Below are 56303 nucleotides of genomic sequence, written 5' to 3' on the forward strand. Positions count from 1 at the left end.
GGACGCGTACGTCGCCGCGCGCGAGCTTGCCGGTGCGGCGCTGGGCCTGTCGCTCGATGCCACCGCTACGGTGTTCGAGATGAGCGGCATTCTCGCCCGGCTAGCCCGGCGCTGAGGGTACAGGTTGCCCGTTGCTGCGCCGCATCCTAAAGCGGCGGCCATGGCTGACCCCTTCTACATCACCACCGCGATCCACTATCCCAACGGCAAGCCGCATATCGGCCACGCCTATGAGATGATCGCCGCCGACGCGATAGCGCGCTTCAAGCGCCAGCAGGGTCGCGACGTGTTCTTCCAGACCGGTACCGACGAGCATGGCCTCAAGATGGTGCAGACCGCCCGCGCCCGCGACATGACCGCGCGCGAGCTTGCCGATGAAATGTCGAGCTATTTCCGCGTTATGGCGGAGAAACTCGATATTTCGTGCGACCGTTTCATCCGCACTTCCGAGGCCGATCACTACCGCGCCAGTCAGGCGATCTGGGAGAAGATGGCGGCCAAGGGCGACCTGTATCTCGATCGCTACGAGGGCTGGTATTCGGTCCGCGACGAGGCTTTCTACGAGGAGAAGGAACTGGTCGACGGGGAAGGGGGCCAGAAGCTCTCGCCTCAGGGCACGCCGGTGGAATGGACCAAGGAGGAGACCTGGTTCTTCCGCCTTTCGAAGTACCAGCAGCCGCTGCTCGATTTCTACGCCGCCAACCCCGATTTCATCCGCCCGGAATCGCGCCGCAACGAGGTGTTGCGCTTCGTTGAGGGCGGGCTGGTCGATCTCTCGGTGAGCCGCACCAGCTTCGACTGGGGTGTGCCGGTGCCGGGTTCACCGGGGCATGTGATGTACGTCTGGGTCGATGCGCTGACCAACTACCTCACCGGCGCGGGCTTCCCCGACGATGCCGAGCGGCTGGCACGCTACTGGCCGGCCGATCTCCACCTGATCGGCAAGGACATCGTCCGCTTTCACACGGTGTACTGGCCGGCGTTCCTGATGTCGGCGGACATCGCGCTGCCGAAACAGGTCTTCGGCCACGGCTTCCTGCTTAACCGCGGCGAGAAGATGTCGAAATCGGTCGGCAACGTCGTCGATCCGATGGAATTGGCGGAGACCTACGGCGTGGATGCGCTGCGCTACTTCCTGATGCGTGACGTCAGCTTCGGGCAGGACGGGACGTTCAGCGACGAGGCAATCGTCACCCGCGCCAATGCCGATCTCTCGAACAGCTTCGGCAATCTGGCCCAGCGCACGCTGAGCTTCATCGCGAAGAACTGCGAAGGCGTGGTGCAGATCGGCCGGGCGCACGATGCCGATGCCGTGCTGCTGACCGAAGTCGACACCGCCTGCGCCGCCTTCACCCGCGCGTTCCAGGATCTGGCGCTGAGCCAGGGCGTCGAGGCCTGGATGACCGGCGTGTTCGCCTGCAACCAATATATCGACGCGCAGGCGCCCTGGACGCTCCGCAAGACGGACCCTGAGCGGATGCACGCCGTGCTCGGCACGCTGCTCAAGGCGATCCGTCGCTTGGGTGTGACGATCGCGCCGGTAGTGCCGACCTCGGCGGCCAAGCTGCTCGCCCAGCTCGGCCCGGACGGCGATGCGGACTTCAAGATCGCACCGCCGAGCCCTATCTTCCCGCGACTTGAACTGAAAACCTCAGAGGACGCATGAAGCTCGCTGACAGTCATTGCCACCTGATCTACAAGGGTCTCGGCGAACAGCAGCCCGAGGTGCTGGCGCGTGCCCGCGACGCCGGCGTGGTGGCGATGCTCAACATCTCGACGCGCGAGAATGAGTGGGACCAGGTCATCGCGGTCGCCGAGCGCGAGGCGGACGTGTGGGCCAGCGTCGGCATCCACCCGCACGAGGCGGATACGCACTCGCATGTCGACACCGCCAAGCTGGTCGAGCGCGCGCAGCATCCGCGCGTGGTCGGCATTGGCGAAAGCGGGCTCGACTATTATTACGATCATAGCGACCGCGATCGCCAGCGGGCGAGCTTCCGCGCACATCTGGCGGCTGCCCGCGAAACCCAGCTGCCGATCATCGTCCACACCCGCGACGCCGAAGAGGACACCGCCGAGATCCTGCGCGAGGAAATGGGGAAGGGGGCCTTCCCCGGCGTGATCCATTGTTTCACCGCCAGCCGCGCCTTTGGCGAGATCGCGTTGGAACTCGGCTTCTACGTATCGATTTCTGGTATCGTGACGTTCAAGAATGCCAAGGATTTGCAGGAAACCGCCGCCGCGCTGCCGCTGGAGCGGCTGCTGATCGAAACCGACGCGCCGTTCCTCGCGCCGGTGCCGCATCGCGGCAAGACCGGCGAACCCGCGTTCGTGGCGGACACCTGCCGATTCCTGGCGCAGCTCCGCGGCGAGGATCCCGAGATGCTGGCCGAGGCGACCCGCGCCAATTTCCACACGCTCTTCACCAAGACGCTGGCGTGACCGGGCAGGGGACTTGCCCTTGGCGCTGAGCATCCGCATCCTCGGATCGGGTACCTCCTCGGGCGTGCCTCGCATCGGCCCCGATTGGGGTGCCTGCGATCCGAACGAGCCGCGCAACCGGCGCACGCGCTCCTCGGTACTGGTGCGCAGCGCCACCACGACGTTGCTGGTCGACACCAGCCCGGACATGCGCGAGCAGCTGATCGCGGCGCAGGTCTCGGACGTCGATGCGGTGCTGTGGACCCATGACCATGCCGATCACTGCCACGGCATGGATGATCTACGCCAGGTGATGCACGCCCGCAGCGGCGCGCCAGTACGCGGGCTGGCCCGGCCGTTCACCTTCGAACAATTTTTCATCCGCTTCCCCTATATCTTTGAAGGAAGGGGAAAATTCTATCCGCCGGTGGTCGCATTGGAGACGATGCCGGACAGTTTCACGATCGGCGACATCGCGGTCCGCGTCGTCGATCAGCCGCATGGCGGGATCACCTCGGCCGGCCTGCGCTTCGAAAGCGGTGGCAAGGTCATCGCCCATGCCACGGATTTCCATGCAATGACCGCGGAGATGCGGCAGCTCTACACCGGCCTGGACGTCTGGGTCGTCGACGCGCTGCGCCGCGCGCCGCATCCGACGCACCCGCACTTGAGCGAAGTGCTGGGCTGGATCGAGGAACTGCGTCCAACGCGTTCAGCGCTGGTCCACATGGACCACAGCATGGACTATGCGACGATCGCCGCCGAACTGCCCGCCGGTGTCGAGCCGGGCTATGACGGGCTGGAGCTGCACGCGTGAACGGAAGCGACGGCGTCAACATGGTCTGGCTGGTCGGCGCGCTGGTGCTGGTGGTCAGCGCGCTGTCGGTGCGGCGGATCGGCTTCGGGCTGTTCCTGCGGACGCTGCTCGGCTGGGCGGCGATCGTGCTGCTGGTGCTGTTCGCCGTCGGGCATCGCTACGAACTTGCGGCGGCCTGGTCGTCGCTGAGTGCCAAGCTCGGCCTCGAGGACCAGCGGGTCGAAGGCGACACGGTGCGGATCCGGATGAGCCCGGACGGCCATTTCTGGGCGCGCGTGACGCTCAACGGCGCCGAGCGCCGCATGCTGATCGACAGCGGCGCGACGATCACCGCAATTTCCGAGCAAACCGCCAAGGAAGCCGACATCCAGACGTCCGAAGGCCTGCCGGCGATCATCGAGACCGCCAATGGCAGCGTGGCGGCGCGCCGGGCACGGATCGCGGAAGTGACGCTCGGGCCGCTGAAGATGCACGATCTGGGCGTCGTGGTTTCGCAGAATTTCGGCAATCTCGATGTGCTCGGCATGAACTTCCTGTCGCGGCTGCACAGCTGGCGGGTCGAGGGCAATGTGCTGGTGCTGGAGCCCGAGGCGCCCAGGGCAACGGAGTAGCGACCGGCTGCATCCCCGTCCGGCATCACCGCCACTATTTTACATAATATAGATTATCGGTGCGATGCTCGATCGCCGGGCGGATCCCAAATCGAAGTGCGAAAACCTAGGCAATCTGCGGTGTTCAGCCGCTTGAGGGTTTCGCAGCATGCGTCATTATCGGCATCTGGATCTGGACAAACGGCGACGTCTCTATGAGCTTCAGCAATCCGGCAGATGTGTCCGTGAGGCTGCCAACGGAAACGGTGGATATTGGTCCGGGTTGAAGCCTACGACTGCACCCCTATTCCACCCTGCGATCTTTCGAATAGCCGGCACGCAGACTATTGCGCCAATGACCGGGTTTGGGCGTGAGCCGCCGGTCCGCTTTCTGCGCCGAAGCTGCCGTCGACGCCCTACCGGATAGCACGAGCATATCGCGTTCAGAAGTGGCGACCTACGCTTTACTAGGACCAGTCTGGGTTCGCGGCACCGGCTCAGCCATGTTTCACGCTCGTGCGTGAAGATTTGACTCAGCACTGAGGCTATAGGGCCGAGCGAAAAGAAAAATCTTCTAGCCTGCAATATTCGCGTCAAGGACTATAGAAGGGCTTGGCGTTGCCGGAGCGGGTGTAGGTGTAGGTGTAGGTGTCGGCGTAGGAGTTGGTGTTGCGACCGGCCCTTGGGCGGCCGGAGGCGTTGAATTTATGCCCCCGCCGGAGCCACCGCAAGCCGCAAGCGAAGCGGCCATCATCAAAGCGGCGTTGGTTCTGTAAGCACGCATATAAGCCCCATTTTTGTACTCTTTGCCACCCATCCCCTACATACAATCGGCAACAGATCAACACGTTATGTCACATTTACTATATATCAACATTTACTCAGGTGCTTAGCGTGCCATCACTACATCTCGCGTACATTTACTGTATGTTAACTTCATAGCAATTCCGCACGAACTGAGTTGGTGAGGATTCCGAATGACGGGGCTGATGGCATTCACGTTTCCTGCTGGTGGCAAGAGGCCAGCATGTATAGCGCGCACGCTTTCACAGGATCTTCGGGACCGGGTTGTCATCGATTGATGGCGATCCGAGCTGCCACGCGGCGGCGGCGCGTTTGGGGTGAGTTTGTCGAGTGCGATCCGCTGGCGGCAGCTTGCGCTGGAACACGGTCGGGCTGCGGCCAAGCCCCGCGGTCGTGACCGGCATTCTGGCGGTGCACCCTGGTTGGGACCGGCACGGTGCATCGCTTTTTCGTTCGCCACGGGATTGCGCGTAAGAATGCCTGGACCCGTGATCTAGCAAGACCGTCGCGACGTTCTGAGGCAACGCCAGCGCTGGTTCGCAGGACGGTTCCACCTCGAACCCGAACGCGTCGTTTTCATCGATGAGACTTGAACCGCCACGAACATGACCCGCAGCCCTGGCCGTTGCGCCAAGGGTGAACGGCTGCGGATCGACTACCCGCGCGTCACCATCGCAAGACCACCACGCTTGTCGCAGGGGCGCGCACGACCGGCATGGTCGCGCCCATGGTGCTCGACGGCCCGGTACGGTGACTGGTTCGAAGCCTATGTCACGCAGGCCCAGGTCCCGGGGTTACGGCCGGGCGACGTCGTCATGATGGACAACCTCTCGAGCCACAAGCAGGCCGCCGTGAAAGAACAGGTCGAAGCGGCGCGAGTAACCTTGCGCTTCCTCCAGCCTACAGCTCCGACTTCAATCCCATCGCGAAAGCATCTTCTCGCCTGAAGGCTATGCTTCGCCAGGTGGGCGAACGAACCGTCAGCGCGCTGTGGAGTCTGATCGGCGGCCTCGGCGGATTGCAAAGTTCGGCGATTGAGGCGGTGTGACCGGACCCGCTGCCTGCGCAGCGGGTCCGGGGCCAGGAGACGCAAGTTCAGGGCACCAGCAGGGGCAGCGCTGCGCTACGAGGATGGCTCCGCGCAGCCCTTCAGCTCTCCACAACCTGGGCCGCTGGCGGCACACGGACGATGAAATGACCTTTCACGCCCTGTGGCCATTGCGCAAACGGCACCTTGCCCTGCTCGCTGGCTTCGTATGCCACCGCGTAGTCGAGGATCGCCCGAGCAGCGTCGGTATCCGGGGTGAAGCGTCCCAGCACATAGCCGACCTTGTCCGGCGCCCGCAGGTGGACCGTGCAGTGCTCATTGCAGGCGAACAGGCACGGCATCTGCTGGATCGCGATCCCGGCATAGCGCGGGTCGGCGTCGCGAGTCTCCGTCAGCGCGTCGGCAAGCACGGCGCCGCCGCGACGTCCCTGCGCGTCCTCCCGCGCCTCGGCGCTGAAGCGGCAGGTGTTGCACACGACGATCGCGGGGCCGTCTTCAACCGGGGTAAGCATGCAAGTCTCCTGATGGGTCAGCGTTCGAACAGCCGGTCGGCGAGCGGCTCGCGGGCCTGCCATCCACGGCGTTCGAGTTCGGGGGTTTCGGAAGGTGCCTCGGGGTAGCCGAGGCACAGCAAGGCGATCAGCGTCCAGTCCTGCGGCACGTCGAGCAGCGCCGCCACGGCAACGGGATCGAGGATCGACACCCAGCCCAGGCCGATGCCGCGCGCGCGGGCCGCCAGCCACAGCGTGTGGACCGCGGTCACGCAGGAATAGCGCAGCATCTCGGGCATGGTGGCGATGCCGAGGCCGTGTCCGGCCACCGGACGTTCGTCGCAGAACACCGCCAGCAGCTCGGGTGCCTCGCGCAGGCCGTGCAGCTTGAGCGCGCGATAGGCATCGTGCCTGCCCTTCTCGGCATAGCCGGCGGCGGCGCGGGCGTTCTCGGCGTCGACATGGGCCGCCAGCGCCTCGCGCAGCGCCGGGGTGCGCAGCCGCACGAACCGCCAAGGCTGCGCGTTGCCGACCGAGGGCGCGAGGCTCGCCGCTTCCAGCAGCGCGGTCATTTCCTCCGGCGGGATCGCGCGCGTGTCGAAATGGCGCACGTCGCGGCGCCAGCGCAGCAGCGTGTCGAACTGGCGGAGGAAGCGCGCGTCGAAGGCGGGGGTGCTGCTCAGAACTCGATCCCCTTCTGCGCCTTCACGCCCGATCGGAAGGGGTGCTTCACCTGCGTCATCTCGGTGACCAGATCGGCGGCGTCGATCAGCGCATCGGGGGCGTTGCGGCCGGTGACGATCACGTGCTTCATCGCCGGCCGCGCCGCGAGCACCGCCAGCACCTCGTCGAGCGGCAGATAGTCGTAGCGCAGCGCGATGTTGAGCTCGTCCGCCAGCACCATGTCGTAGGAGGGATCGGCGATCATCCGCTTCACCTCTTCCCACGCCGTCCGCGTGACGGCGATGTCGCGGGCACGGTCCTGCGTGTCCCAGGTGAAGCCCTCCCCCATCGGCTTGAACTCGACTTGGCCCGAGAAGGCATCGAACACCGCCTTCTCGCCGGTCATCATCGCGCCTTTGATGAACTGGACGACGCCCACTTTCATGCCATGACCGATCGCGCGGACGACCATCCCCATCGCCGCGCTGCTCTTGCCCTTGCCCTTCCCGGTATGGACGATGAGGAGGCCTTTCTCCTCGGTCTTGGTTTCCATCATCGAGGCGCGGGCGGCCTGGATCTTGCGCATCTTCTCGGCATGCGCGGCGTCGTCGCGGTTCATTCGGGGGCCTTTCGCAGGAGGTACACGTCCATGATCCAGCCATGGCGGGCGCGGAGTTCGGCACGGGTCGCGACGATGCGCGATCCGGCCTCGGCGAGGGGACCGTGATCCAGCGCCTGTTGCGGCATGCCGAGATAGGCGCCCCACCAGATGGTGATGCCAGCAGGGTCTAGCGTCTCGAACGCGCAGCCGCCGTCGAGCATCACGACCAGCGTATCGGCCCCGGGGGGCCAGCCATGGCTGCGCAACAACCGGCCGGTGGTGATCGTCACGGCGCCCGCGAGCGGGTTGAGTGGGATCGTATGCGCGGCGGTGAGCGCCTGGATGCTGGTGATGCCGGGCACCACGCGAACGGTAACGTCGGGCAGCCGCGCCGCGATCCGTAGCGTGCTGTCGTAGAGCGATGGGTCGCCCCAGACGAGCAGCGCGACCTTGCCCGCACCCGGCAGATGCGTGGCGATGGCGGTGCGCCACGCGTCTGCGATGGCGTCGTGCCAGGCATGGACCGCCTGGACATAGTCCTCCCCTGCCCGCACCGGCATGTCGAACGTGGCGATCGGCACCGGCCGGGTGAGGACTGCGGCGCAGATCGCCGCGCGCAGGTCGGCGAGATCGGGGGCATTTTCCTTGCGCGGCACGAGGATCAGGTCGGCTCCGTTGAGCGCGGCGATCGCCTCGCCGGTCAGGTGCGCCGGGTTGCCGGTGCCGATGCCGATCAGCTGGAGCGCGATCATGCCGCCGCCGCGATCAGGTGGAAGAAGCTGCCGGTGACATGGCCCTGGGCCGACCCGGTCTCGGGCACGGCATTGCCCTCGGCATCGGCAACATCGGCGAGCGGCGCATCGGTCTGCGAGACGATCGTCGAATAGTGGAACTCATGGCCGGTCAGCCGTGCACCCGCGGGTAGGCCCGCAACGGGCGCAAGAAGCGTCGCCTGCCGATAGCCGAGATGCATCCGCCGCTGGGCATGGCTGGTGACGAGCCCGAGCAGCCCTGCCATGCGGTGCGTGTCCCCGCCCTTGTCGACCAACGCCTCGCCTAGCACCATATAGCCGCCGCACTCGCCGTGCACCGGACGATGCGAGGCGTGGGCGCGGAGGCCGGCGAGGAAGGTCTCGGCCGCGGCGATCGTGCCGGCATGGAGTTCCGGATAGCCGCCGGGGAGCCAGACGAGATCGGCATCGGCATCGGGGGCCTGATCGGCCAGCGGCGAGAAGGGCAGGATCTCCGCCCCTGCTCGCCGCCAGCCTTCGAGCAGATGCGGGTAGAGGAACGAGAAGGCCGCATCCTGCGCGATGGCGATGCGCTGGGCGGGCGGCGCCGGCAGCGTGGTCCGCCTGTCTGCGCGATGATGCGACGTAGAAGCGGCGGCCGCGCGCAGGGCGCCGAGGTCGACATGGTCGCGCAGGAACGCCGCATAGTCGGCGATGGTGCGATCGAGGTCCGGATGCTCGACGGCCTGTACCAGCCCCAGATGCCGCTCCGGCAGGACCAGATCGGCGCGGCGCGGCAGTGCGCCCAGCACCGGAATGCCTGCGGCTTCCATTCCCGCCCGCACCAGTCGCTCGTGCCTCGGGCTGGCGACGCGGTTGAGGATCACCCCGGCAAAGGGCACGCGCGGATCGAGCCGGGCAAAGCCCAGCGCCGTCGCCGCGGCAGACTGTGCCTGTCCCGAGACATCGACCACCAGCACCACCGGCCAGCCATAGCGCCGCGCGAGGTCCGCCGTGGCGCCGGTGCCGCTCGCCCCTGCCCGCGCGACGCCGTCGAACAATCCCATCGAGCCCTCGGCCAGCACGAGATCGGCTTCACGCGTCTCGCCCGCGAGGGCATCGAGCAACCCCGCGTCCATCGACCAGCTGTCGAGATTGTACGAAGGCCTGCCGCTCGCCACCCGGTGGAAAGCGGGATCGATATAGTCGGGCCCGTTCTTGAACGGCGTGACCGCAACGCCCGCCTCGCGCAGCGCGCGGAGCAGCCCCAGCATCACGGTCGTCTTGCCGGTGCCCGAGGCAGGCGCGGCAATGATCAGGCCGGGCACGCTCATTCGCCGCTGCGTGCGAAGCGCGACGACGCATCCTGGGGCCGGAAACGGCGATCGTAGCCGGCGGCATAGAGGCTGCTCTCGGCGAAATCCTCCGCCGCCAGCACCGGGCCGACGAGGATCAGGGCGGTGCGTTCCATGCTGCCGGCCACCGCCGCCTCGATCGTCGCCAGCGTCGCGCGGACGATCCGCTCGTCGGGCCAGCTCGCCCGCCACACCACCGCGACCGGGCAATCGGCGCCATAGGCCGGCAGCAGATCGGCAACGAGCGTCGCGAGATTGTGGATCGAGAGATGGATCGCCAGCGTCGCGCCCGTCGCGGCGAAGTTGGTCAGGCTTTCGCGCGGCGGCATGCGGCTGGCGCGGCCGGGGGTACGGGTGAGGACCAGCGACTGGCCGAGTTCGGGCAGGGTCAGCTCCGCCTCCAGCGCGGCAGCCGCGGCGGCGAAGGCGGGCACGCCGGGGGTGACCGTGAACGGGATGCCGAGCGCGCGCAGCCGGCGGAGCTGCTCGCCCATCGCGGACCAGACCGAAAGGTCGCCCGAATGCAGCCGCGCGATGTCGTGGCCGGCGGCATGGGCGGCGACGATTTCCGCGAGGATCGCGTCGAGATCCATCGGCGCGGTGTTCACGATCCGCGCACCGGGCGGGCAATGCGCTAGGATCGCCTCGGGGATCAGCGACCCGGCATAGAGGCACACCGGGCTCGCCGCGATCAGGTCGCGGCCGCGCAGGGTGAGCAAGTCGGGCGCGCCGGGGCCGGCGCTGATGAAATGGACGGTCATGCGGGGGCTCCTTCGGCGATGGCGCACGTCGCCATGCGGTCGGGGGAAATCTGGCGGGAAACGAGCAGGCGGCCGTCGGGTCCGGCGGCGGCGAGCGCAGCGGCCTCGGCGACGCTGCCGGAACCGCGCGCGGCGAGACTGGCGGTGGAGTGGGTCGGTGTCGCAATGCCTGCCACCGCCTCGATAGCGATGACGGGCAAGCCAAGCGCTTCCAGCAGCGGCAGTTTGTCGGCGAGCGTCGCGACATGGGTGACCGGCGGCGCACCCGCCTGCGCCAAGGCAAGCGCCGAGCGCAGCGATGCGGCGGTCGCACCGCTGCGATAGCCGAAGCCGGCGACGATCATCGCGCGACGCTCCACTGCACCACGGGATAGCGCGACCGCCAGCCATGGCGGGTGCCGAGCGGCACCGCGTCGGCCAGCTCGATCCGCAACAGGTTTCCGCCTTCGGCGTCGTGCCACCGGGCAAGCAGCGCCTCGGACTCGAGGGTGACCGCATTGGCGACGATGCGCGTGCCGGCGGGCAAGCTTGCCCAAAGCGCCTCCAGCAAGGCCTGCGAAAGGCCTCCGCCGATGAACACTGCATCGGGCTCGCCATCCGGCAGCACGGCTGGCGCGCGGCCCTGCAGCACGGACAGGCGATCGACCCCCAATCGTGCCGCGTTGTCGCTTGCGCGCGCCGCACGGATCGGATCGGCCTCGACGGCGATTGCGCGGTTGGCGGGATGCGCGAGCAGCCACTCGATACCGATCGAGCCCGAGCCGGCGCCGATGTCCCAAAGCAGCTCCCCGGCGCGCGGCGCTAGCGCGGACAGGGTGAGCGCCCGCACCGGCTGCTTCGTGAGCTGGCCGTCGGATTCGAACCAGCCATCGGGCCGTCCGCTGGCGAGCGGCAGCACCGCCCCCTCGCCCGCCGGCTCGATGCCGACCATCACAGGGTGCGCGATATCCTTCCAGGCGAGCATATCCGCGCGTACCGAGCGCCCCCTCTCCCGCGCGCCGCCGAGCGCCTCCAGCACATGCAGCTCCGAGGCGCCGAACCCCTCGCCCGCCAGATAGGATGCCAGCGCCGCCGCTGCCGCGCCGTCGCGAACCGTCACCAGCAGCCGCTGGCCAGGCGCGAGATGCGGCCGCAACTGGCCGAAGGGCGCTGCGTGCAGCCCGAGGCACAGGGTATCCTGCAGCGCCCACCCCAGCCGCGATGCCGCCAGCGCGAAGCTGGACGGTGCCGGGCGCGCGATCCACTCCTCCCGAGCGAGATGCCGGGTGACGCTGGTGCCCGCACCGAACCAGAAGGGATCGCCCGAGGCAAGCAGCACCACCCGTCGGCCCCGCTCGGCGAGGAGCAGGGGCACACCGTCGGCGAACGGCACTGGCCATGCGCGCGCTTCGCACCTAAGCCCCGGCAGCAACGACAGATGGCGGGCGGCGCCGAAGACCAGCTCGGCTCTTTCCAGCGCCGCGCTCGCGGCGGCGGACAGTCCGTCGGCGCCGTCCTCGCCCAGTCCGATGATGGTGAGCCAGGGAAGATCAGCCATGCCGAACATCCTGCTGCTGGGCGGCACCACCGAAGCGAGCGCGCTGGCCCGCCTGCTGGCGAAACATGGGGTGCCGGCCACCCTCAGCTATGCCGGGCGCACCGAGGCGCCGCGCGCACAGCCGATCCCGGTCCGTGTCGGCGGGTTCGGTGGCGTGGAAGGCCTGGCCGCATATCTGCGCGCGGCGCGGGTGACGCATCTGGTTGACGCCACCCATCCCTTCGCGGCGACGATGAGCGCCAACGCGCTCGCGGCGGCGCAGTTGGCAGGCGTACCGCTGGTCGCCCTCACCCGCCCCGCCTGGGTGCCGGTCTCGGGCGACCGGTGGACGCGCGTTGCCGATATTCGGGGCGCCGTGGCTGCGCTCGGTGGTGCGCCGAGGCGCATCCTGCTGGCGCTGGGCCGGATGCACGTCGCCGACTTCGCTGCGATGCCGCAGCATCACTATGTCCTGCGCTTCGTCGATGCGCCCGCAGTATCGCCGATCCTTCCGCACCACACCCTGATCGTCGATCGCGGCCCCTTCACGCCCGAAGGCGACCGCGCACTGATGGAAGCGCACGGCATCGACCGGGTCGTCTGCAAGAATGCCGGCGGCCGTGGCGCCGAGGCAAAGCTGATCGCGGCCCGGGCGCTCGGCATCCCGTTGCTGATGATCGACCGCCCCACGCTGCCGCCCCGCGCCGAGGTGACCGATCCGGCCGCGGTGCTGGAATGGCTGGATCATACGGCCGTGCCCACCGAGCGCGGAGTGTAGAGGATCGGCCGCGCGCTGCCCTCGATCCAGCGCGTCTGGCTCGATCCCACGATCACCATGGTCCGCATGTCGGCCATTTCGGGCGTCGCCTCGCCAAGGGGCACGATCCGCAGCGCTTCCTCCGGCGTCGAAATAGCCCGCGCAAACAGGATCGGGCGATCCGGCCCGCAGACGTCCCGCAGCAATTCCAGCACCCGTGCAAAGCCCTGCGGCCGCGCCTTGGAGCGGGGATTGTAGAAGGCCATCGCGAAGTCCGCCTCGGCGGCGAGGCACAGCCGCTTCTCGATCAGCGCCCAGGGCTTGAGATTGTCCGAGAGGTTGATCGCGCAGAAGTCATGCCCGAGCGGTGCCCCCGCCCGCGCGCTCGCCGCGAGCATCGCGGTGATCCCCGGCAGCACGCGGATGTCGAGCGCACGCCAAGCTTTCGGTCCGACTTCCAGCGCTTCGAACACTGCCGCTGCCATCGCGAACACGCCGGGATCGCCCGAGGAAACGACCACCACCCGCCGCCCCTGCGCGGCAAGATCGAGCGCGAGTGCCGCGCGGTTGAGCTCCACGCGGTTGTCCGAGGCGTGCAGCGTCAGCCCCGCGCGCGGCGCCACCCGCGCGACATAGGGAATATAGCCGACGACGTCGGTCGCCTCCGCCAGCGCGGCCGTGACCTCGGGCGTCACCAGCGCTTCGTTCCCCGGCCCCAGCCCGGCAATGGCCAGCCAGCCGCTCATGGGCGGCGCCCCCGGCCGTGGATCAGCAGGATCGAGAAATAGGGGGTGACGCTGGTCGCCTCGGCGAGCGGGGTGACCCGCTGCTCGGGCATCGCGGCGTGCTCCACAAGCCATGCTTCCGCCTCGCGACCTGCGGCTGCGACGGCGCTGCGCAGCTTGGCGAGATTGCGGCCGATCTTCATCACCACCAGCGCATCGGTATCGCTGATCCGGCGGACGAGCTCGTCCTCGGGCAGCGTCGCCATCGCGATCGTCAGCACGTCGTCGCCCCAGGTGATCGGCTGGCCGGTCGCGTTCCATGCCCCCGCCATGCCGGTGATCCCCGGCACCACCGCCACCGGCACCTGGCCCGAAAGCCGCGAATGGAGGTGCATGAACGAGCCGTAGAAGAAGGGGTCGCCCTCGCACAGTACCACCACGTCCTCGCCGGCGCGGGATAGCGCCAGCAGCCGCTCGGTGCACTCCGCGTAGAAGGCCGACAGGCAGGCATTGTAGCGCGGGTCGCTGAGCGGGATCTCGGTCGTCACCGGATACTCCATGGGCAGCTCGATCGCGTCGGGGCGGAGCATGCCCTCGGCGATCCGCCGCGCCTGGCCCGACCGCCCCGCCTTGCGGAAATAGGCGACGTGGCGCGCCCCGCGCACCAGCCGGTCGGCGCGGACGCTCAGCAGGTCGGGCGCACCCGGCCCCAAGCCGACGCCGTGGATCGTGCCCAGGCTCATTCGGCGCGGCTCGCCAGTGCGTTGACCGCCGCGACGGTGATCGCGCTGCCCCCCAGCCGCCCCTCGACGATGCAGCAAGGCACCGGCGGTGCGGCCCAGAGCGCCGCCTTCGACTCCACCGCGCCGACAAAGCCCACCGGACAACCGATGATCGCGGCGGGACGCGGGCACGCCGGATCCTCGAGCATGTTGAGCAGATGGAACAGCGCGGTCGGCGCATTGCCGATCGCCACCACCGCACCGGCCAGATGCGGCCGCCAAAGCTCTAGGGCCGCGGCGGAGCGCGTATTCGCCATTTCCTTCGCGAGCGCCGGCACCTCCGTGTCGTGCAGTGTGCAGAGCACGCGGTTCTCGGCGGGCAACCGCGCGCGCGTGATGCCCTCGGATACCATCCGTGCATCGCACAGGATCGGCGCGCCCTCCGCCAGTGCCGCCCGAGCCGCCTGCGCGAATCCGGACGAGAAGCGGATATGCGGCGCCAACTCCACCATCCCCGCGGCGTGGATCATCCGCACCGCGACCGGCTCCTCCTCGGGCGAGAAGCGGGCGAGATCGGCCTCGGCGCGGATCGTCGCGAAGGACTGTCGGTAGATGGCGGCGCCATCGGTTTCATAGTGGTAGGGCATCAATCGGTTCCGAAGAGGGCAAGCAGCGCGTCGGGGGTGAGCCCGGCATGGGCGGGCGGCGCCCCGGCGCGGGCATCGAAGGCGAGATCGAAGCGGCCGTCGCGACCGGTCACGACCACGTCGGCAAGCTGCGCCCGCGCGCAGCCCTTCGCGCACCCCGAGACGTGCAGTCGCCCGGACACCAACGGTGCGAGCCGCCGGGCCAGCACCCGCGTCTCGACGCTCGCCTGCGGGCAGGCCGGCGCGCCGACACAGGCATCGGCGCGCAGCAGCGGATCGGTGGCGTCGGTGATCAAGCCCACGGCGTGAAGGTCCGCGCCTTCGACCAGAAGGCTCCTCCACGGCGTGATCCGAACGCCCCTGGCCTCCACGGGGAGCGCATCGGCGAGCAACGCCGCGTCCAGCTGGCCGAACGCCGCGCCAAGCAATGCGCCCAGGGGGTGTTGTCCCGGCGGAAGGGGCTTGGCCAGCGCGGCGGGGACCGCACCGCCGTCGGCCCAGTCCGGCAGCGGCGCGGCGTGGCGGGCCATGCGGCCGGCAGCCGCGCCGCCGCTCTCGACGAACCAATGCGCCAGCCTGACGAGTGCGGCAGCTTCCTCCCCGACCGCGACCGGCGCTCCGGTCGCGCGGCCATCGGCGCGGAGGATCAACCGACCCTCCGGATCGCGCTCGATCCGGAAATCGCCGGGCGCGTCGGCCAGCAGCGGCATGGGCCCTGCGTCGATCACGAACCCCATCTTGCCCGGCAGGGGCAGGAGCGCGGCGAGCTGCGTGAGGAGGTCACCTGCGATGCGATGCGTGTCGTCACCCGCCTGCCAATCGGGTGCGACCAGCAGGTTGCGGCGCTTCTCGATCTCCGGGTCGGCGTCGACAAGGCCGAGCGCGATCAGGCGCTCGACCAGCGCTCGCCACCCCGTTTCGGAGACGCCGCGGATCTGCAGATTGCCGCGGCTGGTCAGGTCGATCAGTCCGTTGCCGTGTATCAGCGCCGCCTCGCACAGGCCGAGCAGTTGCGCGCGCGTCAGCCGTGCGAGCCGCGGCTTCACCCGCACCAGCAGCCCGTCCCCAGCCGCCATGGGGCGCCACGCGTCGGGGCACCAGCCACGCACCTGGAAGCCGATCATGCCGCCCCTCCCAGGTCCGCCAGGATCGAGTTGCGGCGGGTCTGCCACAGCCCGGCCGCAAGCAGCGCCGCGAACCGCGCCTGCATCGCCGCCAAAGCCGCCGGGTTCTCCTGGGACAGGAAGGCGCGCACCTCCGCGTCGCCAAGCGTCGCGTCGTGGTAGAGATCGAAGAGCTGCGGCGGCACCGCCGCGGCAAGATGGGCGAAGGCGCCGAGATGGTCGAGCGTCGCCGCGATCTCGGCCGCCCCTCGGAAGCCGTGTCGGCGCATGCCGGCGATCCAGCCAGGATTCGCCGCGCGCGAGCGGACGACGCGGGCGATCTCCTCGGTCAAAGGCCGTGCGACCGGGCGCGTCGGATCGCGCGCGTCGAGATGGTAGAGCGCGGCCGACCCGCCGCTAAGGGCCTTGGCGGCGGCGAACCCGGCTTCGTGCGCGGCATAATCGGCCGCGAGCAGCAGGTCGGTCTCGGCCAGGTCCTGCAGATGGACGAACGCATCCGCGGCACCGACACGGGCGCGGATGCCCTCGGGATCGGGCAGCGCATCGCGTCCGTCGAAGGCGTGATCGGATGCAGCAAGCCAGGCCTCGCCTGCATCGCGGCGCGCATCGTCCGTGTAGGTCTCCGCCGCATCGCCCATGCCGAGGCCGTAGCTACCCGGACGCGGACCATAGACGCGAGCGCCCGGATCTCCTCCGGCAAAGGGGTTCCATTCGGGCGCCTCGTCGCGCGCCGCCAGTGCGCGGACCGCCTGGCCGAACAGCTGCGGCAACGTGGGAAAGGCGTCGCGGAACAGGCCCGAGACGCGCAGGGTCACGTCGATCCGCGGGCGGTCGAGCATCGCCAGCGGCAGGATCTCGACACCCGTCACCCGTTCCGAGGCCGTGTCCCAGACCGGCGCGGCGCCGAGCAGGTGCAGCGCCATCGCGAATTCCTCCCCAGCGGTGCGCATCGTCGCCGATCCCCACAAATCGACGACGAGCCCCTTGGGATAGTCGCCATGATCCTGCAGGTGGCGGCGGATCAGTTCGTCGGCGAGGACGATGCCCTGCGCATGCGCCGCCCGGCTGGGCACCGCGCGCGGATCGATCGTGTAGAGGTTGCGGCCGGTGGGGAGCACGTCGGTGCGGCCGCGGAAGGGCGACCCCGATGGGCCCGCTGCCACTCGCTTGCCCGCCAGACCGGCGAGGAGGCCGTCGCGCTCCGCGTCCCCGCAAGGGCCGCGCCCGAACACATGGAGCCCGTCGCCGAACTGGCCTTCCTTCACGTCGCAGACGAAGCGGTCGATGCGGGTGATCGCCTCTGCGCTGGTGGCGGCGCAGTCCAACCCCAGCTCCGCCTCGAGCCCGACCGCCCGCGCTTCGTCGCGGATCGCGGTCTGCAGACGATCGCGGCGTGCGGGGTCCAGGCCTACGGCGTTGGAGAATTCATCGAGCAGTGCCTCGATCCGGGCCAGGCCCGCGCCGGTCCCCGCCGTTTTCAGCGCGGGCGGCAGATGGCCGATGGTGACGGCTCCGGTGCGGCGCTTGGCCTGTGCGGCTTCGCCGGGATCGTTGACGATGAAGGGGTAGAGGATCGGCAGACCGCCGGTCAGCGCCTCGGGCCAGCAGGCATCGGAGAGTGCCACCGCCTTGCCCGGCAGCCATTCCAGCGTACCGTGCGCGCCGATATGGACGAGGGCATCGACGCCCTGCGCCCGCAGCCACAGGTAGAAGGCGACATAGCCATGCCGCGGCACCCGGCCGACATCGTGGTAGCTGTCCTCGCGCGTCGCCGGGTCGCCGCGTTCAGGCTGAAGCGCGATGAGCAGCGCGCCGCTTCGGATAGCGGGGAAATGATAATGCCCGTCGCGGCATGCGGGATCAGCTTCGGGCGCCCCCCACGCTGCGTCGAGGGTCGTGCGCAACGGTTCGGGAAGCGTCGCGAGCACCTCCCGATAGGCTGGAAGCGCCCAGGTCAGCGTTTCGTGCTGCAGCCGATCGGCCAGGGCATCCACCGTCTCGCCAAGATCGCAGGCGATCGCTTCGGCCGAGGCAAGCGCGTCGAGGCCGACGGCGTGCGCCAGCTGCCATGCCTTGCCGGGATAGGTGGAGAGGACGAGCGCGACATACTTTGCCGCTAAAGGCTTCTCGGCAAGGGCAATCCAGCCTGCAACCCGCGCAACGATCGCCTCGATCCGCCGCGACTCCGCACGGTGCACCGTGCGGGCAAAGCCCAAGGCCTCGTCGCGCGCCTCGGCCTGCTTGAAGCTGGCGACACCGGCGAACACACGGCCGTCGAGTTCGGGCAGGACCACATGCATCGCGAGGTCGGCCGGTGACAGGCCACGTTCGGCGCTGGCCCAGGCATCCCGCGGCGCGGTGGCGAGCGCGATCTGGAACACCGGCACGCCGGCCGCATCCAGCGGCGATCGCCCCTGCTCGTCGCGTGCGGAAAAGGCGGTGGCGTTGACGATCGCCGCGGGGGCGAGGTCGCGCACCCAGTGCTCCACCTGCGCGCGGGCATCCGGCGTCTTGAGAGAGGGTACGAAAATCGACAGCGTATCGAACCCGGCGCGCTCGAATGCGGCGTGGAGCGCCTCGAACGGATCGACGTCGCAGGCGGCGAGATAGGAGCGGTAGAAGACGATCAGGACCAGCGGCTTCCCCGTGCGCCGCCAGGGGCACGTTCCGGGGACCCTAAGCTCGCCGCCCCCCGGCTGGCCATCGGGCGGACGAAAAGCACCCAGCGCGGGATGCCAGACACCGAATGCCGGAAGCGGGACATAGGCCGACGGTTCGTCCATATGGAAATCCGCCGTATCCGCCAACAAGCCCAGCGCGGCGCGTGCCGCATCGGCCCCGCCCGTGTCGCACAGCCCCGCCAGCTCCCGCAGCACTCGCAACGGCACCGTTGACGCGGCATCCAGCCGTTGGTCCGGCCGCCCGTCCGCCGGTAGCACCGCGAGCGCGATCCCCTTCTCCCGCGCCAGCGCCTCCACCTGCTGGAGGCCGTAGCTCCAATAGGGCATGCCGCCGATCAGCCGGATCAGGATCGCCTTCGCGCCCGACAGCGTCCGCTCGACATAGGTGTCAACCGACAGCGGGTGCGTCAGCGACGCCAGGTTGGCCAACCGCAGTGAAGGCAGCTCCCCCTGCCCCGCACGCCATGCCGCCGCGAACGCGCCGAGGTCGCTGTCGGAAAAGGACAGCACCACCAGGTCCGCGGGCGTTTGCCCGAGGTCCTGGGGCGCGGCATTTTCCTCCAGCCCGTGCGTTTCGCGGAACAGGACGTGCATCGCCTGCTTGCCTCAGCCGGCCAGCACCGCGCGGAACGCCGCCGGGTCGACATGGTCATGCTCGGCGATCGCGACCAGCGCGGTGCCGCGCGGCTCGCCCGGACGCCAGGGGCGGTCATACTGGTGGCGCACGCGGCCGCCGACCGCCTGGACCAGCAGCCGCATCGGCTTGCCGGTCACCGCGGCATAGCCCTTCACCCGCAGCACCTTGTGCTCGCGCGCCAGCCGCTCGATCCGCGCGACCAGCTCGGACGGATCGGCGATCTCGCCGAAGGTGACGACAATGCTGTCGAAATCGTCATGCTCGTGATCGTCAGCGCCGTCGTGGTGCGAGGGGCGTGCGGCGAGGTCGTCCTCGGCCGCGGCGCCCAGTCCCAGGATCACCCGCGGGTCGATCGCACCCTCGCGGATCTCGACCACCGGCACCGGGCGCGGCGCCTCGGCGGCGATCACCGCGCGGGCGGCGACGACGCCCTCCGGCCCGGCGAGATCGACCTTGGTGAGCAGCACCATGTCGGCACAGGCCAGCTGGTCCTCGAACACTTCGGCGAGCGGCGTCTCGTGATCGATGCCGGGGTCGGCGGCGCGCTGCGCCTCCAGCGCCACCAGGTCGGGCGCGAAGCGGCCCTCGGCGACCGCCTCGGCATCGGCCAGCGCCAGCACACCGTCCACCGTGATGCGGCTGCGGATCGCCGGCCAGTCGAACGCCTTGAGCAGCGGCTTGGGCAGCGCGAGGCCCGAGGTCTCGATCAGGATGTGGTCGGGGCGCGGGTCCAGCGCCAGCAGCCGTTCGACCGTCGGGATGAAATCGTCGGCGACGGTGCAGCAGATGCAGCCATTGGCCAGCTCGACGATGTTCTCGGCCGGGCAATCGGGGATCGCGCAGGACTTGAGGATCTCGCCATCGACACCGAGCGTGCCGAATTCGTTGACGACCACCGCGAGGCGCCGCCCCTCGGCGTTCTGGATCAGGTGGCGGATCAGCGTCGTCTTGCCGGCGCCGAGAAAGCCGGTGACGATCGTAACGGGGACCTTGGCCAGGTCGGTCATGCATGTCTTCCCCCGCGCCGGAGCGAACAGGCGGGGCTTGCCGGAACGAGTGTCCGGCCGGCGCGCGACGACGGGCGGGCGCGACAATCGCCCGACACCACGCGACCGTGCAGCCCCAGCCGCACAGCTTCGTCGCTCGAACGGAAGCAAGACCGTGCCGCGGCCATCCCCTGGACCAAGGCAAGAGCGACCGTTGCGCCGGCAGGTCTCCTGGCTTGCGGGTCACGGCACGCTGCACGCCTTCCCAGGCCGGATCGGCCCAGTGGCTGCCTCTCGGTGGAGGCCAGTGCATCGCGCTATCCGCTCACAGTTGCAGGGACAGCCGCGGATTTGGGGAGCAGGCTCCCCGCACCGCATTCCCGATTAAGCCCCATGTCCGGGGCACCGGCGCGATCTTTGCGAAGGCCGCAAGGCCTTCGAGGGCAGCTCTAGACGCGCACCTCGATCTCGTCCAGCCTCTGCCAGCGATAGATGGCGAAGCTGATCAGCCAGCAGGCGACGAACAGGCCGATGATCGCGAAGCCGAGGCCGTTGAAATGCGCGCCGAGATCGGCGGCGAGGCCGAACGCGCCGCCGGTCCAGCCCATCTTGTCGCCGATCAGCGCCAGCGTCTCGATCCCCCCGATCACGATCGCGACCAGCGCGGAGATCAGCGTGATGGTGACGTTGTAGTAGAGCTTGCGGATCGGCTTGACGAACGCCCATTGATAGGCGCCGAGCATCACCACCCCGTCCAGCGTGTCGACCAGCGCCATGCCGGCCGCGAACAGCGCCGGCAGCACCAGCAGCGTGCCGAGCGAGACGCCATGCGCTGCCTGCCCCGCGGACATGCCGAGGATCGCCACTTCGGTCGCGGTGTCGAAGCCGAGGCCGAACAGGAAGCCGAGCGGCGCCATGTGCCAGCTCTTGCTGACCAGCCGGAACATCGGCCCGAACAGCTTCGACAGCGGCCCGCGCGAGGCGAGCAGCAGGTTGAGGTCGTCCTCGACATAGGTGCCGCCCGCGCGGACATGCTGGAAGGTCTTCCACACCGCGCGCAGGATGATCAGGTTCATGCCCGCGATCGCGAACAGGAAGAGCGCCGAGACGGCGGTGGCGATCACCCCGCCCAGTTCCTTGAACGCCCCCATCCCCGCCAGCGCACCGGTGGCGAGCGCGATGCCCGCCGAGGCGATGGCGATGATCCCCGAATGGCCGATCGCGAACCACAGGCCGGTGGCGATCGGGCGCTGGCCGTCGTTCATCAGCTTGCGGGTGACGTTGTCGATCGCCGCAATATGGTCGGCATCGACGGCGTGGCGCAGCCCCAGCCCCCAGGCGAGCAAGGCGGTACCGAGCATCAGCGGCTGGGCATGGAACAGCGCGAACGCCCAGCCCCAGGCGGCGAGATTGGCGGCGATCAGGCCCGCGAACAGCAGGGCCACGCGCGCTCGCAACGGCAGAACGGACAAGACAGGGCACTCCGGCGGCGTCGTACGACCTTGCCGGGGCCACCGCGAGCGGCCGATCGCGCACCCCGGCCTGACGCCTGAAGCGACCGAGCCACGCAATCGCGAACGGCCCCGGCCGCTCGTGCGTCGCTCAGACGGAGTACACCGTGCCGCGGCCATCCCCTGGGCCAGGGCAAGAGCGACCGGACGCCGGCAGGTCTCCTGGCTCGCGGGTCACGGCGCGCTGCACGCCTTCCCAGGCCGGATCGGCCCAGTGGCTGCCCCTCGATCGGGGGCCAGTGCATCGCGCTATCCGCTCACAGTTGCAGGGACAGCCGCGGATTTGGGAGCAAGCCCCCGCACCGCATTCCCGATTAAGCCCCTTTCGGGGCACCGGCGCGATCAGGCATTGGTGGTAGGGGAAGCCGCGCGGTGGATCAACCGCCGGTCCGCGCCCGCCCGCAGGAAATGCAAGGCCGACAGTAAGGTCAGCCCGCCCACCGCGAGTGCGGACGCGTAACAGCAGGTAATGAAGAAGGGCAGCCAGCGCACTTCCGGCGTGCCGAGCGCATGGACGAGCAGCAGCGCGACGCTGCCGACATAGCCCGAGGCATCGGCGATGTAGATCAGGAACCCGGCATTGGCGGCGGTGCCGATCGTGGCGATCATCCGATCGAACAGCATCGCGTTGAACGGGGTATAGGCGAGGTAGAGCCCCGCGCCCGCCACCGTCATCCAGGGCAGCGGCGCGAGCAGCCCGGCCTGGAAGGCGAGCGTCGACCCGCCGAGGCACAGCGCCCCGAGCAGGATCAGCCCGTGCATCGCCAGCAGCGCGCGCAGATTGTCGCGGATCAGCATCAGCAACGCGAGGGCGGCAAGCGTCAGCAGCGCGATCGGCAGTTCGCTCGCCGAGAATATCGCCGCCTCGCCGCCATAGCCGAGCGCAGTCCACAGCTCGCGCGCGAAGTTGTCGCGCACGTCGCGCAAGGCGGTGAGCAGCACATAGCCGATCGCCAGCATCACCAGCGTCGCGCCGTGCGCCCGCAAGAACGCGGCGCGATCGGCAGCCTGCATGGGCACCCGGGCGGTGCGCTCGGCCTCGTCGCGGGCGTCGGGCGGCGGGAGTCGCTCCAGTTGCCACAGCGCGATCAGCAGCACCGGCATGAAGACCAGTCCGGTCGCCGTCGGCATCCACTGCTCGGCGACACCCGCGTCCATCAGCAGCAACGCGACCGACTTCACCACGCCCGAAGACAGGATGAAGCTCGCGCACAGCATCGCGCCGAGCAGCTCGGACACGCGGCGCCCCTCGACATAGCTGAACACCAGCCCCCAGATCAGCCCCAGCGGCAGGCCGTTGAAGAACAGGCAGGCGACGTTCCACGGCGCCGGGATCAGTGCGAACAGCACCAGCGCAATCCACGAGGTAGCGATCAGCCCCAGGATCATCCGCGCCCGCCCCTGCCTCCCGGCTTCGGAAATGACCCGAACGCCGATCAGCTTCGACATCGCATAGCCGATCACCTGCGCGATCAGCAGTGCGGTCTTGTAGTCGATGGCAAAATGCCAGTCGGCGACGTCGGCATAGGTCGCCACCGCGAAGGGCTTGCGGAAGGCGTACATCGCGAAATAGGCGCTGAACGCCGCGAGCCCGCCCAAGAAGAGCGTAAAGCCCGAAGCGCTCCGCGCGGCCCCGCCCGCGCTATCACCGTGCATTGCGATTCCTCATGAAGCGCCGCGCTTGTGGCGTTCAAGCGCGACGGCTTCATGACAGCGAAGTTACGCTGGTCTCACCAAGGCCGAACGCGCAGGGCCTCGGCTTCCGCGGCACAGCTTTGCGCATCGGGATGCGGCGCCGTGGAGCGCAGCCGCGCCACCTCCTGCCGCGCCGCCACCATATCGCGCTGATAGGCGGGCGAAGTCTGGAGCACCGCGAACACCGACGCGCCGGCCATGTAGCCAGCTTCCACCGCGCTCTTGCTGTGCGAGCCGCAGATCGCGCGGCTTTCGCCATACGCCCGGCCGCGCGCGAGGATCGCGCTGGCCTTGTCGGGCATCGCCTGGGCGAGGATCTGCGCCTCCAGCCAACCATTGGCGGTATGGCCCGAGGGATAGTCGCCATTGCTTGCCAGATGTGCGGTCTTCGCCTCGCAGATCGGCCCGTCCTCGCGCAGATAGGGGCGCGGCACCTGGTAGGCGGTCTTGACCTTGCCGACCACGGGGCCGGTGCCCGCCCGCGCAAGCAGCCGCGCGAGCGCGGGCGCCTGCTTGGCATCGAGTACCATGCCCATCGCGCAGGCATTGCGGCTCAGCGGATCGTTGGTGACGTCGTCGGTGGCGATCCGCCAGCGCGGGGTACCCTCCAGCTTCCGGGTAGCGCGGAACACCGCCATGTCCAGCGCCGCGCCGGGGCTGTCGAGGGCGGGCGGCGGCGGCAGGATGGCCATGCCGTCGGGATATTGGTCCGCGGCGAGATAGGGTGCGGTGTCGCTCGTCTGGGGCGCCGCGATCAGCAGCGAAAGCGCCGCGAAGAAACCGCCGCGGATCATGCCCGAAGGCCCGATCGGGCATCGAGGCCCGAGGTAGAAGCGAAGAGCTGGGTGCGCATGCCGCGCCCCCTACTCCGCCACGCGCCATTCTTCTACGTAGTTTTACAGGCGCCTGCATTATGCCGCAGGCAAGGCCGGTCCGGGCAAGGTGCACGCACCTGCACATGGGGGCGACGTGGACATCTCGCTTCAGAATAACATCTTGGAGCTTGTGGCCAAAGGCGCGGATCTGGCCTCGGTCACCGATCGGCTGTGCCGCGAGGTGGAAGTGCGCCTGCCCGATGTCCGCTCCATGATCCTTCGCGTCGATCTTGCCGGGCGGCTTCATCCCGTGGCCGGCCCGAGCCTCCCCGAGAGCTATCTGGAGGCGATCGACGGCATGATGATCGGTCCCAAGGTTGGCTCCTGCGGGTCTGCCGCCTATCTCGGCGAGCCGGTGGCCAGTACCGATATCGAGAACGATCCAAACTGGGCCAAATATCTCGGCCTGACCCGGCCGCTGGAGATGCGCGCCTGCTGGTCGAACCCGATCAAGAACGCCCGCGGCGAGGTGACCGGCGTCGTCGCCTTCTATTACCGCGTGCCGCGCGGCCCCACGCCGATGGAGCGCCGCATCATCCGGGTGTGCCTGCACCTGTGTGCGATCGCGATCGAGCAGGACATCTGGCGCGCCAAGCAGGTCCGCCGCGCGCAGCTCGACGGGCTGACCGGCCTGCCCAATCGCTCGGCCTTCACCGCCTCGCTAAGCGACCTCGATTGTACCGAGCCGGGCGCCTGGGGGCTGATTCTGGTCGATCTCGACAACCTCAAGATCGTCAACGACACTTTCGGCCATGTCGCGGGGGACGCGCTGATCATCCACGCGGCGCGGCGCCTCTCCGAAGCTTCCGCGCCCGATCGCGCCTATCGCCTTGGCGGGGACGAGTTCGCGGTGCTGGTGCAGAGCCCGGCGACGCTCGCCGACCCGGCCGAAGCCGCGCGCATGCTGCTAGATGCGCTCGCCCAGCCGATCGAAGACGGCGAGCGCAACGTCGTCCCCCGCGCGACCGCCGGCGGCGCGCTGATCGGCGAAGGCGAGACGGCGGAGCAGGTGCGGCTCAATGCCGATCTCGCGCTCTATCATGCCAAGGAAACCGCGCGCGGCAGCTTCGTCCGCTACGTGCCGGGCATCGCCACCCGCATGGCCCGCCGGCTGGATGCGATCCATGCGGTGGAGCGCGCACTCGCCGAGGACAGGCTGCTCCCTTATTACCAGCCGCTGTTCGACCTGAAGACCGGCGAGATCCTCGGCTTCGAGGCGCTGTGCCGGATGCGCACCGAGGATCGCATCGTCTCCGCCGCCGAGTTCTTCGAGGCGACCACCGACGGCAAGGTCGCCGGCGCGATCACCGCGCGGATGCTCGAGCGGGTCGCTGCCGACCTGCGCCACTGGTGCGACCTCGGCATCGCGCCGCCCCATGTCGGCATGAACTTCTCGTCGAGCGACTTCCACGGCGCTCGGCTGCGCGAGATGATCCCGGAGACGCTGGCCCGGCACGGCGTGCCGCTCCACCATCTGGTGCTGGAGATCACCGAGACCGTGTATCTCGGCCAGGGCGACACCGTCGTCGCGGACACGCTGCGCTGGTTCCGAGCCCAGGGGCTGCTGGTCGCGCTCGACGATTTCGGTACCGGCTATGCGTCGCTCACCCACCTGCTGACCATGCCGGTGGACTTCATCAAGATCGACAAGAGCTTCACCGACCAGTTGCTGCAGAACAGCGCCAGCCGCGCGATCGTCGAGGGCGTGCTGCACATCGCGCAGGAACTCGACATGCGGGTGATCGCCGAGGGGGTCGAGACGGAGTTGCAGGCGGAACGACTGCGCAGCATCGGCTGTGCCTACGGCCAGGGCCACCTCTTCTCGCCCGCGGTCGGCGTCGAACGCGCGACCGAGATCCTGCGATCGGCCAAGATCCCGGCGCTGTCGCCGAGCCGAGGCGCTGCCGGGCCGGCGACCGACGCTGCGATGCTGCACTAGGGTCGGCGAACCAGCCAGCCGGCCATAAAAATGGGCCGGAGGATCGCGCCTCCGGCCCAGTGCTTTCCTCCCCAGGAAAGTCAGAAGCGGGTGCGCAGCGTGATGCCGTAGGTGCGCGGCTCGGCGAGATAGGCCGAGAAGAGCTGGCGACCGCCCGGATATTTGGGATCGGTGAACGGCGCGGTGGCGGCGCCCTCCTGGAAGGGCGAGTTGAACACCACCTGCGTGTAGTTCTGGTTGAAGATGTTCTGGCCCCAGAACTCGATCGCCCAGCGCTCGTCCTTGCCGCGAATGCCGATGCGGCCGTTGAACAGCGCATAGCCGTCCTGGATCTTCTGCGGGAAAAGGTCCGAGCCCGTGTTGTAGTCGCCGGTCATGCGTGCATCGAAATAGATCAGGCCGCTGAGGCCGGAATTGCCGAGCGGCGGCGTCCAGGCGACCGAGGCGGTGCTGACGATCTCCGGCGCGTTGGACAGCTGCTGGCCCGGCAGCCGCCGCAGCGCCTGGTCGAGCGGTCCGCCGGCATCGTTGCCGACCAGCTGGTTGCGATAATGGGTATCGGCATAGGTAAGGCCCAGGCCCACCCGGAAATCGCGCGCCGGCACGAGCGAGGCTTCGAGTTCGACGCCCTGCGACACCACACCGTAACTGACGTTGGAGGACGAGCAGGCTCCCGTGGTCGACGCGGCGGCGCTGAAGTTGGTCGCGGTGCTGAACTTGCTCTGGTCGCGGTCGCCGCCGCCCAGGCTCGCGGTGCAGCCGTTGATGTTCTGCACCAGGAAGACGGTGCCGTTGAAGGTGTTGAGCTGGAAGTTCTTGAACTGCTGGCGGAAGGCCGAGACGTTCAGGCTGAACTTGCGCGTCGAGTATTTCAGGCCGATCTCGAAGGCGTTGTTGGTTTCCGGCGCGAACTGCAGGTTGCCGGTCAGCGCCTGCGCGCCGCCGACCGCGGCGAAGGGCAGGATCGGCACCTTGAGCGCCGACTTGTCGAGGTTGAACCCGCCCGCCTTGTAGCCGCGCGAATAGCTGCCGTAGAGGAGCAGGTCGTCGGTCGGCTTGTACGAGAGGATCGCGGTGCCGGTGAACTGGTCCTCCTTGCGGGTGTCGCGGATCGCGGCGCCGTTCAGCTCGGCGGTGGAATTGCCCTGGCACGACAGGCCTAGAATGCCGTCGATCGTCGCGGTGAGCGAGGCGACCGAGCGGAGCGGCAACAGCGCGGTCTGGTTGGCGACGCAGGCGGTGTTGTCGTTGCCGAAAGTGGCGTTCAGCCGCTTGCGCTCGTTGGTGTAGCGCAGGCCCAGCGTAAGGTCCAAGCCCTTGGTGACGTGGAAGATATTGTGGGTGAACAGCGCCCAGTTGCGGCTGTTCTGCTTGAAATAGTCCCGCGTCGTGCCGCGATCGTTGATCCCGTCCAGCCGGTCGAACGCCGCATAGATCAGCGGGCTCGCCGCGCCGAACAGCGCCGGCCGCGCGGCAAGGCACCCCGCCGCCGCCGGATTGTAGAGTGCCGCGAGCGCGCTGCCCGAGACGATCCGGCAGGTGGCGAAGCGGCCGTACTGGGTGCCGAAGCGAAGGTTGTCGACGAGCGTCAGGTCTTCATTTGCGAAATAGCCGCCGACCAACCAGTCGAGCTTCTCGTTGAACGCGGTACCGTTGAGCCGCAGTTCCTGGCTGAACGTTTCGAAGGCGCGCGACGAGTCCGAATTCGGCGCGCGATAGAGCAGGTCGACCGCGCTGTAGTCGGTGTCGGCGCCCTGGCTCGAGAAATAGTTGCGATAGCCGGTGATCGAGGTGAGCTTCACATTGCCCAGGTTCCAGTCGAGCTGAACCGATCCGCCCCAATCCTCGGTGATGCCGCCATAGCTGCGGCCCTTCGAAACATAGAGGTTCCGGCTGTAGGGATTGCTGAACGCGGCCATCGGCTGGCCAAGATCGCGCAGCACCCGGACGATGTTGTTCGCGGTAGGACTGTTGAGATCGCCGATATAAGGGTTGATCGAAGAGTCGACATAAACCGCGCCGCAGCATTCCTCGTTGCGATGGGTATAGTCGCCGATCACGCGGATCTGGATGTCGCTGGTCGGTTCGAACAGCAATTGGCCGCGGAGGAAATAGCGGTCTCGATTGTTGATGTCGCGATTGTTGGTGACGTCCTGGTAGAAGCCGTCGCGCTTCATGTAGACGCCGTCGAGCCGACCCGCGACCGTACTGCTCAGCGGCACGTTCACGAACCCCTGAAGGCGGATCGTGTCGTAATTGCCATAGGTCGCCTCGGCACCGGCCGAGAAGGTCGACTCCGGCTTCTTCGAGACGATGTTAATGATGCCGGCCGAGGCGTTGCGGCCGAACAGCGTGCCCTGCGGCCCGCGCAGCACCTCGATCCGCTCGAGATCGCCCAGTTCGCTGAGGCCGATGCCCGAGCGCGATCGATAAACGCCGTCGATGAACACGGCCACCGAGCTTTCCAGGCCGGGATTGTCACCGACCGTACCGATCCCTCGAATACGGGCCGAACCATTGGCCTCGCTGCCGGTCGAGGAGACCAGCAGCGACGGCGCTACCTGGTTGAGCGCGCGGATGTCGTTGGCACCGGTCTGCTGCAGCGTCTCTGCACTGACCGCGGAGACCGCCAACGGCACGTCCGCCAACGCCTGGGCGCGGCCCTGCGCGGTGACGATGATTTCGTTATCCGCCTGGACGGATCGTCCGCCGGCATCCTGCTGGTCCTGGGGGGTCTCCTGCGCGAGCGCGGGCGCTGCGAGCGCCATCACGAGTGCCGGCACTGCACAGGCCGACATAAGGCGTAGCCGCATATCTTTCCTCTCCACCGAGGTTGGAGCTGTGTTTCCGCTCCATACCCGAACCTCGAATACACGCCTTGTCGCCAGCGCCGTCAAGCAAAACTAAAGTTGCAAAATGCCACTTGAATGCAATCGTTGCAGAGATGGCACAGTGTTGCCCAACCGGATTGGCGCTGCAGTGGGCCGCGCGGCGCCCCGACTTCGGTAAGACGTTGACTGGTCTCACACTTCCCGCACCGGCCGCTGCAACGTAGCGCCGGGAGCCCGATCGCGGTACGCTTGGCGCCCTCTGGGGAGGGGACGACATGCAGTTTCACCACCGTGCCGTGCCGATCGTGCTTGCCGCCGTCTTGATCGATTCGATCGGCTTCGGCGTCATCCTTCCGGTGCTCCCGAAGCTGATCGTGACCCTGTCCCATAGCAGCATCGACGATGCCGCGCGGATCGGCGGCTGGATGCTGGTGGCGTTCGCCGTCGCGCAGTTCTTCGCCGGGCCGATCCTCGGATCGCTGGGCGACAGCATCGGGCGGCGACCGGTGCTGCTCGCCTCGATGGCCGCCTTCGCGATCGACTATCTGCTGATGGCGGCGGCGCCGACGATCGGCTGGCTGTTCCTCGGCCGCATCGTCGCCGGGATCGCCGGCGCCGTCTACGGCCCCGCCAATGCCGTGCTGGCAGACGTCACGCCGCCGGAGAAGCGCGGCGCGACCTTCGGGATGATGGGCGCGGCGTTCGGGATCGGCTTCATCCTCGGCCCCGCGATGGGCGGCCTGCTCGCCAGCCTGGGGCCGCGCGCACCATTCATCGCGGCAGCGGCACTGGCGGGGCTCAATGCGCTGTGGATCCTCTTCCTGCTGCCGGAGACGATGGCGCCGGAGCGCCGCCGCCCCTTCCGCCTCCGCGAGGCCCATGTCTTCGCCGCCTTCCGCCCGCTGTTCGAGGCGGGGAGTGCCAAGCCGCTGCTGCTTGCCGCCTTCCTCTGGCAGCTCGCACATATGGTCTACCCGGCGACCTGGGCATTCTTCGGCGAGATCGCGCTCGCCTGGGACGAGCGCATGATCGGTGCCTCGCTCGCCGCCTCGGGCATCTGCATGGCGCTGGTCCAGAGCTTCGTCACCGGCCGAGCGATCGCCGCCTGGGGCGAGGAACGGACGGTGGTGCTCGGCATGCTCGCGGGAGGTCTCGCCTTTCTCGGCTATTGTTTCGCGCGGGAGACCTGGATGGTGTTCGCGATCATCCCCTTTGCCGCCTTCCAGGGCCTTGCCTTCCCCTCCATCAATGCCCTGCTCTCGCGGCTGACCGATCCTTCGCACCAGGGCGCGCTGCAGGGCGGCATGGCGGCGCTGGGCAGCGTCGCGCTGATTCTCGGGCCGCTCCTCCTCAGCCAGGCTTTGGCCTATGGGGCAGAGCGCGGCTTCCAGGGCGGCAATTTCGCGGTGGCCGCAGCCCTGGCGCTGAGCGCATTGCTGCTGATCGAATGGAAGGTCGTGCCACGGGTCCGGCAGGCGCCCGCCGAATAGCACACGACAAATTGCGACACTTTGCCCCGGGCGATGACAAACCCGTGCGACAGCGGCGGGGGAAACAAGGCGTGTGCCGGGGGTCTGCCCCCGCCCCCGGCACCCCTTCTTCTCCAGGAGTTCCGGATGCTGAAACGTATCACCCTCGCCGCGCTCGGGGCCTCGCTGCTCGCAGGCTCGGCACTTGCCGCCCAGGCCGAGCCGCAGGACGGTCCGCGCGGCCCCCGCCGCGATCCGCTCGCCATGGCGGATCAGAACAAGGACTGCATCGTCACCCGCGACGAGATGCTCGTCAGCGTCGCGACGCGCTTCAACGCGATGGACGCGAACCACGACGGCAAGGTCACGCCGGAAGAGCGCGAGGCTTATATGGCGCAGCAGCGCGGCCGGATGGGCGGCCGGATGGCGCCCAAGAACGACCTCACGCTCGCCGACGAACAGGCCCGCGCCACCCGCATGTTCGACCGGATCGACACCAACCATGACGGCAAGATCGACGCTGCGGAGCGCCAAGCTGCCGCGCAGAAGATGATGCAGATGCGCCGCGGCGGCGGCTGGCGTGGCCGCCAGGGTCCGCCCGCCGGCGACATGCCGCCCCCTCCTCCGGCCGACGGCAACTGACGCCAGCCGGAGCAGCCGGGCGGGAGGCCGCGGGTATCGCCGATCCTGTCCCCGTCGGGATCAGAGGCACCTCCCCTGACGCTTCACCGCGAAGCTCCGCGGATCTCCTCCCTCCCGCCCGGCTCTTTTCCCCGACGACAAAGGCGCTACCTTGGTGACCATGTCCGAAGTACCGCACCTGCTGCTCGTCGACGACGAGCGCTCGATCCGCGAGCCGCTCGCGCAATATCTGACCAAGCAGGGCTTCCGCGTGACCCAGGCGGGCGATGCCGAAAGCGCGCGGGCGCGGCTCAATGCCTATGCGATCGACCTGGTGGTGCTCGACATCATGATGCCGGGCGAGGACGGGCTGAGCCTGTGCCGCCACATCCGCGAGACCAGCGAGACGCCGGTGATCCTGCTCACCGCGCGTAGCGAGGAGACCGACCGCATCGTCGGGCTGGAGATGGGCGCCGACGATTATGTCGTGAAGCCGTTCAGCCCGCGCGAACTCTCCGCCCGCATCAAGGTGGTACTGCGCCGCTGGTCGGCGGGCGGTGCCAAGCAGCATGCGCCGGAGACCGGCTCGTTCGCCTTTGCCGGCTGGGTGCTGCGTACCGGCGAGCGCACGCTGGTCGATCGCGAGGGCGTGTCGGTGCCGCTGTCGACCGGCGAGTACAATTTGCTCCACGCTTTGGTCACCCGGCCGCGCCAGGTGCTCACCCGCGACCAGTTGCTCGACCTGACCCAGGGGCGCGAGGCGGCGGCGTTCGATCGCGCGATCGACAACCAGGTCAGCCGGCTGCGCAAGAAGATCGAGCCCGACGCGAAAAACCCCTCGATCATCAAGACCGTGTGGGGCGGCGGCTATACGCTGGCGGCCGAGGTCACCCGGCTTTGAGGCGGTTCCTCCCCACCAGCCTGATCGCCCGCATCGCCCTGCTCGTCGCGGCGGCGCTGTTCGTCGCCCAGGCGATCAATTTCGGGTTGTTGCTGCACGAGCGGCAAAAGGCGCGGTTCGCTTTGGTAATCGCGCCCGCAACTACGCGACTGGCCGATGCGGCCGAGCGCCTGCTCGTCCTCCAGCGCGAGACACCGCGCCAGCCGGGCGCCGCGAAGAACCGCTTCCTCTCCGATCCGCGCACCCATGTACGGCTGCACGCCGAGAACCCCTTTGCGGGCGAAACCGATCGGCGCAGGGCGGATGTCGAGCGCGACCTTCGCCGCGGGCTGGAGGATGCCGGGCTCCATGCCGGAACGATCATGGCGGCGCTGCGCCCGGTGAACCCGCAGCGCCTGCTCGACCCCAAGCTCGATCCCTTGCGGGCCGAGCGGCTGCGGCGGATGGGCGCGGAGATGCTGGTCGCGGTCGAGTTGCCCGGCAAGGGCTGGCTCACGCTCGCGACGCCGTGGCCGCGCACCGAGTTCGACCTGATCTGGCAGCTCGCTGCGCAGACGCTGATCCTCTACGTCGTGGTGCTGGTGCCGGTGCTGCTGGTCGGCGGGAGGATCGCGCGGCCGCTGCGTACCCTGACCGACGCCGCACGGACCTTCCGCCCCGGCGACGACACCGCCCCGATCCGCGAGCGCGGCCCCAGCGACGTCCGCGCCCTGATCGCCGCGTACAATGCGCTCGGTCGGCGCGTCACCTCGATGCTCGACGAGAAGGACCGGATGCTCGGCGCGATCGGGCACGATCTGCGCACCCCGCTCCAGGCGCTGCGCGTGCGGGTCGAGTCGGTGGAGGACGAGGACGATCGCGCGCGGATGGCCGACACGATCGACGAGATGAGCCGAACGCTGGACGACATCCTGTCGCTGGCGCGGCTCGGGCGGCCGAGCGAACCCAATACCGATGTCGATCTCGGCGCACTCGTCGATGCGGTGGTCGAGGATTTCCGCGATCTCGATCACGATGTGACGTTCGAGGAGCCCGAACGGCTGAAGATGCGGCTACGGCCGACGCTGATGCGCCGCGCGGTGCGCAACTTGATCGAGAATGCCGTGAAATATGGCGGCGGGGCCGAGGTACGGCTGATCCCGGAGGCCGAACGCGTGACGATCGAGGTTTGCGATCGCGGCCCAGGCATTCCGGCGGACAAGCTGGAAGCGGTGTTCAACCCGTTCACCCGGCTGGAGCAATCGCGCAATCGCGATACCGGCGGGATCGGGCTCGGGCTGGCGCTGGCACGGGCGATCGTCAACGATGCCGGCGGCACGATCGCGCTGGCGAACCGCGACGGCGGCGGGCTGACGGCCACGATCACGCTGCCGCGGTGAGTCCCACTATTTTAGCCCCTCCTCCTTGGAGGAGGGGTTGGGGTGGAGGGATTCCAAAACCGGTGTTGATCTCTGTGAGACACAGCCCCACCCCAACCCCTCCCCTGAAGGGGAGGGGTTTAGAGCAAAAAAAGAGCCGCACTCCCTGGGGAAGTGCGGCTCTTTTCGAACCAGTAAATCTCAGCCTATCAGCCGACGATTTCTTCCGGCTTGAAGAAGAAGGCGATCTCGATCGCGGCATTCTCTTCCGAGTCCGAACCATGGACCGAGTTCGCTTCGATCGACTCGGCCAGTTCCTTGCGGATCGTGCCCGGCTCGGCGTTCGCCGGGTTGGTCGCGCCCATGATGTCGCGGTTGCGCTGCACGGCGTTCTCGCCCTCGAGCACCTGCACGACGACCGGGCCCGAGATCATGAACGAGACGAGGTCGTTGAAGAAGGGGCGCTCCTTGTGGACGCCGTAGAAGCCTTCGGCCTGCTCGCGGGTCATCTGGATGCGCTTGGAGGCGACGACGCGCAGGCCTGCCTCTTCCAGCATCTTGGTGACGGCGCCGGTGATGTTGCGGCGGGTGGCATCGGGCTTGATGATCGAAAAGGTCCGGGTCGCGGCCATGGCCGTGCGGCTCCTGTAATTGGTGATGGAAGGAAGTGGCGGCTCCCTAGTCCTCCCGCGTCTTCAATGCAAGCTCAGGCGACTTGCGCCCAGCGGCCATTTTCATCCTGCCGCCAATAGCGCCGCTCGACGCCCTCACGCTCGCCCAGCGCGCGCCAGGCCACGCGCGCCGCGCCGATGCTGTCCTCGTCGAACAGATGGAAAGCGCGCTCGAAATCCAGCGCTTCGTCGCGCCATAGACCGTCCACCAAGGCGACATTACCTGCCCCATTGGCGGGTGCAACCGTCTCCGCGATCAGCGCCGGCTGCTCGGCGTCCCACTCGCCGCCCGCCTGCCCGTGCGGCAGGAAGCTCGCCGGCTGGTAGCTCCACAGCAGCTGGTCGATACGGGTACGCAGCGCCGGATCCCCGGCGACGATCAGCAGCCGCCCGCCGCTGCCCAGCACCTTTTCGGCGATCGACGGCAGCACGCGATCGAGCGGCGCCACGGTAAGGTGATAGAAATCGACCTGCATGCGGGGCCCCTTAGCCCGGATGTGCGTTGGGGCCAACGCGCCTCCCGTTGCGGAGCCGCAATCGCTGCGATAGGGCACGTGGATGCCCGTTGCCGGGGAGTGACGATAAAGGTGGGAGTTTTCGTGAAGCGCAAGGCCATGTTCTTTCCGGCCGCGCTCGGTCTGTGCCTGTCGGCGCAGGCACGCGCCCAGCAGGCGCCCGATTCGCGTCCCATGCCCGCAGATCAGGCTGCCGGCGCCACGCTGCCCGCCGCCGACCTGCAGGACCGGCCGGCCGAGCCCGCCCCGCCGCCGCCGGGCGGGCTGCCCGACGATCCCAAGCAGGTGCAGTTCACCGCCGATCAGCTCGATTACGACATGAACAGCGACGTCGTCACCGCAAGCGGCGATGTGCGGATGTACCGCGAGAGCAACCGCCTCCGCGCCGACAAGGTGACCTGGGACCGCCGCACCGGCAAGGTGATGGCGACCGGCAACATCGTGGTCGCCAATCCGGAGGGCGATGCTGCGTACGGAGACAGCATCGAACTGACCGACACGCTGAAGGACGGCGTGGTCGACAACATGCTGGTGGTGCTGGAAGCCGGCGGCCGCATCGCCGCGGCGCGCGGTTCGCGAAACGACGGCGGCGTCATCACGGTCGAGAACGCCGCCTATACGCCCTGCTCGGTCTCCGACAGTTCGGGATGCCCCAAGGAGCCGTCGTGGAAGATCACTGCCGACCGCGTCGTCTATGATCCGGCCAGGCATCGGCTGCGCTACAAGGGTGCGCGCATCTCGGTATTCGGTTTCGCGACGATCCCGCTGCCGGCTTTCTCGCATCCGGCCGGCGGCCAGAGCGACTCGGGCTTCCTGACCCCCGACGCCCGTTACAGCCGCACCAACGGCCTGCAGCTCGCCCTGCCCTATTTCTTCAGCATCGCGCCCAATCGCGACCTGACCGTCACCCCGCGCGTCTTCTCCGACACGCTGCCGATGCTACAGGCGGATTACCGCGAGCTCAACAGCCTCGGCGCCTTCCGCCTCCAGGCCTATGGCACCTATAGCCGGCGCGCCGACGACCTCACCGTCGCGCCCAGCCCCGCGACGCTGCGCAACGATTTCCGCGGCTATCTCGACCTGGTCGGCCGCTATCAGCTGGATCCCAGCTGGGACGTGCGCGCCTCGCTCCGCGTGGCGAGCGACCGCACCTTCCTGCGTCGCTACGACATCTCGCGCGACGACCGGCTGCGCAACAACATCGCGATCGAACGGATCGACAGCGACAGCTATTTCGCGATCAATGCCTGGGCAGTGCAGACGCTGCGGGTGGGTGACCGCCAGGGGCTGCAGCCGGTGGCGTTGCCCGAGATCGAGTATCGCCGCCGCCTTGACGACGGGCTGCTGGGCGGCAAGTTCGACTTCCAGGTCAACACACTGGCGCTCACTCGCACCGGTGGCCAAGATACCCAGCGCGCCTTCACCAGTGCGCAATGGAGCATTCGCCGTCTCACCAACTGGGGCCAGGAAGTCAGCCTGACCGCCTATACCCGCGGCGATATCTACAACACGTCCGACACGATCGCGACCACGGTGGCGAGCTATCGCGGCGAGAACGGCTTCCGCTTCCGTGGCATCGCCGCCGGCGCGCTGGACGTGAAATGGCCGTTCGTCGGGGATTTTCTCGGCGGCAGCCAGCGGATCACCCCGCGCGTGCAGATGGTCGTGGCGCCGCATCTCGCCAACATGGAAGTCCCCAACGAGGACGCCCGCGCCGTCGACCTGGAGGATTCCAACCTCTTCGCGCTCAACCGCTTCGCCGGCTATGATCGCTTCGAGGATTCGACGCGCTTCACCTATGGGCTCGATTACGCGCTCTACCTGCCGGGCATCAGCATCGAGGCGAATGTCGGCCAGAGCTATCGCCTGACCGACCGTTCCTCCTTGTTCCCCAACGGCACCGGCCTCACCGATCGCATGTCGGACATCGTCGGGCGAACCGTGATCCGCTTCCACGATTTCGTCAGCCTCACCCACCGGTACCGGCTCGACAAGGACGGGCTGGCGGTGCGCCGCAACGAGATCGACATGTCGGTGGGCTCGCGTGCCACCTATGTCACGGTCGGCTATCTGCGGCTCAACCGCAATGTCGATCCGACGCTGGAGGATCTGCAGGATCGCGAGGAGCTCCGCCTCGGCGCGCGCGTGCAGTTCGCGCGCTTCTGGTCGCTGTCGGGCTCCACGCTGATCGACCTCACCGACAAGCGCGAAGATCCGCTGGCGCTGGCCAACGGATTCCAGCCGATCCGCCACCGCATTGGGCTGTTCTACGAGGACGACTGCCTCCGCATCGGCACCACTTGGCGGCGCGACTATGCCACCACCGGCGACGCGCAGCGCGGCAACTCCTATCTGCTCACCCTCGCCTTCAAGAACCTCGGCCGCTAAAAGACCCGGTCTGGGGGGATTCGGCGCTAAGCCTTGGTTCAGGCACAATTGCGCTATAAGCGCTGCTTCCCGTTTGAGGATAAGGGTCGTTCTGAAGTGATGATGGGTGTGGGCAGGATTGCGGGAACGGGTGCGAAGTGGCTGGCCGGCGCGGGGCTTGCCGCCCTGGCGACGATGGCGATCGCCCAGACCTCTGCGGGGCAGGACGGCGTGAACAACGGGCTCGATCTGCCCAGCACGCTGGAAATCTTCGGCAAGGCCGATCCCAACGTTCGCAAGCCCACCGCGATCGTCAACGATTATGTGATCACCGGCACCGAGGTCGACCAGCGCGTCGCGCTCGTCACCGGCATGCAGAAGCTGACCCTGAAGCCCGAGGAGCGCGAGCAGCTCAAGCTCGCGATGCTCCGCCAGTTGATCGACGAGACGCTGGAGATCCAGGAAGCCAAGGCCAACGAGATCAAGGTCGATCCCCGCGAGATCGAAAGCAGCTTCAGCCGCGTCAGCACGCGCTTCCAGAAGACGCCCGAGCAGATGCGCGCCTGGCTGCGCGAGATCGGTTCGTCCGAGCGCTCGATCAAGCGCCAGATCGAGGCCGAGCTCGCCTGGAGCCGGCTGCTGCGCAAGCGCGTCAACGTGAACGTCGGCGAGACCGAAGTGAAGGCGATGATCGATCGCCTCACTGCCCAGAAGGGCACCGACGAATATCACGTCTATGAAATCTATCAGAACGCCACGCCCGATCGCGCCGAGGAAGTGTCCGGCGGCATGAAGAAGATGATCGAGCAGATGCGCTCGGGCACGCCGTTCGACTATCTCGCCCGTACCTATTCGCAGAGCTCCACCCGCGCGCGCGGCGGCGATCTCGGCTGGATCCAGCCGGCGATGCTGCCCGAGCAGCTGGCGCAGGCCGTGCAGGAAATGCAGCCGGGCCAGGTCGCCGGGCCGATCCCGCTCTCGGCGGGCTTTTCGATCGTCTACCTGGCGGACAAGCACAAGGTCGGCATCTCCGATCCGCGCGACGCCCGCCTGAGCCTCCGCCAGCTGTCGCTCGCCTTCGCCAAGGGCACCACCGAGGCCCAGGCGAGCACCCGCGCCGCCTCCTTCGCCAAGGCGACCCAGGCGATCCGCGGCTGCGGTGACGTGAACAAGGTTGCTTCGGCCGAAGGCGCCGAGGTGGTCGACCGCGACAACATCGTCATCAAGGACCTGCCGCCCGCGCTGCAGAACCTGATCCTGCCGCTGCAGGTCGGCCAGGCGACCCAGCCCTTCGGCTCGATCGAAGACGGCGTTCGCGTGCTGGTGATCTGCGGCCGCGACGATCCGCCCGCCGCCAACACGCCCTCGGTGGAGCAGGTGCAGGAGCAGCTCGAAGACCAGCGCGTCAACCTGCGCGCCGAGCGCATGCTGCGCGACCTGCGCCGCGACGCGCTGATCGAATATCGCTGACGTGACGGCGGGAGGCGCCCTTCTGCCTCCGCTCGCCGTCGCCATGGGCGACTCGGCGGGGATCGGGCCGGAAATCACTGCCAAGGCGTGGGAAGCGCGCGGGGCCGAGCGTCTCGCGCCCTTCTTCGCCGTGGGCGATCCCGCGGCGGTGCGCGCCGTCTGGAACGGCCCGATCGCGCCGATCGGCGATCCACGCGAGGCGCGGGCGGTGTTCGGAGAGGCGCTGCCGGTGCTGCCGATCGGCGATACCGGTCCGGTGGTCGCCGGCGCGCCTTCGCTGGGTACGGCGCATATCGCGCTCCAGTCGCTGGAGGTCGCGACCGGCCTCGCCAGCGCCGGTGCCGCGGGCGCGCTGGTGACCGGGCCGGTTTCCAAGTCGCAGCTCTACGCGATCGGCTTCACCCATCCGGGGCAGACCGAGTTCGTGGCCGAACGCTGCGGCATCACCGCCGACAATGCCGTGATGATGCTCGCCGGGCCGACGCTGCGGGTCGTGCCGATCACGGTGCATGTGCCGCTGGCGGCGGTGCCGTCGCTGATCAGCGTCGATCTGATCGTCGCCAAGGGCCGCGTCACGGCACGGGGGCTGCAGCGTAATTTCGGCATTGCCCATCCGCGCCTGGCCTTTGCCGGGCTCAACCCGCACGCCGGCGAGAACGGCGCGATCGGGCGCGAGGAGATCGAGGTGCTGGCACCGGCGATCGAACAGCTCCGCGCCGAGGGCATCGACGCCACCGGCCCCTATGCCGCCGATACGCTGTTTCACGCCCGCGCCCGCGCCGGCTATGATGCGGCGCTGTGCCTCTACCACGACCAGGCGCTGATCCCGATCAAGACGCTCCATTTCGACGACGGCGTGAACATGACGCTGGGCCTGCCGATCGTGCGCACCTCGCCCGATCACGGCACCGCCTTCGGCATCGCGGGGCAGGATGTCGCGCATCCCGGCGCGATGATCGCCGCGATCCGCATGGCCGCGGAAGCGGCGCAGCGCCGGGCAGAAGCCGCCGCGTGACTGCCCTCCCCCCGCTCCGCGACGTCATCACCAGGTACGGACTGAGCGCCAGCAAGGCGCTAGGCCAGAATTTCCTGTTCGACGGCCAGCTGCTCGGCCGCATCGCCAAGGTGCCCGGCGAGCTCGCAGGTGCCGAGGTGTTCGAGGTGGGCCCCGGCCCCGGCGGCCTCACCCGTGCGCTGCTCCAGGCGGGGGCCAGCGTCACCGCCGTCGAGCGCGATCGCCGCTGCATTCCCGCACTGGAGGAGCTGGGCGGCTATTTCCCCGGCAAGCTCCGCGTGATCGAGGGCGATGCGCTCGAAGTCGATGCCCCAGCGCTGTTCACGGGCAAGCCGCACGTCGTCGCCAACCTGCCCTATAATGTCGGCACCGCGCTGCTGGTCGGCTGGCTCTCGGCCGAATGGCAGCCCTGGTGGGCGAGCCTGACGCTGATGTTCCAGAAGGAAGTCGCCGAGCGGATCGTCGCGCAGGCTGGGACCGAACATTATGGCCGCCTCGCGGTACTCGCCCAGTGGCGGAGCACGCCGCGGATCGCGATGAACGTCCATCGCTCGGCTTTCACGCCGCCGCCCAAGGTGATGTCGGCGGTGGTGCACATCGTCCCCGGCGAGGCGCCCGAGGGCGCACAGCTCCGCATCCTGGAGGCGGTGACGGCCGCCGCCTTCGGCCAGCGCCGCAAGATGCTGCGCCAGAGCCTCAAGTCGGTTCCCGGCGCGCTGGCTGCGCTGGAGACGCTTGGCATCGACGCGAGCCGTCGCGCCGAGACGGTGAGTGTCGCCGAGTTCGTCGCGATCGCGCACGAACTCGGGCGCACCTAGTCTCCCGCTGCGCGGAACAGCCGCAGCACCGGCACCAGCGAGGCGTGATCGTCGGTCCAGCCGGTGAACCCGGGCTGGGCGACGAGCGGCCGCCACTCGCCATCGCGCGCCTTCAACGCTGCCAATACGCGCGGCGAGCGGCTGAGCGCGATCCAGTCCGACACGGCACCCTCGTCCTGCCGCTCGAGTGCGCTCGGCACATGGACCAGCCGCAGCCCCTGCCAGCCGCCGGCCTTGGCGGCACCCGCCACCACGGGTCCCAATGCGAGGAAGCGGTTGGAGATATGGACGAGCAGCAGCCCCTCGTGCGCCAGCACGCGGCCATAGGTGGCGAAGGCCTCGGCGGTCATCAGGTGCATCGGCACCGCATCCGAGGAGAAGGCGTCGAGCGCGAGCAGGTCGAGGCTGGTCGGCGGCAGTTCGCTCAGCCGCAGCCGCGCGTCGCCCACGAGGATCTGCGCTTGCGGGGCGCAAAGCCGCAGGAAGCTGAACTTGCCGGAATCGCGGGCGAGATGAACCACCGCAGGGTCGATCTCGAAGAAGTGCCACGATTGGGCAGGCCGCGCATAGCAGGCGAGCGTACCGGTACCGAGCCCGACGACGCCGATGCGGGCGTTTGGCCCGTAGAGCGCGGGTGCCGCGAGCATCGCCTGCCCCACGCCCGAGCCCGCCTGATAATAGGTCGTCGGGCGTGTCGCCCGGCCCCCCTTGAGCTGCACGCCGTGCACCGTGGTGCCGTGCGCTAAGCGGCGCTGGTCGGGTTGGTCGCTGACCGTGTAGACGCCGAAATAGCTGCGGGTCCGCGCGCCGCTCAGCGACGTCTCGATCGCGGTATAGCCGCCGAACAGGAACAGCCCGCCCGCCAGGGCCACGGCGAAGGGCCAGCGCGCGCCGATCGTCGCCAGCCCGATCACCGCCACCGCGACGAAGCCGAGCTGGATCTGGATCGGGCCCAACAGCTGCACGTGCAGCGCCAGGACCACGATCGCCACCACCCCGGCGCTCAGCGCCAGCCCGACGGGAAGTCGGTAGCGGCTCGCCCAGAGCCGCGCGAGCTCGCCGGTCAGCGCGCGCTGCGGGATCAGCAGCCCGGCGGCGAGGATCAGCAGCGGATATTCATAGGTCCAGTCGAACAGCACCGGGGCCAGCAGTCCCGAGAACACTCCCCCCAGCGCGCCGCCGACCGCCATTGCGAGGTAGAAGCCGGTTAGCCGCTCGGGCGGCGGCCGCAGCGCATAGAGCCGGGCATGGCAGGCCACCGCCACCGCGAAGAGCAGGACCAGGCCGATCAGGGCGTTGAAATAGGCCAGCCGCGAGTCCCCGGCGACCAGCGTCGCGCCGAACAGCAGCAGCACCAGCGGCACGCAGCGCTCGAGCAGGTCGTCGAGCAAGGCCGAACTGCGGAAGGCGACGGGAAAGCTCAGCAGGTACAGCCCGAGCGGTAGCACCCACAGCAGCGGCACCGCGACGATGTCGGTGGTGAGGAAGGTGGTGGTCGCCAGCATCAGCCCCGAAGGCACCAACGCGAGCACGATCCACCGTGCCCAGTCGCGTGCCACGGTCGCGGGTCGATCGGTACGCGGCGCGGGCAGCGTCTCGCTTTTGGGCAGGCGGCTGGCGCAGGCGAGCACGAGCAGCACAACCAGCGCATAGCCGATCGTCCACAGCCAGCTCTGGCTGCGCAGGCGCAGCAGCGGCTCGACGAGCAGCGGATAGGCGAGCAGACCGCCGAAGCTGCCGATGTTCGACGCGGCGTAGAGCGCATAGGGGTCGCGCCCATGGCTCGACACCGCATACCAGCGCTGGAGCAGCGGCGCCTGGGCGGAAATGGCGAGGAACAGCGGCCCGATCGCCGCGACGAGCAGCCAGGGCACCCAGAGCGCGGGTTCGGCACCCGCCGGCACCTGCATCGTCCCCAGCCCGATCGGCAGCCAAAGCGCCGCGAAGGCGAGGACCCCGAGATGCACGCCCGCCTGGGTTCGCACGCGGAACCGTCCCAGCCAATGCGCATAGCCATAGCCGACCAGCAGCAGCGCCTGGTAGACGAGCATCGCCGAGTTCCACACCGCCGACGCGCCGCCCAGCCGCGGCAGCGCCATCCGCGCGACCATCGGCTGAATGAGGAACAGCAGGAACGATCCGCCGAGGATCGCTGCCACGAACCAAGCGCGGCGGCCGCCACCTGCCTGCACTTGCAGCTCGGTCACGGGCGGGCGATGCGATAGGTGCGGTGGCGCCGCAGCTCGCGAATGGCGGCCGGATGATCGAAATCGTCCGCAGAGCGCTGCATGCCGAGCCGCTCCATCAGCCCCCAGCTGCGGGCATTTTCTTCAACCGTGATCGCGGAGATGCTCGGCACGTCGAGATGCTGCCAGCCCCAGGCGAGGCTCGCCCGCGCGGACTCAGCGGCATAGCCCTGCCCCCAATGCTCCACCGCGAGCCGCCAGCCGATCTCCACCTCGCCTTCGATCGGGGTGCCGGCGGCACCCGGCTTGAGGCCGCAAAAGCCGAGGAAGCGGCCGTCTTCCCGCCGTTCGATCGCCCAGAAGCAATGGCCATGGCTGCCGAGAAAACCGATCTGCCGGTCGATGCCCGCATCGCTCTCCGCGCGCGACTGCACCGGCCCGATAAAGGCCATCACGCGCGGATCGGTGCACATGGCGTGGAACGGCGCGCGGTCGGCGTCGGTCCACCCGCGCAGCAGGAGTCGCTCGGTCTCGATCATGGCCGGGGGATGGCGAAGGCGACGCTGGGACGCAAGCGATGGCCTTCAGGATGCACCGGATGCTCGAAATCGGCGAACCAGCGCATGCCGAGCCGCGCCATCAGCGCCTGGCTCGGCAGGTTGGACGCCGAGGTGATCGCGACCACGCGGGGCTCGGCGCGGTGCGCCCAGGCCCAGTCGAGGCTCGCTGCCGCCGCCTCGCGGGCATAGCCCTTGCCCCAATGGGCGCGCGCGAACATCCAGCCGATCTCGAGCTCGCCGGCGATCGGCGTGTCGGGCGCACCGGGCTTCAAGCCGCAAAAGCCCAGCACCGTGCCGTCCTCCCGCCGCTCGACGACCTGGAAGCCGAGCCCGTGGCTGGGCCCATAGCCGAGATGCCGGGCGATCGTCGCCCGGCTATGCGCCGGGGTCTTCACCGGCCCGAGATCGCGCATCACCTCCGGATCGCTCCACATCGCGTGGAGCGCGTCGAAGTCGCGCGGCTCGGGCGGCCGCAACAGCAGCCGCGCCGTCTCGATCACGCGCCGAGCAACCGAGCCGCCAGCGGCGCGTGATAGGTAAGCACGCCCGAACATCCCGCCCGCTTGAATGCCATCAACGTCTCCAGCACCAATGCCTCGCGATCGCCCGCGCCGACGGCTGCGGCGGCCTCGATCATGGCATATTCGCCGGAGACCTGATAGGCGAATACAGGCACTTCGAACGCGCTCTTCACGCGGGTGACGATGTCGAGATAGGGCAGGCCCGGCTTGACCATCACGCTGTCCGCACCCTCGGCCAGATCGAGCGCCACTTCGCGCAGCGCTTCCTCGGCATTGGCGGGATCCATCTGGTAGGTCTTCTTGTCGCCCTTGAGCAGCCCGCGGCTGCCGACCGCGTCGCGGAACGGCCCGTAAAAGGCACTCGCATATTTGGCGGCATAGGCCATGATCTGGACATTGACCTGGCCGTCGCCTTCCAGCGCGGCGCGGATCTGGCCGACACGGCCGTCCATCATGTCGCTGGGCGCGACGATGTCGGCGCCCGCCTGCGCCTGGACCAGCGCCTGCTCGACCAGCACCGCCGAGGTCTCGTCGTTGAGGACATAGCCGGCGGCATCGACGATGCCGTCATGGCCGTGGCTGGTATAGGGATCGAGCGCGACATCGGTCAGCAAGCCGACTTCGGGGACCGCATCCTTGATCGCACGGATCGCGCAGCACATCAGATTGTCCGGATTGACCGCTTCACGGCCGTCCTCGGTGCGCAGGGCGTGCGGCGTGTTGGGGAACAGCGCCAGGCACGGGATGCCGAGGTCTCGGGCTTCGCGCGCACGGTCGACGATGCCGGCCAGGCTCCACCGCGAGACGCCCGGAAGCGCTGCGATCGGCTCCTCTTCCGTCCCTTCGGTCACGAATACCGGCCAGATCAGGTCGGCCGGGGTGAGCACCGTTTCGGCATGGAGGCGACGGCTCCAGGCCGAAGCCCGGGAGCGGCGGAGGCGAAGCGCGGGATAGTGGCTCATGCGGCGTCAGATGCGCCTTGATTGCGTGCGTTGCAAGCGTCGCCGAGCGCCGCCTCGCCCAGCGTGAGGATCGACGTCGCATGCCGCCGCGCGACCTCCAGCGCATCGCTGCCATAGCCGCCGCCCAGCGTGCTGGCGAAGGGAATGCCGCGCCGCCGCAGCGTCTCCGCCACCCAGCGATCGCGCGCGACCAGCCCTGCTCCGCTCAGCCCCAGCCGCCCCAGTCGATCGTCGGCGAACGGATCGACGCCGGCCTGGTACAGCACCAGGTCGGGATCGAACTGGGCGAGCAGCGGCAGCAGCGTTGCCTCCAACGTTTCGAGATAGGCAGCGTCCTCCGTCCCGTCAGGCAGACCGACATCGAGGGTGGAGCGCGCCTTGCGGACAGGGAAGTTCTTCTCGGCATGGATCGAATAGGTGGCGATGTCCGACCGCCCGGCAGTGAGTGCCGCGGTGCCGTCACCCTGGTGCACGTCGCAGTCGACGATCAGCACGCGCGCGGCACGGCCTTCTTCGGTCAGGCGCACGGCCGCGATGGCGAGGTCGTTGAACACGCAATAGCCGGCGCCGGTATCGGCCAGCGCATGGTGGCTGCCGCCCGCGCTGTTCGCCGCATAACCCTCGGCCTGCGCAAGCCGTGCGGCGAGGAAGGTGCCGCCAGGCACCCGCTCCGAACGGCGCGCGACGGCGGGCGTGACGGGGAAGCCGATCCGCCGGGTCTTGTGCGGCGGCACCCGCGCCTCCAGCACTTCGGCGACATAGTCGGGATCGTGCACCGCCTCGAGCCAGCGCGGCGGCATCGCCTCGGGCGCATGCCAGGCGATGCGGGTGCCCTCTGCCTGGAGCAGGTCGCGGACCAGGCCGTTCTTGTTCCAGAGATAGGCGCTGCCCGCCGGCGCCGGCGCGACATAATCGGGATGGTGGACGACGGGGATCACGCCGCCAATCTAGGGAGCGGCAGCAGGGTGCGAAAGACGCCCCTTCCGTCAGGTCCCGGGCCGCTCTAGGGAAGCGCCATGACCGATCCCGCTTCGCTCCCCTATCGCCCCTGCGCCGGCGTGATGCTGCTAAACCGCGAGGGCCGCGTGTTCGTCGGCCAGCGGCTCGATTCGACGCTGGAGGCCTGGCAGATGCCGCAAGGCGGGATCGATCCCGGCGAGGACGCGCTCGAAGCCGCCTTTCGCGAGCTCTGGGAAGAAACCGGCGTCGCCCGTCATCATGCCGAGCTGATCGCCGAGGCGCCCGAGGAACTGCAATATGACCTGCCCGAGGACCTGATCGGCAAGGTGTGGAAGGGCAAGTGGCGCGGCCAGCACCAGCGCTGGTTCCTGCTGCGCTTCCTGGGGGAGGACGGCGACATCGACATCGCGACCGCGCACCCGGAGTTCCGTGCCTGGCGCTGGGCCGAGCCTGCCGACCTTCCCGAACTGATCGTGCCGTTCAAGCGGGCGCTCTATACGCGGCTGCTGGAGCTGTTCGCGCCGCACCTCGGCTGAGCGAGGTCAGGCGCTGCGGCGGGCCGGCATTACCGCGAAAGACAGACCGGTGATCGTGCCCAGCACGACGCCGGAGACGATGCCGCCTATCAGCCCGCGGATCGCGATCTCGAGGCTGCCCGGCTCGGCACTGCCGACCGACGCGGCTACGTAGATGCACGGCAATGCCGCGCCCCAGCCGATCGCGCTCACCGCAACCCACCAGTGCACCTGCCCCGCGGCCCGGTACAGCACCAGTGCCTGCGCCGCCCCGAACAGCAGTCCAAGCCCCAGCCCAAAGCCGGCTGCCGCCACCGCGGTCTGGAACAGCGTTTCCACCGGCGGCAGCAACGGGTCGCCGTCAAGCGGTGGGAACACCGCGTGCCACGCACCGATCGACCAGACGACGATACCGACCAGCGTCGTTGCCATGACCCAGGCACGCAGGTTGAGCGCGGGGAACTGGCGGCGCAGCGCCCAGCCTTGCAGCAAGCCTAGCGTAAGGCCCTGGATCAGCCCGCTCATTGCCTTGGCGAAGAAGACGAGCCATTCGGCGGTGACGCCTACCGGCACCGGATCGTAGCGATCGACGGTAACCCACCACAGGGCCGCCGCGCCGATGCCAAGCAATTCGCCCGCCGCGCACGCCTCTATCCAGCGGGTGAAGCCATCCTCTTCCTGCACCTTGCCATCCTTCGGGGGCTTGCGGTCTTCGGGGGGTAACCGACGAGCGCCTCTCTTGTATCACGATTGAGACACGAGTTTTCCAATCGCCACAAGCCCGGAAACGGCAGGAGAGCAATCGCAAATTCGATACGTCATCGTATCGATGTGAGACGTATTGCCTTTAAGTCACTCGAATTCCAGGATGGCCGCATCGACAGCCAAGCTGTCCCCGGGCCCGAAATGCGCGTGCTTGACGGTGCCGGGACGCTCGGCGCGGAGGATGTTCTCCATCTTCATCGCTTCGATCACCGCCAGCGCCTGCCCCGCCTCGACCTGGTCGCCGGGCTGGACGTGCAGACGGGTGAGCAGCCCCGGCATCGGCGCGAGCAGGAAGCGGCTCATGTCGGGCGGCACCTTCTCGATCATGTGCGCGCGGTACTGCGCGACATGCGGCGGCAGCACTTCGACAAGATGCGCGGCGCCGTGCGCGGTGAGCTTCCAGCCGGTGCGAGTACGATCGATGGCGGTTGCGAATGCTTCGCCGTCGATACGGGCGAAGAACTGCGGATCGCCAGCGCGCCAGTGACCCGAGACTTCCAGCGGCGCTTCGTCACTCGACAGGTTGACGAGCAGCCCGGTGTCGCAGCCGTCGACGGTCACCTCGAAACGGCGCTCCCCGATCCGGACCGACCGCTCGGTGGAAAGGGCGACCGCGCCGAGTTGGCCGGAGATTTCCGCAGCCCGCGCGGTGCGGGCGAGGTCGAGCACCACCGCGACGGCGGCGAGCCTGCGCACCAGCGCTTCGTCGGCCGGCGCGCCGTGGAAGCCCTCGGGATATTCCTCGGCGATAAAGCCGGTGGTGAGCTCGCCCGAGCGGAAGCGCGGGTGCTGCATGATCGCCGAGAGGAAATCGATATTGTGGCCGATACCGTCGATCCGGAAGCGGTCGAGCGCCTGCACCTGCAGGTCCGCCGCTTCGTCGCGGGTCGGCGCCCAGGTGATCAGCTTGGCGATCATCGGATCGTAGAACATGCTGATCTCGGAGCCTTCGGTCACGCCGTCGTCAACGCGGATGTACCCCTGCCCCGCTTTCTCAGCCGTCGGCGGTCGATAGCGCACCAGCCGCCCGGTGCTCGGCAGGAAGCCGCGATACGGATCCTCCGCATAGACGCGGGTCTCGATCGCCCAGCCGTCGAGCTTCACGCCGGCCTGGTCGAAGGCGAGCGTCTCACCGGCGGCGACGCGGATCATCTGCTCGACCAGATCGAGTCCGGTGATCGCCTCGGTCACCGGATGCTCCACCTGGAGGCGGGTGTTCATCTCGAGGAAGTAGAAGCCCTGCCCCGTCTTGTCGGCGCCCGAGACGATCAGCTCGACCGTGCCCGCGCTGTAATAGCCGACCGCCCGTGCCAGCGCGACCGCCTGCTCGCCCATCGCCTTGCGCATTGCGGGCGTGACGAAGGGCGATGGCGCTTCCTCGACCACCTTCTGGTGGCGGCGCTGGATCGAGCATTCGCGCTCGTTCAGGTAGACGATGTTGCCATGCTGGTCGCCCAGCACCTGGATCTCGATATGGCGCGGGCTCTCGATGAACTTCTCGATGAACACGCGGTCGTCGCCGAAGCTGGCCAGGCCTTCGCGCTTGGTCGCCTCAAAGCCTTCGCGGACGTCCTGCTCGCTCCAGGCCAGCCGCATGCCCTTGCCGCCGCCGCCGGCCGAGGCCTTCATCATCACCGGATAGCCGATCTCCGTCGCGATCCGCACCGCGTGCTCGGTATCGGCGATCTCTCCCAGGAAGCCGGGCACGACGTTGACGCCGGCTTCCTTGGCGAGCTTCTTCGACTCGATCTTGTCCCCCATCGCCGCGATCGCCCCCGGCGGCGGGCCGACAAAGGCGATGCCCGCCTCGGCACAGGCCTTGGCGAAGCTCTCCCGCTCGGAGAGGAAGCCATAGCCGGGGTGGATCGCGTCAGCGCCGGTTTCCTTGGCAGCGAGCAGGATCAGATCCGCCTTGAGATAGCTCTCCGCCGCCGGCGCGGGCCCGAGCCGCACCGCCTCGTCCGCCATCCGCACATGCGGCGCGCGGGCATCCGCATCCGAATAGACCGCGACCGTGGCGATGCCCATCTTCTTGGCGGTCCGCATCACCCGGCACGCGATTTCGCCACGGTTGGCGACGAGGATTTTCTTGAACAACGGCTTCCTCTCCCGGCCCTAAAAGGCCTGTTCCAAAAATTGCACGCGCTGCTGGATACGGTCGACCTCGCATTTCAAGCTCGCCGTCACCCCTTCCGTCCCCGCGTTGCCGGTCGCGGAGGCAAGGCCGAGCAGATGGCAATCGGCGCGGAATGATCGCTCCCAAACGCGCTGTGATGTCTCAAGCACGAGCATCGGATTTCCGAGCAGCGTCACGTCGCCTGTTGATCGGCGAAATGCATCGATCCGGCGCTTCTGCTCGACAGCAGCGCGTCGCGCTCGAGCAAAAGCGACGACAAGTTGCCGCTCTGCCCGCGCGTGCTCACGATCAGCCATACAGAAGCGATAAGGCTGCCCGCTCTTGTCGCTACTGCAGAACGCCTCATCCTCCTTGGTACGTTCTACGCCGTCGGCTTGCGCCAGGAACAGCGCGAGCCAGATCACTCCGCCGCCTCCAGCTCCACCTTGCACTCTGCGGCCATCGGCGTGAGCCCCAAGCGGGCGAACAGCGCCGCGTCCTTGTCGTCGCCGGCATTGCCTGCGGTCAGCAGTTTGTCGCCGGTGAAGATCGAGTTGGCGCCCGCGAGGAAGCACAAGGCCTGGGTCGCATCGCTCATGCTCTCGCGGCCGGCCGAGAGGCGGACCATCGAGCGCGGCATGGTGATGCGCGCCACCGCCACGGTGCGGACGAATTCGATATCGTCGATCTTGGCGAGCGGCGTGTCTGCCAGCATGTCGCCCAGCACGGTGCCCTTCACCGGCACCAGCGCGTTGACCGGCACGCTGCCCGGATGCACCGGCAGGGTTGCCAGCGCGTGGATGAAGCCCACCCGGTCGCCACGCGTCTCGCCCATGCCGACGATGCCGCCGCAGCACACGTTGATGCCCGCCTCGCGGACATGCTCCAGCGTCTCCAGCCGTTCCTCGAAGCTGCGGGTGGTGATCACCTCGCCATAGCGTTCGGGCGAGGTATCGATATTGTGGTTGTAGTAATCGAGCCCGGCATCGGCGAGCGTCTTGGCCTGGTCGTCGGTGAGCATGCCCAGCGTCATGCAGGTTTCCATGCCCATCGCGCGGACGCCCTTCACCATCTCGACGATGGCGCCCATGTCGCGGTGCTTGGGGTTGCGCCAGGCAGCGCCCATGCAGAAGCGGGTCGAGCCATGGTCCTTGGCTTGCGCCGCCGCCTGCAGCACCGCGCGCGGGTCCATCAGCTTGGTCGCCTTGAGGCCGGTATCGGCATGCGCCGACTGGCTGCAATAGCCGCAATCCTCGGGGCAGCCGCCGGTCTTGATCGAGAGCAGGGTCGAGCGCTGGACCTGGTTCGCCGGATGGTTGGCGCGGTGCACTTCGGCTGCGCGGAACACGAGCTCGGTGAACGGCAGGTCGAACAGCGCGGCGATCTCGTCGCGGGTCCAGTCGGTGCGGACGGGGGAGGATTCGAGGGTCAAGCAAGCAACTCCGGTGAACGATTACGCCGCTCGGCATAGCGGGTGAGGGCCTCGGCGTAAAAGGGCGCAGCGCGGCGTTGGTGTTCGCCGCCGCCGATCCCCGCGACGGACTGGGCGACGCGCGCGACGGCACCGTCGCTCAGGCGATCGAGCGGCTCGACATGGATGCCGATGGTGAACAGCACTGCCCCGCTTTGGGGCAGGCGGCGGAGCGTCTGGCGTTCGCAGCGGACGAACAGGGTCTTGCCGGCATTGTCGGCAGTCACATGGGCGAAGCGGATTTGGGGATCGTCCTGCGGCAGGTAGCGCCACGCATCGCTCGCCACGACGAACCAGTTGGTGCGGCCGAAGATCGGGCCCGGCTGGAGCGTCGCGAAAAAATGGTCGACGCCCGCGGCGAGCTGCTCGGCATAGCCATGGATGGGGGCGTGGATCGGCGTGAGCGCCTGGCCGAGCTTTTCGGCGAGGTGCCAGTCGGTGGGGAACGCCAGCGCGGCGGCGGTGAGGCGGTACTGGCCGGATGTATCCGGGGTGAGGATGCACAGATCCTCCCACACGCCTGCAGCGGCGGTGCGGAGCGCGGCGGGGGCGCGAGAGGTCCTTCCCTCCAAGGCGTCATCCCGGCGAAAGCCAGGATCCATTGCCCGCTCCGGATCGGCTCCTGCTTCAAACGTTGAAGCGAATGGATCCCGGCTTCCGCCGGGATGACGGCTTTGGGCATCGTGGCGATGTTCGAGCAAAGCCGCGACCTCCTCTACCGCCGCCTCCGCCTCCGGCAACACCTGCACGCAGTCGCGCTCGGCTGCGAACACCGCTGCCCGCGCCGCCAAATCCGCCCCCGACGTCAGCCACTCGGCTTCGGGCACTCGAACCAGCCCCATGCGCAGCGCCCCTCCGCCGCGAGCGCGCGGGATCAGCGCTTCGACGGAGAAGCCCAGGCTCATTCGGCAGCAGCCTCGAGCGGCGGCATGTTGTGGCCGAGCAGGCGTAGCACATCCGCCGCGCATTCGACGACGTTCGAGCCGGGGCCGTAGATGCCCTGCACCCCCGCGGCGCGCAGCATCTCGTAATCCTGCGGCGGGATCACGCCGCCGGCGATGACCTTGATGTCGCTGCGCCCCGCCTCGCGCAGCCCGCGGATCAGTTCGGGAATCAGCGTCTTGTGCCCGGCCGCCAGGCTGGACGCGCCGACCACGTCGACGCCGCTGTCGAGCGCCAGCACCACGGTTTCCTCGGGCGTCTGGAACAACGGCCCGCTCACCACCTCGAACCCCATGTCCGAGAAGGCCGATGCGATGACGTTGGCGCCGCGATCATGCCCGTCCTGCCCCATCTTGGCGACGAGCAGCCGCGGCTTGCGGCCGAGCCGACGCTCGACCGCCTCGACGCCGCGCACGACCTCGGCCCAGCGGTTGTCCTCGGCGTACGGTGCGCCGTAGACGCCCTTCACCGGGGTCGGCTGGGTGGCGTAGCGGCCGAACACGTCTTCCATCGCCGCGCTGATCTCGCCCAGAGTCGCGCGCGCCCGCGCCGCGACGACCGCCAGTTCGAGCAGGTTCGCGCCGCCGCGCGCACCTTCCCGCAGCGCATCGAGCGCGGCCTGGCACGCAGCCTCGTCGCGCGCTGCCTTCACCCGCTGGATGCGGGCGATCTGGCCCTCGCGTACGGCGGCATTGTCCACCTCGAGCGTTTCGAGCAGGTCCTCGCTCGCCAGCCGGTATTTGTTGACCCCGACGATCACGTCCTCGCCGCGATCCACCCGCGCCTGGCGGGCGGCGGCGGCTTCCTCGATCATCGCCTTGGGCCAGCCGGCGGCGACCGCCTTGGCCATGCCGCCTTCGGCCTCGACCCGCTCGATGATCTCCCAGGCCTTGTCGACGAGGCTCTGCGTCAGGCTTTCGACATAATAGCTGCCGCCCAGGGGATCGACCACCTTGGTCATGCCCGTCTCTTCCTGCAGCACGATCTGGGTGTTGCGGGCGATACGGGCGGAGAAGTCGGTGGGCAGCGCGATCGCTTCGTCGAGCGCGTTGGTGTGGAGGCTCTGGGTGCCGCCGAGCATCGCCGCCATTGCCTCGATCGTGGTGCGGATGACGTTGTTGTACGGGTCCTGCTCGGTGAGCGACACGCCCGAGGTCTGGCAATGGGTGCGCAGCATCTTCGAGCGCTCGTCCTGCGCTCCCAGCTGCGTCATCACCCGGTGCCACAGCACGCGCGCGGCGCGCAGCTTCGCCACTTCCATGAAGAAGTTCATACCGATTGCGAAGAAGAAGCTCAGCCGCCCTGCGAACTTGTCGATATCAAGGCCCGAGGCGACGCCGTACTTCACATATTCCATACCATCGGCGATGGTGAAGGCGAGCTCCTGCACCTGGGTCGCGCCGGCTTCCTGCATATGGTAGCCGGAGATGGAAATACTGTTGAATTTCGGCATCTTCGCGCTGGTATAGGCGAAAATGTCCGAGATGATCCGCATGCTAGGTTCGGGCGGGTAGATATAGGTATTTCGAACCATGAACTCCTTGAGGATGTCGTTCTGGATCGTGCCTTCCAGCTTCTCCTGCGGAACCCCCTGCTCCTCGCCCGCGACGATGAAGAAGGCCAGCACTGGGATCACCGCGCCGTTCATCGTCATCGAGACCGACATCTGGTCGAGCGGGATGCCGTCGAACAGGATCTTCATGTCCTCGATCGTGTCGATCGCCACGCCCGCCTTGCCGACATCGCCGACCACGCGCGGATGATCGCTGTCATAGCCGCGGTGCGTGGCGAGATCGAAGGCGACCGAGAGCCCCTTCTGCCCGGCGGCGAGGTTCCGCCGGTAGAAGGCGTTCGACTCCTCGGCGGTCGAGAAACCGGCATATTGGCGGATGGTCCAGGGGCGCCCGGCATACATCGAGGCGCGCACGCCGCGGGTGAACGGTGCAAAGCCCGGCAGGCCTGGATCGGCGCCAGCCACATCCCCCTGTGTATACAGAGGCTTGACCGGAATTCCTTCCGGTGTCTCCCAAGTGAGGTCCTTGCCTTTCACTTCCTTCGAAGCGGCGGCCGACCATTGATCGAGCGTGGGTTTCTCGGTCATTCTCCGCGCTCCTGCGAAAGCACGAGCCCAGGGTTGCAAGCGCGCCGCCCGTGGCTCTGGGCTCCTGCTTTCGCAGGAGCACGGGTAGGATCAATGCGCGTCACGCGGCGTCTCCATGATCTCGGTCAGGATGCCGCCCATGTCCTTGGGGTGAACGAAGAAGATCGGCGTGCCGTGCGCCCCGATGCGGGGCTCGCCGAGAACCTTGCAGCCCTTGGCTTCGAACCAGGTCTTGGCTTCGTGAATATCGGGGACCTCGTAGCAGAGGTGATGCTGCCCGCCCGCCGGGTTCTTCGCGAGGAAGCCGTGGATCGGCGAGGTGTCGCCGAGCGGCTCGATCAGCTCGATCTGGCTGTTCGGCGTATCGACAAAGCACACCTTCACCCCCTGCGCAGGCAGGTCGAAGGGTTCGCGGACCACCTCCGCGCCCATGACGTCGCGGTAGAAGGCGATCGAGGCTTCGATCGACGGCGTCGCAACGCCGACATGGTTGAGACGGCCCAGTTTCATCGCAGTCCTCGATCAGACCCGCGTCACAGCGGGATGTTGTCGTGCTTCTTCCAGGGGTTTTCGAGCTGCTTGTTCCGCAGCTTGCGCAATCCCAGCGCGATCCGGCGGCGTGTCGAGTGCGGCATGATCACCTCATCGACAAAGCCCTTGCTCGCCGCCACGAACGGGTTGGCGAAGCGCGCCTCATATTCGGCGGTGCGCTCGGCGATCTCCTCCGCCGTCTTGCCGCGAAAGATGATCTCCACCGCGCCCTTGGCGCCCATCACCGCGATCTCGGCGGTCGGCCAGGCATAGTTGAGGTCGCCGCGCAGATGCTTGGAGGCCATGACGTCATAGGCGCCGCCATAGGCTTTCCGCGTGATCACCGTGATCTTCGGCACCGTCGCCTCGGCATAGGCGAAGAGCAGCTTGGCGCCGTGCTTGATGATCCCCGAATGCTCTTGGCCGACGCCCGGCAGGAAGCCCGGCACGTCGACGAAGGTGACGATCGGGATCTCGAACGCGTCGCAGAAGCGCACGAACCGCGCGGCCTTCTTGGAGGCATTGATGTCGAGGCAGCCCGCCAGCACCATCGGCTGGTTCGCCACCACGCCCACCGTACGCCCTTCGATCCGGCCGAAGCCGATCAGGATGTTGCCGGCATGGGACGGCTGGAGCTCGAAGAACTCGCCCTCGTCGAGCGTCTTCCGGATCAGCTCGTGCATGTCGTAGGGCTGGTTGGCGCTGGGCGGAATGATCGTGTCGAGGCTCTCGTCGATCCGGTCCCAGGGATCGTCGCAGGGCCGCTCGGGCGGTGCCTCGCGGTTCGAGGCGGGAAGGAAGTCCACGAAGTCGCGGGCTGCGAGCAGCGCCTCGATATCGTTCTCGAAGGCCACATCCGCGACCCCCGACTTCGTGGTATGCGTCACCGCTCCACCCAGTTCCTCCTGCGTGACGATCTCGTTGGTAACGGTCTTCACTACATCCGGGCCGGTGACGAACATGTAGGACGAATCCTTCACCATGAAGATGAAGTCCGTCATGGCGGGGCTGTAGACCGCGCCGCCGGCGCAGGGCCCCATGATCAGGCTGAGCTGGGGCACCACGCCCGAGGCCAGCACGTTGCGCTGGAACACCTCGGCATAGCCGCCGAGCGACGCGACGCCCTCCTGGATTCGCGCGCCGCCGCTGTCGTTGAGGCCGATCACGGGCGCGCCGACCTTCATCGCCATGTCCATGATCTTGCAGATCTTCTGCGCGTGCCGCTCCGACAGCGAGCCGCCGAAAACGGTGAAATCCTGGCTGAACACGAAGACCAGGCGGCCGTTGATCGTGCCCGATCCAGTGACCACGCCGTCGCCGGGGATCACCTGGTCCTGCATGCCGAAATCGGTGCAGTTGTGCTCGACATACATGTCGAGCTCCTCGAAGCTGCCCTGGTCGAGCAGCACCTCGATCCGCTCGCGGGCGGTCAACTTCCCCTTGGCATGCTGTGCGTCGATCCGCTTCTGGCCGCCGCCTAGACGGGCAGCGGCACGACGGCGTTCCAGTTCCTCGATCGTCGACGACATCGGCATTCTCTCCGTGGACGCGGCTTGTGCACCGGGCCATGCCGGCTTCGCAAATGCAATGTTGCAAAGTTGCGGGGCGCCGGTTTGCAGACTATGCGGGCCCATGCCCACCCAGCTCCCGCCCTTGCCCCGCCGCCGCCTGTTCGAAGGCTTTCGCCTACGCGAGCTGCGCCGCCGCCTGAGCATTCCGCAGGCCGGGATGGCGCAGCGGCTGGGCATCTCCGTCTCCTATCTCTCGCAGATCGAGAACAACGACCGGCCGATCACGGACGGGGTACTCCTAGCGCTTGCTCGCGAGTTCCCGGTCGAGGCGGCCGAGATCAACGGCGAGGGCGGCACGGCCGCACTGCTCCGCGCGATCGACGCTGCGACCGACAGCAGCGTGCCCGCCGACCGGATCGACGAGGCCGATGTCCGCCGCGGCATCGAACAGCAGCCGCTGCTCGCCCGAAGGATGGTGGCGCTGCACGACGCCTATCGTCGCAGCCAGGAACAGCTGCGCGTGCTCGACGACCGGTTCGACACCGGCTCAGGCGATGCCGCGCCGCTGCCCTGGGAAGAGGTGCGCGACTGGTTTCAGGCCGAGGGCAATTACATCGATGCGATCGATCGTTCGGCGGAACTGCTCGCCGATGCCCTCGCGCTAGACGACGACAATGTCGTGCGCGCCTTCGAGGATCGGCTGCGGCTGTGGCACGGGGTTCGGGTGATCGGCGCGCAGGGCGACGGCAGCGAGCTCAGCCGGTTCGACGAAGGCGCGCGGACGCTCGCGCTTAACCACGCCCTGCCCCCGGAAAGCCGCGCCTTCCTGCTTGCGCATCGGCTGGTCCGCTACGAATTCGCCAACGAGATGCGGCTGGTGATCGACCGCGCCGGGCTGGCCTCGCCGGCCGCACGCGAGCTGCTGAGCGTCGGCCTCGCCAACTATGCCGCGGGCGCGCTGCTGATGCCCTATGGCCGCTTCCGCGCCGCCGCCTACGAAGTGCGCCACGACATCGATCGCCTCCGCCA

Annotated in this window: 52 protein-coding genes and 2 riboswitches (2 of these 54 running past the window's edge); of the genes, 18 read left to right on the forward strand and 34 right to left on the reverse strand. The window is 68.3% G+C overall.

Annotated features, from left to right (window positions below):
- The 5 genes in view from ABIC65_RS02825 to ABIC65_RS02845 are tightly spaced (at most 45 nt apart) and all read left to right on the forward strand, a layout consistent with a single transcriptional unit that may run on beyond the window.
- Positions 1 to 115: the final stretch of a DNA polymerase III subunit delta' gene (locus ABIC65_RS02825; RefSeq protein WP_354306652.1), read on the forward strand. Its footprint begins 869 nt before the window's first position; only the last 115 of its 984 coding nucleotides appear in the window; the start codon falls outside the window, past its left edge; it ends in the stop codon at positions 113 to 115.
- Positions 116 to 160: 45 nt separating this feature from the next.
- Positions 161 to 1666 carry a methionine--tRNA ligase gene (gene metG, locus ABIC65_RS02830; RefSeq protein ID WP_354306653.1) on the forward strand — a complete coding sequence of 502 codons (1506 nt, stop codon included), beginning with the start codon at positions 161 to 163 and terminating at the stop codon, positions 1664 to 1666.
- Positions 1663 to 2442 carry a TatD family hydrolase gene (locus tag ABIC65_RS02835; protein WP_354306655.1) on the forward strand — a complete coding sequence of 260 codons (780 nt, stop codon included), beginning with the start codon at positions 1663 to 1665 and terminating at the stop codon, positions 2440 to 2442. The genes metG and ABIC65_RS02835 overlap by 4 nt, the downstream gene beginning before the upstream one ends.
- 25 nt (positions 2443 to 2467) lie before the next feature.
- On the forward strand, positions 2468 to 3238 hold the full coding sequence (locus ABIC65_RS02840) for an MBL fold metallo-hydrolase (protein ID WP_354307765.1): 771 nt from the start codon (positions 2468 to 2470) through the stop codon (positions 3236 to 3238).
- Positions 3235 to 3849, forward strand: coding sequence for a retropepsin-like aspartic protease family protein (locus ABIC65_RS02845; RefSeq protein WP_354306656.1), 615 nt, complete (start codon positions 3235 to 3237; stop codon positions 3847 to 3849). Before ABIC65_RS02840 ends, ABIC65_RS02845 begins: the two co-directional genes overlap by 4 nt.
- Before the next feature lie 1025 nt (positions 3850 to 4874).
- Here the strand turns inward: ABIC65_RS02845 and ABIC65_RS02850 are convergent.
- Entirely contained in the window at positions 4875 to 5036 is a 162-nt protein-coding gene (locus tag ABIC65_RS02850; protein WP_354306657.1) for a hypothetical protein, read from the reverse strand.
- Positions 5037 to 5237: 201 nt separating this feature from the next.
- On the opposite strand from ABIC65_RS02850, the gene ABIC65_RS22315 reads away from it, so the two are divergent.
- On the forward strand, positions 5238 to 5579 hold the full coding sequence (locus ABIC65_RS22315) for a transposase (RefSeq protein WP_436286694.1): 342 nt from the start codon (positions 5238 to 5240) through the stop codon (positions 5577 to 5579).
- 202 nt (positions 5580 to 5781) lie between these two features.
- Here the strand turns inward: ABIC65_RS22315 and ABIC65_RS02860 are convergent, their stop codons facing one another.
- From ABIC65_RS02860 to cbiE, 8 genes are read right to left on the reverse strand one after another with little or no spacing between them, the layout of a single operon-like run.
- The gene (locus tag ABIC65_RS02860) at positions 5782 to 6192 is read right to left on the reverse strand and encodes a DUF1636 domain-containing protein (protein ID WP_354306658.1); all 411 of its coding nucleotides are present in this window, start codon (positions 6190 to 6192) and stop codon (positions 5782 to 5784) included.
- A 17-nt stretch (positions 6193 to 6209) separates the two neighbouring features.
- Positions 6210 to 6854, reverse strand: coding sequence for a 5,6-dimethylbenzimidazole synthase (gene bluB / locus ABIC65_RS02865; RefSeq protein ID WP_354307766.1), 645 nt, complete (start codon positions 6852 to 6854; stop codon positions 6210 to 6212).
- Entirely contained in the window at positions 6851 to 7453 is a 603-nt protein-coding gene (gene cobO / locus ABIC65_RS02870; protein ID WP_354306659.1) for a cob(I)yrinic acid a,c-diamide adenosyltransferase, read from the reverse strand. The genes bluB and cobO overlap by 4 nt, the downstream gene beginning before the upstream one ends.
- Positions 7450 to 8187, reverse strand: coding sequence for a precorrin-6A synthase (deacetylating) (cobF, locus tag ABIC65_RS02875; protein WP_354306660.1), 738 nt, complete (start codon positions 8185 to 8187; stop codon positions 7450 to 7452). Before cobF ends, cobO begins: the two co-directional genes overlap by 4 nt.
- Positions 8184 to 9500, reverse strand: coding sequence for a cobyrinate a,c-diamide synthase (locus ABIC65_RS02880; RefSeq protein WP_354306661.1), 1317 nt, complete (start codon positions 9498 to 9500; stop codon positions 8184 to 8186). The genes cobF and ABIC65_RS02880 overlap by 4 nt, the downstream gene beginning before the upstream one ends.
- On the reverse strand, positions 9497 to 10282 hold the full coding sequence (gene cobM, locus ABIC65_RS02885; protein WP_354306662.1) for a precorrin-4 C(11)-methyltransferase: 786 nt from the start codon (positions 10280 to 10282) through the stop codon (positions 9497 to 9499). The genes ABIC65_RS02880 and cobM overlap by 4 nt, the downstream gene beginning before the upstream one ends.
- Positions 10279 to 10626 carry a cobalamin biosynthesis protein gene (locus tag ABIC65_RS02890; RefSeq protein WP_354306663.1) on the reverse strand — a complete coding sequence of 116 codons (348 nt, stop codon included), beginning with the start codon at positions 10624 to 10626 and terminating at the stop codon, positions 10279 to 10281. Before ABIC65_RS02890 ends, cobM begins: the two co-directional genes overlap by 4 nt.
- Entirely contained in the window at positions 10623 to 11819 is a 1197-nt protein-coding gene (gene cbiE, locus ABIC65_RS02895; protein ID WP_354306664.1) for a precorrin-6y C5,15-methyltransferase (decarboxylating) subunit CbiE, read from the reverse strand. The genes ABIC65_RS02890 and cbiE overlap by 4 nt, the downstream gene beginning before the upstream one ends.
- On the opposite strand from cbiE, the gene ABIC65_RS02900 reads away from it, so the two are divergent.
- Entirely contained in the window at positions 11818 to 12576 is a 759-nt protein-coding gene (locus tag ABIC65_RS02900; protein ID WP_354306665.1) for a cobalt-precorrin-6A reductase, read from the forward strand. The two genes, cbiE and ABIC65_RS02900, sit on opposite strands and share 2 nt — an antisense overlap.
- Here the strand turns inward: ABIC65_RS02900 and cobJ are convergent.
- From cobJ to ABIC65_RS02945, 9 genes are all read right to left on the reverse strand, one after another.
- Entirely contained in the window at positions 12543 to 13301 is a 759-nt protein-coding gene (gene cobJ / locus ABIC65_RS02905) for a precorrin-3B C(17)-methyltransferase (protein WP_354306666.1), read from the reverse strand. The genes ABIC65_RS02900 and cobJ overlap by 34 nt on opposite strands.
- A complete protein-coding gene (gene cobI, locus ABIC65_RS02910; protein ID WP_354306667.1) occupies positions 13298 to 14023 on the reverse strand; it encodes a precorrin-2 C(20)-methyltransferase in 726 nt (241 codons plus the stop codon). Before cobI ends, cobJ begins: the two co-directional genes overlap by 4 nt.
- Positions 14020 to 14649 (reverse strand): precorrin-8X methylmutase, encoded by a 630-nt coding sequence (locus ABIC65_RS02915; RefSeq protein ID WP_354306668.1) that lies wholly within the window; start codon positions 14647 to 14649, stop codon positions 14020 to 14022. Before ABIC65_RS02915 ends, cobI begins: the two co-directional genes overlap by 4 nt.
- On the reverse strand, positions 14649 to 15773 hold the full coding sequence (locus tag ABIC65_RS02920) for a cobalamin biosynthesis protein CobG (RefSeq protein ID WP_354306669.1): 1125 nt from the start codon (positions 15771 to 15773) through the stop codon (positions 14649 to 14651). The genes ABIC65_RS02915 and ABIC65_RS02920 overlap by 1 nt, the downstream gene beginning before the upstream one ends.
- Positions 15770 to 19048, reverse strand: a complete 3279-nt coding sequence (gene cobN / locus ABIC65_RS02925) for a cobaltochelatase subunit CobN (protein WP_354306670.1) — start codon at positions 19046 to 19048, stop codon at positions 15770 to 15772. Before cobN ends, ABIC65_RS02920 begins: the two co-directional genes overlap by 4 nt.
- A 12-nt stretch (positions 19049 to 19060) precedes the next feature.
- Positions 19061 to 20098 carry a cobalamin biosynthesis protein CobW gene (gene cobW, locus ABIC65_RS02930; RefSeq protein ID WP_354306671.1) on the reverse strand — a complete coding sequence of 346 codons (1038 nt, stop codon included), beginning with the start codon at positions 20096 to 20098 and terminating at the stop codon, positions 19061 to 19063.
- Positions 20099 to 20281: 183 nt separating this feature from the next.
- A riboswitch (cobalamin riboswitch) is annotated at positions 20282 to 20502 on the reverse strand.
- A 24-nt stretch (positions 20503 to 20526) separates the two neighbouring features.
- Positions 20527 to 21513, reverse strand: a complete 987-nt coding sequence (locus ABIC65_RS02935) for a HoxN/HupN/NixA family nickel/cobalt transporter (protein WP_354307767.1) — start codon at positions 21511 to 21513, stop codon at positions 20527 to 20529.
- A gap of 210 nt (positions 21514 to 21723) precedes the next feature.
- Positions 21724 to 21939, reverse strand: a riboswitch (cobalamin riboswitch).
- Complete coding sequence (locus tag ABIC65_RS02940; RefSeq protein WP_354306672.1) at positions 21931 to 23244, reverse strand: DUF5690 family protein; 1314 nt, start codon at positions 23242 to 23244, stop codon at positions 21931 to 21933. Its footprint overlaps the riboswitch before it by 9 nt.
- Before the next feature lie 74 nt (positions 23245 to 23318).
- The gene (locus tag ABIC65_RS02945; RefSeq protein ID WP_354306673.1) at positions 23319 to 24077 is read right to left on the reverse strand and encodes an acid phosphatase; all 759 of its coding nucleotides are present in this window, start codon (positions 24075 to 24077) and stop codon (positions 23319 to 23321) included.
- A 211-nt stretch (positions 24078 to 24288) separates the two neighbouring features.
- On the opposite strand from ABIC65_RS02945, the gene ABIC65_RS02950 reads away from it, so the two are divergent.
- Positions 24289 to 26097: a putative bifunctional diguanylate cyclase/phosphodiesterase gene (locus tag ABIC65_RS02950; RefSeq protein WP_354306674.1), complete on the forward strand. Its 1809-nt coding sequence runs from the start codon at positions 24289 to 24291 to the stop codon at positions 26095 to 26097.
- A gap of 80 nt (positions 26098 to 26177) precedes the next feature.
- Here ABIC65_RS02950 and ABIC65_RS02955 read toward each other — a convergent pair whose 3' ends face one another.
- Positions 26178 to 28910, reverse strand: coding sequence for a TonB-dependent receptor (locus ABIC65_RS02955; RefSeq protein WP_354306675.1), 2733 nt, complete (start codon positions 28908 to 28910; stop codon positions 26178 to 26180).
- A 293-nt stretch (positions 28911 to 29203) separates the two neighbouring features.
- Here ABIC65_RS02955 and ABIC65_RS02960 point away from each other — a divergent pair, with 293 nt between their 5' ends.
- The 4 genes from ABIC65_RS02960 to ABIC65_RS02975 all read left to right on the forward strand — a co-directional run bounded on the left by ABIC65_RS02960 (position 29204) and on the right by ABIC65_RS02975 (position 33298).
- On the forward strand, positions 29204 to 30418 hold the full coding sequence (locus ABIC65_RS02960; RefSeq protein ID WP_354306676.1) for a TCR/Tet family MFS transporter: 1215 nt from the start codon (positions 29204 to 29206) through the stop codon (positions 30416 to 30418).
- Between the two features lie 126 nt (positions 30419 to 30544).
- Positions 30545 to 31039 (forward strand): ca2+ sensor protein, encoded by a 495-nt coding sequence (locus ABIC65_RS02965; RefSeq protein ID WP_354306677.1) that lies wholly within the window; start codon positions 30545 to 30547, stop codon positions 31037 to 31039.
- A gap of 160 nt (positions 31040 to 31199) precedes the next feature.
- Positions 31200 to 31919: a response regulator gene (locus tag ABIC65_RS02970; protein WP_093294987.1), complete on the forward strand. Its 720-nt coding sequence runs from the start codon at positions 31200 to 31202 to the stop codon at positions 31917 to 31919.
- On the forward strand, positions 31916 to 33298 hold the full coding sequence (locus ABIC65_RS02975) for a sensor histidine kinase (RefSeq protein WP_354306678.1): 1383 nt from the start codon (positions 31916 to 31918) through the stop codon (positions 33296 to 33298). Before ABIC65_RS02970 ends, ABIC65_RS02975 begins: the two co-directional genes overlap by 4 nt.
- 188 nt (positions 33299 to 33486) lie before the next feature.
- Here the strand turns inward: ABIC65_RS02975 and ndk are convergent, their stop codons facing one another.
- On the reverse strand, positions 33487 to 33909 hold the full coding sequence (gene ndk / locus ABIC65_RS02980; protein ID WP_093294983.1) for a nucleoside-diphosphate kinase: 423 nt from the start codon (positions 33907 to 33909) through the stop codon (positions 33487 to 33489).
- A gap of 74 nt (positions 33910 to 33983) precedes the next feature.
- Positions 33984 to 34424, reverse strand: coding sequence for a DNA polymerase III subunit chi (locus ABIC65_RS02985; RefSeq protein WP_354306679.1), 441 nt, complete (start codon positions 34422 to 34424; stop codon positions 33984 to 33986).
- A 213-nt stretch (positions 34425 to 34637) separates the two neighbouring features.
- On the opposite strand from ABIC65_RS02985, the gene ABIC65_RS02990 reads away from it, so the two are divergent.
- The 4 genes from ABIC65_RS02990 (at position 34638) to rsmA (ending at position 40133) form a co-directional block, all read left to right on the forward strand.
- Positions 34638 to 36851, forward strand: a complete 2214-nt coding sequence (locus ABIC65_RS02990) for an LPS-assembly protein LptD (protein WP_436286710.1) — start codon at positions 34638 to 34640, stop codon at positions 36849 to 36851.
- 99 nt (positions 36852 to 36950) lie between these two features.
- The gene (locus tag ABIC65_RS02995; protein ID WP_354307769.1) at positions 36951 to 38300 is read left to right on the forward strand and encodes a peptidylprolyl isomerase; all 1350 of its coding nucleotides are present in this window, start codon (positions 36951 to 36953) and stop codon (positions 38298 to 38300) included.
- Between the two features lies 1 nt (position 38301).
- Complete coding sequence (pdxA, locus tag ABIC65_RS03000; protein WP_354306680.1) at positions 38302 to 39315, forward strand: 4-hydroxythreonine-4-phosphate dehydrogenase PdxA; 1014 nt, start codon at positions 38302 to 38304, stop codon at positions 39313 to 39315.
- Entirely contained in the window at positions 39312 to 40133 is an 822-nt protein-coding gene (rsmA, locus tag ABIC65_RS03005) for a 16S rRNA (adenine(1518)-N(6)/adenine(1519)-N(6))-dimethyltransferase RsmA (protein WP_354306681.1), read from the forward strand. The genes pdxA and rsmA overlap by 4 nt, the downstream gene beginning before the upstream one ends.
- Here rsmA and ABIC65_RS03010 read toward each other — a convergent pair.
- Genes ABIC65_RS03010 through ABIC65_RS03030 form a run of 5 tightly spaced genes read right to left on the reverse strand, consistent with a single transcriptional unit; the run spans position 40130 to position 45300 of the window.
- Positions 40130 to 42340, reverse strand: coding sequence for a spermidine synthase (locus ABIC65_RS03010; protein WP_436286695.1), 2211 nt, complete (start codon positions 42338 to 42340; stop codon positions 40130 to 40132). The two genes, rsmA and ABIC65_RS03010, sit on opposite strands and share 4 nt — an antisense overlap.
- Positions 42337 to 42858, reverse strand: coding sequence for a GNAT family N-acetyltransferase (locus ABIC65_RS03015; RefSeq protein WP_354306682.1), 522 nt, complete (start codon positions 42856 to 42858; stop codon positions 42337 to 42339). Before ABIC65_RS03015 ends, ABIC65_RS03010 begins: the two co-directional genes overlap by 4 nt.
- Positions 42855 to 43379, reverse strand: a complete 525-nt coding sequence (locus tag ABIC65_RS03020) for a GNAT family N-acetyltransferase (protein ID WP_354306683.1) — start codon at positions 43377 to 43379, stop codon at positions 42855 to 42857. Before ABIC65_RS03020 ends, ABIC65_RS03015 begins: the two co-directional genes overlap by 4 nt.
- Positions 43376 to 44362: a porphobilinogen synthase gene (gene hemB / locus ABIC65_RS03025; RefSeq protein WP_354306684.1), complete on the reverse strand. Its 987-nt coding sequence runs from the start codon at positions 44360 to 44362 to the stop codon at positions 43376 to 43378. The genes ABIC65_RS03020 and hemB overlap by 4 nt, the downstream gene beginning before the upstream one ends.
- Entirely contained in the window at positions 44359 to 45300 is a 942-nt protein-coding gene (locus ABIC65_RS03030; RefSeq protein ID WP_354306685.1) for a histone deacetylase family protein, read from the reverse strand. The genes hemB and ABIC65_RS03030 overlap by 4 nt, the downstream gene beginning before the upstream one ends.
- Before the next feature lie 78 nt (positions 45301 to 45378).
- On the opposite strand from ABIC65_RS03030, the gene ABIC65_RS03035 reads away from it, so the two are divergent.
- Positions 45379 to 45858 (forward strand): RNA pyrophosphohydrolase, encoded by a 480-nt coding sequence (locus ABIC65_RS03035; protein ID WP_354306686.1) that lies wholly within the window; start codon positions 45379 to 45381, stop codon positions 45856 to 45858.
- 6 nt (positions 45859 to 45864) lie between these two features.
- Here ABIC65_RS03035 and ABIC65_RS03040 read toward each other — a convergent pair whose 3' ends face one another.
- The 8 genes from ABIC65_RS03040 to ABIC65_RS03075 all read right to left on the reverse strand — a co-directional run bounded on the left by ABIC65_RS03040 (position 45865) and on the right by ABIC65_RS03075 (position 55292).
- A complete protein-coding gene (locus ABIC65_RS03040; RefSeq protein WP_354306687.1) occupies positions 45865 to 46521 on the reverse strand; it encodes a hypothetical protein in 657 nt (218 codons plus the stop codon).
- 168 nt (positions 46522 to 46689) lie between these two features.
- Positions 46690 to 48699, reverse strand: coding sequence for an acetyl/propionyl/methylcrotonyl-CoA carboxylase subunit alpha (locus ABIC65_RS03045; protein WP_354306688.1), 2010 nt, complete (start codon positions 48697 to 48699; stop codon positions 46690 to 46692).
- An 18-nt stretch (positions 48700 to 48717) separates the two neighbouring features.
- A complete protein-coding gene (locus tag ABIC65_RS03050) occupies positions 48718 to 49143 on the reverse strand; it encodes a lysozyme inhibitor LprI family protein (RefSeq protein WP_354306689.1) in 426 nt (141 codons plus the stop codon).
- On the reverse strand, positions 49140 to 50150 hold the full coding sequence (bioB, locus tag ABIC65_RS03055; RefSeq protein WP_354306690.1) for a biotin synthase BioB: 1011 nt from the start codon (positions 50148 to 50150) through the stop codon (positions 49140 to 49142). The genes ABIC65_RS03050 and bioB overlap by 4 nt, the downstream gene beginning before the upstream one ends.
- On the reverse strand, positions 50147 to 51094 hold the full coding sequence (locus ABIC65_RS03060; RefSeq protein WP_354306691.1) for a heme-dependent oxidative N-demethylase family protein: 948 nt from the start codon (positions 51092 to 51094) through the stop codon (positions 50147 to 50149). Before ABIC65_RS03060 ends, bioB begins: the two co-directional genes overlap by 4 nt.
- A complete protein-coding gene (scpA, locus tag ABIC65_RS03065; RefSeq protein ID WP_354306692.1) occupies positions 51091 to 53232 on the reverse strand; it encodes a methylmalonyl-CoA mutase in 2142 nt (713 codons plus the stop codon). The genes ABIC65_RS03060 and scpA overlap by 4 nt, the downstream gene beginning before the upstream one ends.
- Positions 53233 to 53322: 90 nt before the next feature.
- Positions 53323 to 53742, reverse strand: coding sequence for a methylmalonyl-CoA epimerase (gene mce / locus ABIC65_RS03070; RefSeq protein ID WP_354306693.1), 420 nt, complete (start codon positions 53740 to 53742; stop codon positions 53323 to 53325).
- 23 nt (positions 53743 to 53765) lie between these two features.
- Positions 53766 to 55292: an acyl-CoA carboxylase subunit beta gene (locus ABIC65_RS03075; protein WP_354306694.1), complete on the reverse strand. Its 1527-nt coding sequence runs from the start codon at positions 55290 to 55292 to the stop codon at positions 53766 to 53768.
- 103 nt (positions 55293 to 55395) lie between these two features.
- On the opposite strand from ABIC65_RS03075, the gene ABIC65_RS03080 reads away from it, so the two are divergent.
- Positions 55396 to 56303: the 5' portion of a helix-turn-helix domain-containing protein gene (locus ABIC65_RS03080; protein WP_354306695.1), read on the forward strand. 520 nt of this gene lie beyond the right edge of the window; only the first 908 of its 1428 coding nucleotides appear in the window; it begins with the start codon at positions 55396 to 55398; its stop codon lies beyond the right edge, outside the window.

This window comes from Sphingomonas trueperi (genome assembly GCF_040545665.1).
Classification (GTDB): domain Bacteria; phylum Pseudomonadota; class Alphaproteobacteria; order Sphingomonadales; family Sphingomonadaceae; genus Sphingomonas; species Sphingomonas trueperi_B.

What these genes read in the sequence shown, in the direction of transcription:
- ABIC65_RS02955 (WP_354306675.1), bottom strand. Translation starts at nt 28,910, where the DNA reads ATGCGGCTACGCCTTATGTCGGCCTGTGCAGTGCCGGCACTCGTGATG.
- ABIC65_RS02915 (WP_354306668.1), bottom strand. Translation starts at nt 14,649, where the DNA reads ATGCCCTACCACTATGAAACCGATGGCGCCGCCATCTACCGACAGTCC.
- ABIC65_RS02835 (WP_354306655.1), top strand. Translation starts at nt 1,663, where the DNA reads ATGAAGCTCGCTGACAGTCATTGCCACCTGATCTACAAGGGTCTCGGC.
- ABIC65_RS02970 (WP_093294987.1), top strand. Translation starts at nt 31,200, where the DNA reads ATGTCCGAAGTACCGCACCTGCTGCTCGTCGACGACGAGCGCTCGATC.
- cobO (WP_354306659.1), bottom strand. Translation starts at nt 7,453, where the DNA reads ATGAACCGCGACGACGCCGCGCATGCCGAGAAGATGCGCAAGATCCAG.
- scpA (WP_354306692.1), bottom strand. Translation starts at nt 53,232, where the DNA reads ATGACCGAGAAACCCACGCTCGATCAATGGTCGGCCGCCGCTTCGAAG.
- mce (WP_354306693.1), bottom strand. Translation starts at nt 53,742, where the DNA reads ATGAAACTGGGCCGTCTCAACCATGTCGGCGTTGCGACGCCGTCGATC.
- cobF (WP_354306660.1), bottom strand. Translation starts at nt 8,187, where the DNA reads ATGATCGCGCTCCAGCTGATCGGCATCGGCACCGGCAACCCGGCGCAC.
- ndk (WP_093294983.1), bottom strand. Translation starts at nt 33,909, where the DNA reads ATGGCCGCGACCCGGACCTTTTCGATCATCAAGCCCGATGCCACCCGC.
- ABIC65_RS02900 (WP_354306665.1), top strand. Translation starts at nt 11,818, where the DNA reads ATGCCGAACATCCTGCTGCTGGGCGGCACCACCGAAGCGAGCGCGCTG.
- ABIC65_RS02995 (WP_354307769.1), top strand. Translation starts at nt 36,951, where the DNA reads ATGATGGGTGTGGGCAGGATTGCGGGAACGGGTGCGAAGTGGCTGGCC.
- ABIC65_RS22315 (WP_436286694.1), top strand. Translation starts at nt 5,238, where the DNA reads ATGACCCGCAGCCCTGGCCGTTGCGCCAAGGGTGAACGGCTGCGGATC.
- cobJ (WP_354306666.1), bottom strand. Translation starts at nt 13,301, where the DNA reads ATGAGCGGCTGGCTGGCCATTGCCGGGCTGGGGCCGGGGAACGAAGCG.
- ABIC65_RS03075 (WP_354306694.1), bottom strand. Translation starts at nt 55,292, where the DNA reads ATGTCGTCGACGATCGAGGAACTGGAACGCCGTCGTGCCGCTGCCCGT.
- ABIC65_RS02990 (WP_436286710.1), top strand. Translation starts at nt 34,638, where the DNA reads ATGCCCGCAGATCAGGCTGCCGGCGCCACGCTGCCCGCCGCCGACCTG.
- cobM (WP_354306662.1), bottom strand. Translation starts at nt 10,282, where the DNA reads ATGACCGTCCATTTCATCAGCGCCGGCCCCGGCGCGCCCGACTTGCTC.
- metG (WP_354306653.1), top strand. Translation starts at nt 161, where the DNA reads ATGGCTGACCCCTTCTACATCACCACCGCGATCCACTATCCCAACGGC.
- cobN (WP_354306670.1), bottom strand. Translation starts at nt 19,048, where the DNA reads ATGCACGTCCTGTTCCGCGAAACGCACGGGCTGGAGGAAAATGCCGCG.
- ABIC65_RS03035 (WP_354306686.1), top strand. Translation starts at nt 45,379, where the DNA reads ATGACCGATCCCGCTTCGCTCCCCTATCGCCCCTGCGCCGGCGTGATG.
- hemB (WP_354306684.1), bottom strand. Translation starts at nt 44,362, where the DNA reads ATGAGCCACTATCCCGCGCTTCGCCTCCGCCGCTCCCGGGCTTCGGCC.
- cobI (WP_354306667.1), bottom strand. Translation starts at nt 14,023, where the DNA reads ATGAGCCTGGGCACGATCCACGGCGTCGGCTTGGGGCCGGGTGCGCCC.
- cbiE (WP_354306664.1), bottom strand. Translation starts at nt 11,819, where the DNA reads ATGGCTGATCTTCCCTGGCTCACCATCATCGGACTGGGCGAGGACGGC.
- ABIC65_RS02850 (WP_354306657.1), bottom strand. Translation starts at nt 5,036, where the DNA reads ATGCCGGTCACGACCGCGGGGCTTGGCCGCAGCCCGACCGTGTTCCAG.
- ABIC65_RS02960 (WP_354306676.1), top strand. Translation starts at nt 29,204, where the DNA reads ATGCAGTTTCACCACCGTGCCGTGCCGATCGTGCTTGCCGCCGTCTTG.
- ABIC65_RS02860 (WP_354306658.1), bottom strand. Translation starts at nt 6,192, where the DNA reads ATGCTTACCCCGGTTGAAGACGGCCCCGCGATCGTCGTGTGCAACACC.
- ABIC65_RS02985 (WP_354306679.1), bottom strand. Translation starts at nt 34,424, where the DNA reads ATGCAGGTCGATTTCTATCACCTTACCGTGGCGCCGCTCGATCGCGTG.
- cobW (WP_354306671.1), bottom strand. Translation starts at nt 20,098, where the DNA reads ATGACCGACCTGGCCAAGGTCCCCGTTACGATCGTCACCGGCTTTCTC.
- ABIC65_RS02880 (WP_354306661.1), bottom strand. Translation starts at nt 9,500, where the DNA reads ATGAGCGTGCCCGGCCTGATCATTGCCGCGCCTGCCTCGGGCACCGGC.
- ABIC65_RS02940 (WP_354306672.1), bottom strand. Translation starts at nt 23,244, where the DNA reads ATGCACGGTGATAGCGCGGGCGGGGCCGCGCGGAGCGCTTCGGGCTTT.
- ABIC65_RS03015 (WP_354306682.1), bottom strand. Translation starts at nt 42,858, where the DNA reads ATGATCGAGACCGAGCGACTCCTGCTGCGCGGGTGGACCGACGCCGAC.
- ABIC65_RS02945 (WP_354306673.1), bottom strand. Translation starts at nt 24,077, where the DNA reads ATGATCCGCGGCGGTTTCTTCGCGGCGCTTTCGCTGCTGATCGCGGCG.
- ABIC65_RS02965 (WP_354306677.1), top strand. Translation starts at nt 30,545, where the DNA reads ATGCTGAAACGTATCACCCTCGCCGCGCTCGGGGCCTCGCTGCTCGCA.
- ABIC65_RS02920 (WP_354306669.1), bottom strand. Translation starts at nt 15,773, where the DNA reads ATGATCGGCTTCCAGGTGCGTGGCTGGTGCCCCGACGCGTGGCGCCCC.
- ABIC65_RS02890 (WP_354306663.1), bottom strand. Translation starts at nt 10,626, where the DNA reads ATGATCGTCGCCGGCTTCGGCTATCGCAGCGGTGCGACCGCCGCATCG.
- ABIC65_RS03060 (WP_354306691.1), bottom strand. Translation starts at nt 51,094, where the DNA reads ATGAGCCTGGGCTTCTCCGTCGAAGCGCTGATCCCGCGCGCTCGCGGC.